Genomic DNA, 57,671 nt, shown 5'->3' on the forward strand with positions numbered 1-57,671 from the left:
GCCGCCAGCGTTCATCCTGAGCCAGGATCAAACTCTCCAATAAAGTTAGTTTGTCTAGCATCTAAAATAAAAATTGACGTTTCACGTTGTTTGTTTCGTTCAGTTTTCAAAGAACTACTTAGTCGCTCATTTGCGACTCCCTTATGTTAACATCTTCGTTAGTTAATGTCAACTAAGTTTTTCATTTCGTTTGTCGCTTTTGACGTTAATGTCATCGGCGACTTGTTCTATATTACACCTCTAAGCTCTAATCGTCAATATATTTTTATAAAAAATATAAAAAGGCTTATTTCTTTTAAAATAAGCCTTTTTATCACATATCATTCTATTCATTTATTATTTTTCTATAATTGGTAACGAGACGATAAATTGAATAGTGCCATCCCTATATTCCGCTCGAATACTACCACCTTGTAACTCAACAATACTTTTCGCAATCGCTAAACCGAGTCCCGACCCTTCCGTTACTCTACTTCGAGATTGATCCTTCTTATAGAAACGTTCAAACAAATTCGCTAACTCTTCTCTTGTAAACTCTTCACTATGATTCGCAATTACAATTTGTATATCCCTACGCTGCCTTTGAAGAGAAACTTTTATCTCTCCATCATCTTTACTATACTTAATTGCATTCATTAGTAAATTATCAAATACACGAACCATCTTTTCCGAATCAATCGATGCATAAGCACGTTCCTCAGGAAACTTCTTAACAAAAGTAAGTCCATGCTCTTCCGCTTGCGGTACTAACTCTTCTATTAATTGCTCAAGCAACTCATTTACACATACTTCTTGTTTTTCTAATACAACTTGTTCATTTGTTAACTTCGTATACTCAAATAAATCTTCTATTAAATTTTTTAACTGCTCCGACTTTGCAAAAGCAATTCTCGTATACTCATCGTGTTGTTCTTTATTTTCATATTTAGAATCTCGAAGTAATCGTAAGTAACCCATAATAGAAGTAAGTGGTGTACGCAAATCATGCGATACATTTGTGATAAGCTCATTCTTTTGCTTTTCTAATTTACGTTCCTTTTCTATATTATTCATAAGCTCTTCTGCCATATTATTAATATTCTCCGTTAAAGCTGCAATCTCATCTTCACCTTTTTTCTCAATGCGGTAGGCTAAGTTACCTCTTTCTATTTCCTTTACGCCTTGTGCCATTGCTTCAATCTGCTTCATCTTTCTCTTTGTTATATAGAAGAAAGAGAAAATGAATACAAGTACACCAATTAAAAACGGGAATGGTCCTTCTTGCGTATCATATATTACCTCTCCCTCTGGAATTCCACTAACAAACATGTACAAATTCTTTCCTTCAATAGTAATAGGTGAAAAAGATATAAACTCTTTTCTTGTACTTTCAAATACATTTCTACCATCTGTATAATTAATCGCGAATGATGCTGCATTACGAATCGTATTATGCAAATCGATTTGCTCTTCTTGCGCTTGCTTTGTTTTATATAAAACTTTACCACTTTCATCAGTAACCAATATCTTCAAAGCTCTAGACCCTTGCTCTAAATTTTGGTTCTCCATTTCGATCATATTTGATATAGCTTCTAATTTATTTTCATGAACCGAACTATTTGCCGCTCCTTGAGCTTGGTGATTAATTTGTTCCATACCAGCCCGATAATCGATAGTTGCTTGACGATTCGCATTCTCAAAAAACGGTGCTGCTGCCTTTGCTGACAAAACTCCTAATAACGCACAAGCAGCAAAAGTAGTAATCAATTGAATCCTTATACTCTTTCGTACGCTCTTTACTAATTTCTCAATTAATTGTCTTATTTTCCTTATATAAGTAAACGGATTAAATATCTTTTTCAATCTTATACCCCACTCCCCATACTGTTTTTATATATCTAGGTTTCCTTGGATTCTCCTCAATCTTTTCACGCACTTTTCGAATATGCACCATTACAGTATTATCAGACTGGAAAGATCGTTCGTTCCACACCTTTTCATAAATTTGCTCCGCACTAAACACCATACCTGGATTTCTAGCTAGCAATTCTAAAATTGAAAATTCCCTCGGAGTTAGTTTCACTTCTTCTCCCTCTACAATAACTTTATGGGTCGAGATGTTGATTTTCATCTCCCCAATTTCTAACTCGTCCTCATTTTGAATAGCGAAACCATTCATTTTCATATAACGGCGTAACTGAGATTTAATTCGTGCAATTAGCTCTAACGGATTAAACGGCTTCGTTACATAATCATCTGCCCCTGTTGTTAATCCTAAAATCTTATCCATATCTTGCGTTTTGGCAGAAAGCATAATAATAGGCATTTCTTTCGCTTCCCTTACCTTCATACACATATGAATACCATCCACTTTCGGCATCATAATATCTAATACGACTAGATGTACTTCATTTTCTTCCAATAGACGTAATCCTTCTTCTCCGTCTCCTGCTTGTAATACTTTATATCCTTCATTCTTTAAATAGATTGTAATTAAATTCCGAATTTCTTTTTCATCATCTACGACAAGTATTGTTTCGTGTGCCACAATATCTCCCCCATCACTTTTTTAATCCCTAACTTCTATTATAGGAAAACTTCTGAAGAAAAACGCTCGGAAATCCTTAAGATTTTCTGAAGACGCAAAAAAGGTCTAGACTCCCCTTAAGTCTAGACCTTTAAAAAACCCCTTTTATTTACGAACGTAGATGAAATATAGTACGAATAAAACTCCCATAACATACATAATCGGATGAACCTCTTTACGACGACCACTCACAACCATTGTAATTGGATAGAAGATAAATCCAATCGCAATCCCAGTTGCGATACTATACGTAAGTGGCATAGAGATAATTGTAAAGAATGCTGGCACTGCAATCTCGAATTTCTTCCAATCAATTTCCCCTAAGGAAGAAACCATCAAGATTCCTACAATAATTAAAGCCGGCGCCGTTACAGCTGGCGTTACAACACTTAGTAATGGCGAGAAGAATAGTGCCAGTAAAAAGAATCCTGCTGTTACAACTGCTGTAAATCCAGAACGACCTCCTGCTGCTACCCCTGCAGACGATTCAATGTAAGATGTTGTTGTTGATGTACCCAAGATCGCACCAATTACAGTTGCAATCGCATCTGCAAATAACGCTTTTCCTGCACGTGGTAATTTATTGTTCTTCATTAATCCTGCTTGATTTGCAACCGCTACAAGCGTACCTGCTGTATCAAAGAAATCGATAAAGAAGAACGTTATAATAACAATCCCCATTTGAACTGTGAAAATATCTCCGAAGTGCGTTAACGCCACGCCGAACGTTGGTTCTAGACTCGGTATTGCTCCCACCACAGCTTTCGGAGTATCAATTAATCCTGTTGCTACTCCTAAGATCGCTGTAAGAATCATACCGTAAAATACTGCACCATTAATTTTCTTAATCATGAAGATGATCGTAGTAACAACCCCGAAGATTGCTAGTAACGTTGTACCCTTTGTTAAGTCCCCCAACCCAACAAGAACTGCATCATTTTTCACGATAATTCCGGCATTTTGGAATCCAAGAAATGCAATGAACAATCCGATACCTGCTGCTACTGCAAACTTTAACTCCGATGGAATTGCATTGATGATTTTTTCACGAATACCTGAAGCAGTAAGAATAATAAAGATAATACCTGACATTAATGTTCCGGCAATTGCTGTTTGCCATGGAATCCCCATCGTTAACACTGCTGTATAAGCAAAGAACGCGTTAATTCCCATACCTGGCGCTAAAGCAATTGGATACTTCGCGAAAATACCCATAATTAACGAACCGATCGCTGCCGCTAATGCCGTAGCAACGAATACTGCACCTGGATCCATCCCTGTACCTGCTGGTAACCCTTTAACATTTCCAAGCGACAGCGTAGCAGGATTGACAAATAGTACGTAAGCCATAGATAGAAATGTCGTTAACCCTGCTATGAACTCAGTCTTATAATTCGTACCGAGCTCATCAAACTGAAAATAGCGTTTCATCCTACGTTTCCCCCGTTATATGATTACTCGCCGCATTTCTCCTAGCCCTCTTTTATCCCGAGAAACAAAAAAGGCTTCCATTGCATATATACATGGAAGCGTTCTATGAATAAAGATAAGATTCCCCTCACCTTTATAAAAACGCCTCGTAGTCAAGCCATTTACGGTAGCTAGGTAGAAACTTTCGGGCCATATCCCCGATATTATACGACGGCTATAATATTCACTTTTTGTTTGAATTACATAATCATATTAACTCGACGAAGTAGTTTTGTCAATTTAAAAACGAACGTTTTTATAAACTTTTATAGTTTCGTTCGTATTAACACCAAAATAAAAAAGATCCACCTATGCATAAGCAATAGATGGACCTTTTTATAAATACTATTCCCACTCAACTTACAAAAAGTATCGCATAATAACACGTACTGATAAATCAATACTTTTAAAACGCATAAAGCGTTTATTTTCATCTAAACCACTCAAATAAAAATAAACAAGTACCATATGAGTACCACACAACATATAAACAAAAGAGCACAGCGTGTATATATAGTGCGACAACACTATATATACCGTCCGCCTAACTAGACTAGGCAAACACCTGCTGTACTCTTACGGACTATTCTACCGTACGTAAGGGTTTCTTAGCAACAGTTTGCTTAAAATTGGCATTCTGTTGCTTTTTTGTTTCCAAAAGGGAGACAAGATTTGTAATGAAAAAGAAACGCATAGACGTAATAGCAAAAGAAGAATCCTACCACAACCTTTCTACATTTAAAGAAGTAGAAGAACTAAACAAAGTAGTTAGAACCTACAGAGACCTTATTAAAAGCTCCGTAAAGCGTTCTGATGTACAATCTAAACTGATTGCACTACTTGAAATTTTAAAACGTCACAGTTGCAAACATGTAGGCGTTAGTTTCCTGTGTAAAAATTCAATTGCTGACATCATGGAAGTTTCATATAAAACTGTGCAACGTTTAATGAAGAAACTTGTGGATTTAGGAATGGTTAAACAAGTAGCAATGAAACGTAAAAAAGACATGCGTCAAACTTCAAATGCTGTTATCATTCAACCAATTGCGGAGGAAGTGTCCGACAAGGTAGGTATAAAAAGTCCTCCAAAGTGTCCTACCATTAAAACAAAACCTGTTTCCTTAAAACAAAATATAAAAGATATAAACAAACGTAATAGTAATGAAAATAACACTACACTTGAGGAAAACATTAAAGAAGCTGATTTTATTGCTCACTGGGTACCAGAACGTTTTGTTTCTTTAGTTATCCCTTTTTACAGTGAGTCTAAAACAATTCAAGAACTGTGGAAGGTCGTAAAACAGTGCAATAAAGTCGTCAACCATACAACAGATGATAAAGCATTTACTAAAGACCAAGAACTTACTATCGGCTTAACAGCTATTAAAGAATTTGTTATGAAAATTAAGTCTGGAACGAAAATGAAAAAGGGTAAATTCGCTTATTTCAACGGGATTGTAAATAAATTAATGGACAAGTTCTATTTTGACGATACATTTATTATTTGAGTATCTGTTCTCCACAAGATTACCTACATTTAAACATCATTCGAAGACAAATTAACCGGCACATTGTATATTAAAGCACCGGTTAATACTATTGCTAATTTTCACTGAACTTATTTATAATACATATAATTTATTTACATTGGCATACCTGGTAAAAACTTAGCTATTAATACCAAAATTGCTGCTAAGAATACCGCTTTAATAATGAATAAAACAATAATTGGAATAGCTGCTTTCACTTTACTTAATCCAGCTGTAACTTGTAACCCTAACCAAATTAAAACCAAATTCCATAAATAGAACAATTCAATTGTATTACCTATTCCATATGCAAGTGAACCTTGGTCAAATAATGGTCCTAAACTTGTATACTGGGTTGCTCCACCATCTAAAATTAGGGCTATAATACCATTAATAAGTCCACCAATAATAAGAATAATATTAGTATATACAACAATCGTTAATAACTTCTTATAAGACGTATCATTTCCAAAGAACATCATAAATACTTTATAAATAGCCGCTACAAATAGCGCCCCAATCATCGCTCCAACAAAACCAGATCCAATTCCATAAATAACTTCTGATGTTATTGAACCCTTACCAGCAAGTTCACCTAATTCTTTCTGCATTTTAATCATTTCAGGTGACGTGTTGACAACATATGTTGTCAAACCACCTACAAGCCCTTGTAACAATGTAACTAAAAAGAACATACCCCAAACTTTCTCGCTCGCCTTCATTCTCTCAAATTGCTCACCTGGAGAAGTAATCATTCCTAATAATGATGGCTTCTTCGCACCTACATCTTGCGTATTAATATTGGCTTCCATTATAACGCCTCCCTCTATTTATATAACCCGTTCTAACGGGCGGTTCACTTCCTCACGCAAGAGGCTACGAACCGCCCACTAGAACGGTAATGTGTAGTTCTACTACACTATTAATTATTCATAACGCAATGCTTCAATTGGATCTAATTTCGCAGCTTTGTTCGCTGGAATTAATCCGAAAATAATACCAAGTGTCATCGAGAACAGTACGCCTCCAACGACAACTTCCCATGAAACGAGTGGTGGCCATTTTGCGAATGTAGAAACGATATATGCTCCGCCATACCCAAGGCCAATTCCGATTAAACCACCTAGAAGTGTTAACATAACTGCTTCAATTAAAAACTGTAATAAAATTTTACTACGCGTTGCTCCAAGTGCTTTACGTACACCAATTTCACGTGTACGCTCCGTTACAGATACAAGCATGATGTTCATAACACCAATTCCACCAACGACTAATGAAATACCAGCGATACCACCGATGATCATTGTCATAATACCGGTCATCTTCGAAATACCTTCTTGAATTTCTTTTAAATTCATAACTTCATATTTACCAGTTGCATCAGTCGGTTTACGACTATTTAAAACATCTGCAGCTTTTTTACCTGCTTTTTCTAGATTATCTACATTTTTTGCTTGAACAGAAATATTTTGAATTTCATCTTTCCCATACAGTGTCGGCCATAATGAAATGGGAACTAGTGCTTCTGATGGTCCCATTCCCATAAACTCATTATCTGATTTGTAGACACCGATAATTTGCATCGGTTGACCTTTCATTTCAATAATTTTACCGACTGGATTGGTATCCTTAAACACCTTTTCTTCCATTTGTTTACTAATCATAACAACGTTATTACCTTGATCCACATCTGATTCTTGTAAAGAACGTCCCTTTAACAACTTTACTTTATTTACTGCAAAGTACTCACTATCTAATCCAGTAATGCTCACCATTTCTTTTTTATCTTCAATATCAAGTGGTTCCATGGTTGAATTTGTTGTTACCACATGTGCGATTTCTGGAATTTTTTTAATTTCAAAAATGTCTTCTTCAGTTATCTTCGGTGCTTCTACCATTCCCATACCGAAAGGATCGTTTATATCTGCACTATAATGAATCGGAACTGTTTGATTACCTGCCCCAACAAACTGCGATTTCAATGCCGCTTCCCCGCCTTGCCCGATTGCAACGACCGTAATAATCGAACCTACCCCGATAATAATACCGAGCATCGTAAGAGCTGAACGTAATTTATGCGCTAAAATAGAAGATAGGGCAATTTTTATACTATCTAGTAAACTCATACCGCACACCTTCTATCTTCTGTAACTTTCCCGTCTCGCAGTACAATGCGGCGGGAAGAATACGCTGCTACTTCCTCTTCATGCGTAACCATAACAATTGTTGTACCTTCTGCATTAAGCTTCGTGAAAATATCCATAACTTGCTCACCAGACTTCGTATCAAGTGCACCAGTCGGTTCATCGGCCATAATGAACGTTGGGTTATTCGCAATCGCTCTCGCAATCGCTACACGCTGCTTCTGTCCACCGGATAACTCATTTGGTAAATGATGCACGCGGTCTGCTAATCCAACTTTACCTAACGCCTCCAAAGCACGCTTGCGACGCTCCGCTTTCTTCACGCCACCGTATACGAGCGGAAGCTCAACATTTTCCACTGCGGAAAGACGAGGCAGTAAATTAAAATGCTGGAATACAAAGCCAATATATTCATTACGAATGAAAGCAAGCTTTGACTCGTCTGCTGTTAAGATATTCACGTCATTCAGCATATATTCGCCTTCTGTTGGACGATCTAAGCAACCAATAATATTCATAAGCGTCGACTTACCAGAACCAGACGGTCCCATAATCGAAACGAACTCACCACTCTGAATCGTTAAACTAATACCATGCAAAATCGGCACCGCCAATTTTCCTTGATAATACGTTTTAGCAATATGATTTAACGTAATCATTTCTCTTTCACTTCCATTCCGTCATACACATCGTCGGAAGGATTTTTAACCACCTTTTGCCCCACTGTTACGCCTTCTACAACCTCTGTCCAGTCTCCATCAGTAGAACCTTTTTTCACATTTTGTTTACGAAGCTTCCCTTTATCCTCAACATAAACAAATGCATCATCGCCTTTTTCTACAATGCTTTTACTTGGAACAGCAATCATCGTCTTATTCTCTAAGTTTACTTGCAGGGAAACATGATAACCTGGAGATAAACCATCTTGACTATCAAGGCTAGCTTTATATGTATACTGAGACATATTTTGAGTTGCTTCACCCATGCCGCCAGCTTTCGCCATCTCTGCACTTGTTGGGAATTCGCTTACCTCTGTAATCTTACCAGTCCACTTCTTCTTATTATTTGCTTTCGCAGTTACAGTGACTGTTTGATCCTTTTGAATTTGTGACTTCTGAAGCTCAGTTAACGTACCTTGAACTTGGAATGGATCTTTAGAAGCTACTTGTAAAAACGCTTTTCCTTGACCACCTAACGCTTGAGATGAACTTTGTGCCGCATCTTTATCTAACTTTTGAACAACACCAGCGAAATTACTATAGATCGTAAGCTCTTTCTGCTTCTTACTTAACTCTTCTTTCTGCAACTTTCCTTTTTCTTTCTCAAGGTCAGTTGTCTTTTGAGCTATCTCTAATTCGTTTACTTGCTCTTCCACCGGATCTGTTACTTCTTTCCCAGCTCCGCTATCTTTTGCCTTCTTAATTTCTTTCTTGAGCGAATCAATCTTTTTCTTTCCTTGATCATAACGCATATCTGCCATCTTCTGATCAAGCTCAGCTTGCTTCATTTGAAGGTTAATCTCTTCATTGTCATAAGAGAATAACTTCGTACCTTTTTCTACCTCTTGCCCTTCTTTTACCTCAATATCTTTCACCTTTCCTTTGGCCGGATCTGCATAGAAGCTTTCGATATTACCAGGCTTCACCTGACCAGAAATTAACTTTGTATTATTCAACTTACGCTCTGTCACTTTCTCAAAACTTACAGCATCAGCATTTGTTGATGCCCCCTTCTTCTTACCTTGCATAACAAAAATATTAATTGCCGCTACAATAACAATTAGTGCAATAACCCCGACAATAATCCCTTTCTTTTTTCTTTTTGGGGTAGAAATAATATTTGATTGCATCATATGTCTCCTTTTTAATAATAAATTTTAATTTTATTAACAATTAAATATATCATAACTTTAAAATAATGACAGGATGAAATATTTTGTTTTTTCTAAAAAATGAATATAAATACATTTTTCATTTAGTTTACATTTATAATTCTCATCAATATAGTTATTTTTATATATAATATGTTTTAAAAATTCACAAAAGTTTTTTTATGCATATTTTGAATAAAAAAATAAATTGAAATATTTAAAATTATATATTAAGATTACTTTTGGAAGGAGGCGATATTATGACATACTCAGTTAAAGGAAGAGCCGTTAGCTTTGGTGCTTTACTTGCAGTAGGTGGTGCTTTATTGGCTTCATATGCATTCTTATTAGGCATTTTACCTGAAATGAATTTAGTAAAAGAGTTCAATTTATCTACTGTAGCAGCCGCACAAGTCTTTGCATGGCTTGACTATATCTCTTGGGGTGTTTCCCTTGTTGCTTTAATCGGTTCTCTTGGAACAGGTGGAGCAGCTCTTGTTGCTGCAGCTGGAGCACAAGGTATTAGAAAATACCTTACGGATTTAGCTAAAGAAAAAGGTAAGAAAGCTGCAATTGCTTACTAATTTATTTTAAATTAAGAAAGAGACTGGATAATACTATTCAGTCTCTTTCTTACATTAAATATAAAGAAACAATGGAGGTAGTTGTGAATATATTAAAACTTCTATCAATAGATTTTAAATTAAAATTTACAACTCAATATTCTGCAATATTAAATAGATTTTCTTTTACTAAACGTGTATCCAATAGAAACTTAATTCTTTGTAGTATGTTATTTAAAATATTCATAGGAATTTTTATGTTTTATATTTCAAACGTTTTATTTAATGAGAAATATATGTGGAATATTTTATATGCAAATGTTGGTTTTCTCATAATTTCTTGCTTTATAAAATCAATTACTTCATATAAAGAAACAGCAATATTAAAGTCTGACATATATATATACAGTCTGTTTCCCATGGAGAAAGTCTACAATTTAAACATGTTTTCTTCTTTACTATGGGCGTTGTTTGGAAATATTAGTGGCCTATCTTTATTGTTTATATTGAACATGTATTTAAAAGGATTAGTATATACAATTCTTTCACTTACAAACTGTATATTACTACTAATATTAATATTCACTTTATTTAACAAAATTTCCGCTTCCTATTTCATTAGTAAAATTCAAAAGCCAATAGGAGCAATTCGCTTTTTATTTTATGCTGTATTTTCATGCCTCTTTTTTTTCTTAGGTTACAAATTAGTAGATATTTTTAAACAACCATTTTATGTAGTACGCGAACGTATTATTACGTCTAAGATTTTAACGGATGAAGATTATGCAGAGACAGTTACACAAGAATTTTTTAATTCTATTATTAATCCCTTGCAAGACAGTATGAATAAAACATTATTCGTATTAAAGTCAATTTGTGATTATGTCATTTTTTCACCGTATATGAGTTTCATTTTATTGCTATGTATAGCACTTGTGCTATCTATAAAAAGTAAGCCTTTACTAAATAGGTTTATAGTTTCAGTGAAAAATAAAAAAGATTTACTGTATTATTTCTCAAAACTATATTCATCATTTAATAGAAGAATATTTAACGATGAGATTTTGGAATTTGAAATTAAATTATTGGAAAGAGAAAGGTTTTTAATTTCACCAAAATTCTTTCAAATGATTTTTTTTACATATGAATCTTTATTTTATATGGGACTTTTTGTGAACTTATTTCACTCTTCACATGATAATGCCTTAGAATATTTACTATTTATGGCGTTATTATTGTTAATCATGTTTAATCATTGTTTTGAATTAAGAACAGAGTACCCTCAATTATTTTTATTAGGTGCAATGAGAGAAAAAATTGTACTATTTCGTTTTTCTGGAACAGGCATATACCCATTATATAGAAGTAAAATTTCACTAATGTATACTTTAATGATTATTCCTACAATATGTTTGTTGCTAGTTACTATATATATGATGTTTATAAATATTACATATATCTTCGGGATAATCATAATATGTATTACATTCATATTAGTACCTATCGTTCAAATGTGGGCTACTACATTTTTAATTAAAACAGACTATATTACTTATATGGATGTAGGATCCACAGAAGAAGAGGAGCTTATTAATAAAATTCAAGCCATACCACGAAAAATATTAGTTCTACCATTATTATATTTTTTATATTTCTTATTATTTATGCAGATTCCAGTACAAGTGATATTTTACATTTTTTCTACCTATGTAATCTTTTATATTTTAATAAGTGGAGCATTTATATTTGTTTCAAAAAAATATGCTGTCAATAACATTAAAAAATTTGACTCTAAATGGTTAAGGTTGTGAAAAAATGAAAGCTAAACTTATAATTTTTCCTTGGAAGTTTTTAATCCTGTTACAATTATTATTATTTTTAAGTGGGTTTATTTACGGATGCTTCTCTGCAAATGATCAAATTATTAATTTACAACCAAAAGAGTTAGATACATCTACAGTTTTTAATAATAATATTTTAGTGCTTTTCAGTATTTTAGTTATAGGGACTTTAACAGGGGGTGTTTATTCCCTCTTTGTTGTAGTTTTTAACGGTGTAATAGTTGGTGAGACTTTATATACGATATTTAAAAGTGCAGGGATGTCCCCTATATTCACTGGATTTTTACCACACGCATTACCCGAATTGTTGTCCATATTTTTAATGTCTTCTATTACTTGCTTACCTATTTATATTCTAATAAAAATAAAAACCGTATCTTTTTCTTGGAAAAAAGTCTATTTAGAAATAGGAAGTGTAATTGTAATCGCATCGGTATGTTGTGGATTCGCATCTTTAATTGAAGGTTACTATAGTTCATTTTAAAAGGAGAATTTCTATGAAAGAAAACGAAAATAATTCTAGTTCATTTTTTAATACAAAAAAAAAGGTTGTTTTATTTAATATTGTTTCTTTATTATTTTTTAACACATTATTATCTACAATTATTTACAATTTCAAATCCTTTCACGCATTCAAAGATTGGTTAACTATAATGGTGTTAATATCAGCAATTATAACACCATTTATACTCATACTATGTTTTATTTTTACAATGTTTTGGTCATTGATAGGTCTAATGAATAAACCGGATCTATCCATAAAAAGAATGTACAGTGTAATATTATCAGGAACTTCAATCTTTTTGATTACACAAGCATTAAATTTTCTAACCATTATAAATTTTGAAGGAGATTTACCACAGTTTATTTTTGTAGTATTCTCATTACTAAGTGTTGGATTAGTTTGTATAGCGATGTATGTTGGATTTACGAAATTAGTAGGGTTTAGTACGAATTTTTCAAAAATTATTTTATCCATTTTATTTATTATAGTTATCAGTTTGAATATGGTTCAATTATTTGGGGGTATAGGTATTGGCATATAAGATTCAAGTACCGAGATTACAATTTGAAAATAAAATAATATTACAGGAATCCTCTTTAATCATTGAAGATGGAAAATCATACTGTATCACTGGAGCAAATGGTTCTGGTAAAACTACGTTGCTAAATTATATGATGACAGGAACTGAAACGAAAATTTATAAGAAACGAAAAGAGATTGATTTGTTAGAGTTCAAAAGAAATACAGCTTTTATTCCTAACAACCCACCAATTTTTGATTTACTTACGGGATGGGAAAATATTCAATACATATGCTCGTTGTGGAGAATAAAAGATAAAGATAATTACCTACAAGAAGTTAAAATGTACTGTGATTTATTTGAACTTAGTCAAGAATCTTTACATGATCAAGTACATACTTATTCTTTGGGAATGAAATATAAACTCTTTCTTATCTCTATGATTAGTCGTAATATTAATCTTCTATTATTAGATGAACCTTTTACAGCACTTGATAAAAATTCTCAACAAGAAATATATAAAATTTTAGTTAAATTTCTTGAAAGAGGCAATAGTTTAATATTTGTTACTCATATTGAAGAGTTTAAAAATCAACTAGGTGATTATATCTATGAGATTCGAGATAAAACTCTTTCAAAATTACAATAAAAGGAGCCAGTCTATGAATAAATATTATATAATCGCTATCTTAAGTATTGTACTTTCTGTTGTATTATTTATATTTAATTTCTATCAGACTAAAATAGGAGGAGTAATATTCGCTCTAAGTATAGGCGCAAGTATTAAATTTCTAGCTGACGGTGTATTGAATGAAAGTAAAAATAAAAAACACAACTAATTTTGAAATAGTGTCTAAATATCATATAACATTTGACTATCCTAAGCAGCAATAACTGAAAATAATATGCTTTGATTTTCTAAAATAATAGAAAAGAAGCCATGAGAAAATTCTAAAAAGGGCCCTTTCACTAAATGTGTCAAAGAAGCCCTTCTTCTTTTTTCCTATTTCACATATACACAGACTAAATTTGCTGTTACATAATATATCTCCCCTTTACTATTATGTACTTTATATTGCGAGGAACCATCCACACCTACTTTTGCCTCAATTGTAAATCCTAACCCTTCATCCACAGTTCCTGCAACATCTCTATCTAACCAGGAAGGCTTTGAATAGAAGCGTAAGTCATTCACTTTAGAAACTACACGTTTACCTTCTACAGATGACCATCCTTCTTTATAGCGAATGTATGAGGAATCGTTATAAATCCACTGATTTCCTCCAAGATTCAACCAATTTCCTACTTTACCCCAGACTTTATATGATTCACCTTTTTGTAACTTACGAATAACACTATTTATTGTGGATGGACCAGAACGAAGGTTTATATTGTATCCATCAATATACGCTACTCCCGCTTCATTCATAACACCAGGTACTTCACTTGGTTGCTTTGGTTTCGCTTCAACTGAAATAGAATTTCCATTATATGCTTTTAATACATCAGCACGAAACTTTGATTCTGATACACCATGACTGCGAAGATAATCAATCGGATCTTCGTGATCTGTGCCACCAAGTTTATACGTAATGTCTTTATGCGTCCACAATCCAATGGATGGATCAATGTTTCTATCACGTAAAATCTTAGCTAGTAGCTTCACATATCTCTCATAGGATTTTTCAAATTTAATAGGGTCACTTGTTTCAGAGAGCTCTACATGAACAAATCGTTTATTAGCTACCGGACCTGCTCCCCATGCTTGATACTTAGTAGAAGCAATTTGAATTGTTTCATCCCAATCTGTTGCATAATGTACAAATGCGGAACGCCATGTTCTTGCTTCATAGTTTCGGATATTAATAGCAGGTGCTTCAGGAGTCGCTGTAGAATGTGCTACTACACCTTCATACGCTCCATATCCATTGCGATATTCGACTTTAGGTAACCCTGGAATAATCATTTCTCGATCAGCAAAGACACTACCTGTTGAAGTAAATTCAATGATAGCTGCAGTAGAAATTGAGGCTAATAATTTAATAGATTTTTTCATTTGTCGTCACCATTCCCCATAATTTTTTGTTTAATGTCTGATACATCCTTTGCAAGTGAACCAAATGCTTTTGCTTGTTCTTCGATGACTGCCTGGTTTTTTTCGATTACTTTTTGATACTGTTCTTCACGCTGTTCATTCTTTTTTTGCGTAGTAAAAAGCATCCACACAAATAACGCTGCGAATGCTCCTTGTTGAATCATTGAATTGAAGATCTGTTCCTCCACCGTTCTCATCTCCTTTTTAGCAAAATAAGAAAAACCGGGAAACCCACCCGGTCCTTTTTCGCATTGTGAATACACCATATATTACCCACAAACCCTTATACAGCAAGCTTTCCAAGGAAGCACTTCGTGCTCAAAAACTTATACTTTCTTATCTTATAAAAAAGCCTGCTTATGCACGCTTAATCTGTAATATCTAAATTAAAAAGTTCATTGCAATATGAAAAGTACTTCCACTTTGAACACCATTCACGAAAATCCCACCATCTTTTTTTACTGTAACTTCACAAAAATTTGTATTCACTCCTCCAGTTATCATAATAGCTGGAACTGCAATGTCTTGAACAGGTCTACATCCAACTGGAAGTGTAGCAAATACTGTTGCGTTTTGCGCGTTTCGAATAGAACCAATTACATTAACGTGTTCTCCACTTCTTTTACACTTCAAAATTCTATCAGTAACATTCTCTACCCCAGTTGTAGGAAGGTTAATCCATCCTGTATCATTATCAGCGGTTGCTATTTTTTTACCTTTCAAGGTTGCTGATCCATCAGGACGAACTATTAAACCACTTTGAGAATCCCATGGATTCGTACCGAACCCCATGTACAGATATTCATCACCGTTGTTAGCCCCTTTGAAACGTCCAATTCCGCCACGATTAACGCTTCCGTCTGTGTCTTTATCCGCGTAGTGTAACCCACGAGCAGAAGGACCTGTCGCTGAATCAGGTTGAGTCATCAACATTTGACCCAGAGAATGGAACTTTAAAAGCCCTGTTATAATATCTCCTGTTTTCTTTAAGAGGTTCGTGTTAGATACAACTGTGAAAGTATCCGTGTCACTGAAGTAATCCCAAATAAACTTATTTGACGTGATATCTGAGAGTACTAGCTTATTCTGTCCTGCTTGACCTCTAAGAACATAATTATTATTAGTACTTCCACTTGATTTAAACTGAACTGATTTACCTGGGTCCATCCCTAGGTCACCTGTCATGGTGTCTCCGCTTTTCTTAACAACATCCATAGCATTTAATTTCTTCTGCAGCTCGTCTAACGTTTTCTTAATAATCTCAAACTCAGAAATATAGTTTTCGATTTTAATATTTCCTTCTTTCACATCACGCCTTAATGTAATACGAATGTCTGGTGTACTCATTCGTTCTGTATTTTTTTCTATCACAAAATAAGCTGTCCAATCATCCGATGTGGAAACAGCTTGAGCTGTAAACGTATATGAAAACACACCATTCTTTACATCAACTATTTGAGCATCATCCCGAATGAATACTCCTGTGTGATTTGTCGCTTCATATTTAACCACATATCCTGTTAAATCCACCTTCTCCCCCTTTTCTCTTACGTACACAGTAAGCTTCAATCCATTCTTGTCATTCTGCCGAGAACGAATTGTTTTTGTAAACACAGGATCTGCTAAATCTATCATAATTTCCTCATTTCGCATGACTACACCTCTTTCTGCTACTCCTTTTTACGTGTCTAGACGGTCTTCTCTGACGTTTTATTCTGTTCCTATTCTTTATGTTTCCTTTAGGTTTTAATGGCTCTAATTCTTCCAATCTAGCATCCGTTTTTATCACATGCTCTTGAAATGCGCTTGTCAATTGTGAAAGCATTCCATATAGGCCTACACCATTTTCCTCTGCTTCTTTTGGAATAACTAAACCATAATGCGTAGGAATTGCATCTGTAGTAATCGTTGGCTCTCCTTCTTTACGATTCATACGCATCTCATACAGTTTTGGAATATCATTTTTCAAATTGTACTGTTTAATTTCCCATTCCATTACCTTTTCAAGTGCACTAAATGCAATAGGACGGATATTGGTTTTATAGGTTTCTTTAGAAGAAACTTTAAAGTCTGAAGCAATTACCCCTTGATAATATGATCCAAGTGCTGTCTTTATTTGAATATAACCATTTTCGTAACTCGAATTTCGTATCATCGCATTTGGAAGTAAGATATCTGTATCTCCTCCAGATGAAACCCCAATACTCGCAATCCAATTGTCATTACGATAAAATCGGAACTGATCTTTGACTTTAAACCTCATATCACTTTGAGCATTTAGGACAATCGTTTTATCAGCATCAAGCATTGCATTCCCTGTTTGCGAAAAGTATAAAGAAGCTGCATTCAAGTATCCATTGCCCTCGAGTCCTTTTGTAATTCCGATTCCACCAGACTTAACGCTCGTATCCGAGAATTGGTACACCATAATAGCACCATTTGCCCCTGTGGAATCTGAATCTCCGCCTAAAATAAGAGTTGGTTGTATTTCATTTCTACTATTTTTGTAATACCCTACAAACACCCTTGTTTTAGATGACTCATACAAGCGTATGAATTGCTTTGAAATATTTACATAGTTGACACTATCTGAAGTTCGTAATGTTGCACCTGTTATTTCTCCACCTTGCACAAGATTTCCACTTAACGTACCTGCAGTAATAAAATCAGCAACAATCCTGCCGTCACTTGTAATGGCAGTTCCATATGGGCCATTCACACCTGTGGAAGAATACCCTAATCCATTCAAGTTCCATTGCCAAACCTTTTTCGCACTCTTTTCATCTTTCGTATCCATAATTAAAATACGATCTGGATAAACACGGACATGTCCTCCGAACCCAGAATTAATAAGACTTGTAGCATTTGCTTTTGCTGCATCCAAAATAGAGCCTGGCATATTGGACAACTCTTCTTGTACCAAATCAACCTTACCGGAAACGTCTGTAAAGGATTCTTTGAAGTTACCAATGGTTATATCCAGATACTCTTTTTTTATTGGATCATATTTATAAGCAATTACCTTCGCCTTTATATCAATACCATCTTCTTGATGCTCAACCGTAACCGTATCTGCCATATAAACACTCTGTAAATGTTTATAATCCTTATACTCTTCCGTTTGTGATAACTCCTGAAACTTAACGTTATAATTTGCTTTAGGCTGATCAACCTTTTGAATAGCAAACATATCCTTAGCTGCCTGACGTAATAACCTATATGCTTCTTCTAACGGAACTGCATCTTCATCGTCAGCATTTTCACCAATAGCTGCTTTAATATGTTTACATTCAACCACTTTGATTTTAGGATGCGGATACTTATTTATAAGTGGGCTATCCACATATTTTTCAGGAAGAAATAACCCATCAAACCCTTGTGGCATGATTCTAGTTATAGGACTTTTCCAATCCACATTACCTTCATAACCTAATAAATCTTTTTTATGACGAATCACTACCCCACGATCCATACCACGATTTTGTAGCATCTTCACATCAAAATTATCTCGTTTTAATTCACCACCCCAACGATTAACAAATGAATTGTCTTGACTAGAATCCAATAATGCTTCCACAGGATTTTTACGGACAATACGTGCACTTGCTATCTTTGGTACATCTGAATAAAACTGAAAAGGATGTTTGTATTGGCATCCTGCTGACATACGATTCATAGCTCCATTACCATTTGTTGTTTCAGCAAAAATGTCTTCAATTAGATTTTCCGTTAAATCATAAAAGATGTGATAACATTGCGCTGTAATCTCACCCATACTGACTTTAGGAGCTGCCACTCGAAATAGTTGTTCACCATCAGGAGTTGGAACTTTAATGATGCTCATTCCCTCTATTTCCAGACCACGTGGTGCAAACAATGGATAACTAAATGAAAATAAAAATAAACCATTGAGTTCTTCCTCAACAGTTGCGTTATAAATATTTTTATCTAAAGCCCCTATACCATTGTGTGTAAAATCAGTCTCATTTGGTTTATATAAAGTAATCATTTATATCTCCACCTAGGTCGAATTTCCATGAATTGAATTGCTCCTGACCACTCTATTGTATTTTCCCCTACGCCCAATATAGGGAACTGCCCAACCATTTTATGATTCATTGATATGGTATCTGTATATGCTTCAAGTACTTCTGAGTCTATGACAACAGAACCATTCACATCTTTTATTTGAAAAGAGACATCATTAATTGTTAGACGGACAGTACCATTTCCCACAATCCAAAACTTAGGATCAGATTCAATTGTACCTGGATTATAAATGACACCAGGTTTGGTCAGCTTTAGATTTACATCCTCTGTATATTCAAAGGGATCTAACTTAAAATCCACTTCAAATTCACCATGTTCTTCAATTTCATTTACAATATCACCTACTACAACATGTTTAATTTTTCGATACACATCATCATCAGTAAAATATAATGTCTTTCCATTCATCAACCAAGCCTTCATACGTCGCACTAACGGCTTAATATTCTCTTCTTCAAACATATTGAACTTTATTTTTAAAGGGACGTCTTTAAACGCCCCTTTTTTTGTAAGTGAACCATGTCTACCAGACACTTCAATATGTTCTATTTCTTGTTCTGCTGTAGGAATAACAGGGCGTCCTACTATACATATTCCGTAGTCACTTGCCAACTGATTATCGATACCTATGTCTAGCAATTTAAGTCCTCCCTATTCCTATTTTTGAATTACGCCCTTTTTGAGCAAGTGCATCATCTATTTTTCCGACCATACGGTCGATATCACGATCATCCCTCACTGAAGGATTATAAATATTAATTACAGTTGGTTCAGTAGACATCGTTGCTGCAATCCCTTCACCAATCTCACCTAATGTCTTTTTATTCAACGGTAAAACTGCTTCTCGCCCCGCTTCTCCTGCACCTTGCAACTGACCATTACTCATACCGAAAATGGTAGGTCTAGTAAAGATACCTCCTTTTGCACGCCATTGCACATCGATCCCAGATGGGAAAGTAATGTCTTTACCCAAAATATTTTTCGTACTAGTCTGCAGACTGAAGTGTGGCATTTTAGGCATTTCCGGTTTCGGAATCTTTAATTTCAAATCACTGAAAAACCCTTTGATTTTAGCAATGAATCCCTTTACTTTATCTACCGCATCTTTTATCGGATCAACGATAAATCTCTTTGCTGCATCAAATTTTTCTTGCGCTGCATTCTTTACAGAATCAAATTTTTCCCTTGCCGTATTGTACATATCATTGAACTTCTCTTTTACAGAATTATAAGCTGAAATCACTGGATCAATAATATATTTATAAACTAGATTCCATGCCGTAAGTGTATAAGATTGGATTTTCGCCCAATTACCTAGTATCCAATTCGCTAAATCATTCAATTTTTCTTTCGTTGCATTCCACAAGTCTTGAACAGGCTGAATGACATATTGTTTTACTAGATTCCACGCTGCGGAAGTATATGTTTTCACTGTCTCCCACTGTGAATTTAACCAAGAAACAAGCGCACCAATCTGTTCTTTAACCCAATCCCATGCTTCTTGAACAGGTTGAGTAATATATTGTTTAAATAAACCCCAAGCAACTTGTGCAGCAGCCTTTGCAAGTTCCCACTGCGTACTAAGCCATGTGACTAATTCACCAATTTGCGCACTTATCCAATCATACGCTTCCTGAATCGGCTGTATAATATATTGAGATATTGCCTCCCAAGCAATTTGTGCCCCTGCTTGAATGAGTAACCAACCTGCTTCTAAAACTGTGGAAACTGCTGAAATAATCGGATCTAAAACTGTGAGTATTGCATACCATGTTTCTTGCCAAGCTGTCTGTAATTGATCCCAAATAGAAGTTGCCGTTTCAACGATACCCGTCCACAATCCACTGAAAAATTCACCTAAAGGAGACAATATACTATCTGCTAATTCAATGAATGAAGACCACAATTCTGAAAAATAATCAGTAATACCTGTCCAGATTTCCGATGCCGTATCAGAAATTCCAGTCCATAGATCAGCAAAAAATTGACCGATAGGTTCAAAGAACTCATGTGCCATATTTAAAAAATCTGACCAGGCTCCAGAAAAGAAATCAACTGTGGATGACCAAGCATCTTCACAAGTTTGAACTATGTTATCCCACAATTCACCAAACCACTCTTTAAATTGTGACCACTTTTCAGAAAGCCAATCCGTTATGGCACCCCAGTTTTTTATTAACATGATAATGCCAGTTATCACTAAGGAAACTGCTACAATGGTAGCTATCACAGGTAAAAGCGCCAAATTCAACGCACCAAATGAAACAGCGAGAGCTGCTACAATTGGAGTTAAAATAATAAACGCTGTACTCAATGCCCCCATCACGATTAAAAGCGTTTGATCGGCTTCAGACAATTTACTAAACCAATCCATTACAGCTTTAACCCCATCAACAATTGGAGGTAAAATGTCTTTCGCTAATTCTGCAAATTTCTTTCCAAGTGGTTCTAACGCAGCCTGTGTTTCTCTTAATGCTTTTTGAAATTGCTGCCCCAAAGATTCTTCCTGAAGTTTCTTCATTTCATCCATACGTCCAGTTACATCACCAAGACCACCATGTACATTATTTAAACTAAGTACAGCTTCAGCGCCCATGTCTTCCCATTTCACGCCAAATAAAGCAACACCAATCTGGTTTGCCTTTACTTTGTCATCCATCTTTTGAAGATCACCTAACACAGCATTGAATACATCGGCTGCGGTTCCCTTACCTTCATTGAATGATTTCCATACTTTTTGTGTCTCTTCAGATAAATCACCGAATCCTTCTGATACACCTTTTGAACCATCTTGTACACGGATACCAAATTCCTTCACCAGGTCATTGATATAGTCTAAGTTATAGGAACCGCTTTTTGTTCCATTTGCTAAAATCGTAAACATTTCTTGAGCACTAAAACCACCTTGTTTGAATAAAGGCGCATATTCAGAGAGGTTATCAAATAACTCATCTGAATAATTTAGACCTTCTTGAGCACCAGCAGCAAGTAAATCAAATGTTTCTTGTGTAGATAAACCAAATTGACTCATCAACTGCCCTGCACCACGAGTCGCTTCGTTTAAATCAACATCGTAAACTTTAGCTAATGTTAAAACGTTTTCCGATGCACCTTGTAATTCTTCATGTGGAACATCGCGCATATTTTGATAGACTTTTATAAGCGCATTATCTACCTCTTCAAGATTTTCACCAAAACCTTTTTTCCAAGTATCAACAGCAATCTTTTGAAGATTTTCGGCGCCTTTTCCAGTCAACCCTAATGAAGCTTGAATTTTCCTCTGTGATCCATCAAACTCTATTGCTGTATTTACAATCGACTTTCCCATTTCAATTAACTTTTCAGATATTCCTTGTAGAACTTCAGCGGCTTCCATTAAATTGTTCATATCAAGTTTCTTATTGATTTCCGCCATACCATCCGCAGCTTGTGAACCGCTTCGCCCAACACTCTGTAAGGAGTTTTCGAATTGCTTTAATGTAGTTTTTGCTTGATTTAATTTAGCTTCAAGTTGCTGCACTTCAGTAGAGTTTTCACCATACACACGCTTTGCTGCACTTAATTGTTGTTCTAAGTTGTGGACGACCCTATCAGTCATTTCCATTTGCTGACGTAGTTGTTTCTGTGCTAATTCTAACTTATCCGCTTCACTAGCATTTTGACCTAATTCAGCATTTTGAAGTTTGAATGAACTTGTCAAACGCTTCTGTTCAGCTTCAAGCTTTTTAGAATTCTCTTGTAAATCTAATAAAGTTCCACGTGCTTCCCTAGCCTCAATTGCTTGCTCGGAAAGACCTTCATTCACTCTTTTCATTGCATTATCAAGAGAAGTTTCAGCACGTTCTGCATCAAGCAACTTCCCATACATTTTATTGAGCTGTTCAGCGGTTGTACTTGTGTCCTTGGACATAGCTTGATATTCAGAACGCAACATAGCTGTACGCTTTTTAGCTGCTTCCATTTGAATTTCAAGCTTCTTCTTTTCAGCAAGAAGTTTATCAGTCATCGTTGCATCTTGGCCCATTGCTGCAATATGATTTTTATATTCTTTCGCTGCATTATTCATAACCATATTGATTTGTTTCAATGTATTTGCATACTGAACTTGACCATCCATTTTAAAATTAAGGACGACGTTTCTTTCTTTATTATTCCCTGGCATTTTCTCACCTGTTATGAAGTGACCTTTGTCAATAGTTTTTCACCCATAATATTTTTCTTGATGGCATACAAAAGCTTCAGAAATAAGATCTATCGACAGTTAACCACTCTGTTATTCGTGGATTGGTTACCTCAGGTTAATGGTTCGTCGTTAGGCTCTTATAATCTCACTGCGTGGATCACACCTTTTCAAATTCTAATAAATAGCTTGTTTATCAGAATTTCAGCCATGCCAGAAGAGGTGAGTCATAGATAGCCAGACCTGTAATTCACTATCTCTGAAGCTCATCTATGCCATCAATTGATACCTTTGGTTTCTAACTATGAATGAATCAATCAACTTCATATCCTTCCCTCTTTATTTTCGGTGAATTTTACCTGTTTCTAATCCCCATATAAAACACCCCAGTTCTCTTGCGATAGCTGTAACGGCAACATTTCTAGGTTTCCCTTGATATATCATGCGATAATATTTTCTTTGTAACCTTTCTACAGCCTGATCCGCATAAGCAATCACTTCGCTTCGTTGCCCTTTTTGTCTTGCTTTCACTCGCTTCGATTTTAATCCGATTGTTCCTTTTACCAACGCATTTGCACATTCTACAAGAGTAGACCTAACGGTCGAATTTCCTTGTTTTGTAATCGAACGTCGACTGATTTTTTCTCCACTTGAGCTTTCGCTTGGTGTCAATCCTACATAAGCCATAAATGCTTTAGCCGTGGGAAAACGAGTGAAGTCTGCAATTTCCACATGAACAGTCATTGCCGATGTTGTATCTATACCTTTTAAGCATCTTAAATTTGCGATTGGTTCTTCGTACCTTTCACGATGAGATAATTCTTCTAATCTCAGACTGAACCGCTCAATTTTATCGACTAGAACATCATACTGTAATAGGTATTCGCCTAACGTTTCTTTGAATAATCCTTGTAGATCAAGATTCTTTAACCATTTCATATAAGCGATTGTCCAGCTTGATTTCCCTTCATACACATAGCCATGCCTTAAAAGGAATGCTTTTATCTGTTGTTTTATTTTTTTCAAAGATGTTTTAAAATCACCTAACATGCGGATATACTCTTTCACGGCAACATCCTCTTCTTCTGGAACATATACTTCTTTATAGGTGCCATTTGCTAAATTAAGAGCAATCATTTTGGCATCGAATTTATCATTTTTAACCATTTTATTTTTTGATGAACTGTACATTGTTGTGGGAGCTAAAATATCACAATCAATTCCATTTTGTTCAAGAAGATTATGAAGTGAATACCCTAAACAACCAGCCTCATATCCAGCTTTAATTTTTATATCTTCACCATATTTTGTTTTCAGTTTCTCAACGAATTTTTTTACGAGAGATACATTTGAAGCACATCGTGCTTCTCTTACAATTTCCCCAGTTGTTCCGTGTAGTGCACATAAGCTAAAACTTTCCTTGTGGACATCCATCCCAATATAGATTATATTTTCCATAGTGGCCTCCTATTATCATAGGGTATAACCCCATTCATAATGTTTTCATTCATTATTATGGGTTAAAATCCCTGACTTGATAATCTAGGAGGTCGCTTCATATTATCTCATTTCTTATAAGAATGGTGTTTGATCTAACGTGTAGATTTGTTTCGGTTTCTGCTCATGTAATGCATCCGGATTGTTATATCTAAGATGCATAATGAATTGTTTTAAAAAATGTGCCGGTGTGATTTTCCAAAAGTCATCCATACTTAAACCAAGCAACGTATTACCGACATAAAAATAAAAATCCCAGTCCAATTCGGACTGAGATTCCTCGTTTTTAGTCAGTATATTTTTTACTTTTTTTCTTGCTTCAGCTTCTCCATATCAGAATTCTGGAAAGTTTGGCCACTGAAAATTTCGTATACAACGATGAAAATATCAGGTAATTCATTCATAGGAATCGCACCTTTCAATTCATCTAATGTACATTCCGTACCACCACTACGTACCATCGCATAAATTAATGCACGCATCAATTTCGCTTCATTTTCTCCCAAGCTAAATTGTCCTTTTCTTAACATATCATTCATTTCTTTTTCAAATTCATGATAAGGTGTTCCAAATGCTTCTTCCACATAAGGAAAAGATTCAAAAGTAAAAATAACAGGGATTGAGACACCCTGTATCTTAATGCTATTTCTAGTTATATTTACATTTACTAAATCACTTAAACGTGCCATAATTACCCTCCTTATTTACCTGTTTGAGTCGTTCCACCTAGCTGCGCTAGTTGAGATTCATCACAGATGACTTGTTTTAGGAAATCTTCAGCTTTAATTCCTTTTGCCTCTGGATCACCAGTATCCAATTCAGCTTGTGTTACATCATTAAATAACAATGGATCTGCTGTAATTGTGTAAGCAATGTCATCCACAGTCATTTCATCACCTTGCGTTTTCCAAGATTCCTCTACTGGAGCAACTGTACATTTTGGGTACCAACGTAATATTTTAGTTCCATCATTTAAAGGGAATACAACACCTACTGCAAACTTTGGATACGCCTTTGCCTTCGCTGTTTCAAAAGACACGCCTTTTTTACGTGTTTTTGCAAAGATTTTATCTTTTACTTCACGATTTAGACCAGCAAGATTAAAAGCTAATCCAAACGCTGTATTTTTGACAATGTTAATAATTTTTTTGTTAGATGCCCACTTTGTAAAATTAGTAGAAGTAGTGGAAATCGTTAAATCAGAAATATTCGTTTGTCTATAAACCATATCCTCATAAGTTGGTAGTGCACTAGAAGTTTCATTTCCCTTCATCAAGCACAGATATAAATCTTCGATCCCTACGGAATATTGAATTTCTTTATTTTCAATTGTCATGTTTCTCATCCTCACATTCTATCCATTATTTTTTGTGCCATAATATCAGCAATTTTGTCACCTTCTGCATCAAAGGTATTCTGAACAAAGTGTTTTCCTTTCACACGACCCTTACCCTTTGCTTTTTTATGGCCATGTTCAACTAAATACCAATACCAAGCTTCATCTTTAAATTCCACAGATACACGATCATCTTTCACAACAACCTTTAGACTATCCCTTAAGTGTGTCCGCTTGTTTTTATTGGATGGTTTAATTTTGGGTTTTAATTTACTAGCAAAATACTTGGCTGCTTCATCTAACACATCCAAACTTACTTTTTTATTCACACGTAATAGCGTATTAATATCTTCTAAAGCTTCAGCGAAGCCGTTGTTATTTGAAGCCATTACTGTATACACCTCACATACGTAATAAACTGCGTGATAGTGTCGTCGTTCTCGTCATAACCCATTCCATCGAATTGCGAATAAGACACGCCTGCTTCGTTAAAAACAGCCTTTAATGGCTCATAATCTTTTTCAGTTCCATTTGTAATGACTGCAATTTGATAAAGTGGCATATCTTTTAGAACCTTATTAGAAGCTCTTTTATGTTGCTCATTCACAAATTCATACACAATATAAGGATAATCTACCCCTGTAGGAGCACTATCACGAGAAACTGGAATACCAGATTTCTTCATAAGGCTTCGCAACTGTTCAAAATTAATTTGCATACGATAGTGACACCTCCATCAGTCTGTCTTCTTCTTTTACATAAATGCGCTCAATGTTATAAATACGTCCATCAACTTTTACACGATAATCCTTTTGATCGTTTTCAATGTCACGATTAATACGGACTTCAATTTTCTTTACAATTTCATTTGTATCTTTCGTTGTAAATTTATCAGTGGCTGTAACCCCAATGTTGTTATAACGAATTTTCCGTTCTAACGGATATCCCATCACAACACGGTCTGTTTCAGAGTCAATTGTTTCTCCTAATTTAAGTAGCTCACCCATCCATTTGAGTTTATTCGTCTTTCTCTTCATCGGCATAAACCTCCTGGACAAAGAACGGTGTTAAAGCATCAAGCGCCTGTTCTAATTCTTTTTCAGAGACTCTGTAATCATAGATAAGACCAGCAACCATAATAATTAAATACTCAGTCTGTTTGCCTGTCGCATTCTTTACATACGTCTTTGCTTGAGTGATATAAAAAGAGAGCATGGTTTCATCCATACCCTCTTCCCAATGAATATGAGATTTTAATTTCTCAATTAATTCATCCATATTAAGCTCCAGTAGAAGCTTTTAAAACATACTTATAAACCGGAACTTCAAATGGTGAATGAATAAGTTGTGCATCTAGTAAGTTCCAGATGCGGAAACCTACACGGTTTGTACGTGAGAATAACTCAACTAATTTTTGGACTTCTAATGATCCAATGACATCTTGAATATAGAATTTAGAGAAGTCACCAAAATAGAATACTGGTGTATCTGGTGAATCAGGAATGTCAATTGCATCTTCTTCCTCAACAGGGAAGCCTAATAGCGTATAGCCAATTCCACCTTCTGCTTGATTAAATGGACGAAGTAATGGGAAACCATCATCTGTTTTCATTGTTTCAATTTTTGTTAGTGCTGCTGTATTTAACACCCATCGTGCTTTTTTACGAACTTCTTTAACAGGTGTATTTTTCATTTTTACTAATGCATCGTAAAGATTTTTCTCATCTGTTTTAAACTCAACAGCTTTCTTTGCTAATGCACCATCATTGATGTTATTCGCTTCATCACCATTCACCATATATTGCGTTTCTTTACGAACGTAAGCTTTTTTCAGCTCGTCCATTACGATTTGTTCAATTGGTAAACCAGTACGTGCCAATAGCTTTTTCGTTACTGTAGCAAGTGCATCAAATTCTGTTGGTGATAGTTCGATTTCATCAAATTCAATATCTGTTTCTGGCATTTCATTATTTGTTCGCTCATTTTTATGTCCTTGTGCTTCTGCCTTTTTAACTAAAACAGGATACTTAATATTTTCTTTTGTTTTTACTCCTGTTCCTAGGCGACGTAAGAAGTTTTCTTCTTGTGCATACGTAATAATTTCATTACTTAAGAAATCTGGAATCGTAACAGAACCGTTACCAGTAACTAACCCTAATGCACGAGCTTCCTTTTCATCAATATTACCTACAATGTAGTTAGCGAATACAGAACGAATTTCCGTTTCTTTGTTTGCACGATGACCTTTAGTAGAAAGAGCTGCTGCAATAGATGCTGAAATAGCTGAACGTTGTTCTTCTGACAGTTCAGTTTTTGCATCGGGATTTTCTTTTGCTGCTGGATCTTCTTTTTTATCTGGATCTTCATCTTTCTTTTTGTCTGGATCTTCTCCTTTTTCTTCCGCTTCTAGTTTCGCTAATTCATCAGAAATAGTTTGTACTTCTTTTGTTAATTGCTCTACTTCTGCTTTTACAGCTGCTAATTCTTCTGAACGAACTTCATTTTCTTCTACTTTACCTTGTAATTCTGCTAATCGAGATTTCGTTCTTGTTAAAGATGCGTTTAAGATTTCTTTTAAATTCATGTCAATTTTCCTCCAAAACTTTTTTTATTTGTTTGATAAGATTGCTTCTTTCTTCTGTATCATCTTCCACAACTGTTTTTACAGCTGCTTCTTCACTTCTCATTTCAATCATGGCTGTATTTTCGCCCCTGGTTTCAATGGAGGTTGCAACATAGGCTGGTGTCATATCTAAAATAGAAACTTCTAAGAGTTCTAATTCTTCAATAGATCGTTTTTGAACACCAGATTCGCCCTCTTCCCAAGAATCTTTTTCAGAAACAAAGCCAAATGACCAACCACGCAATTCTTTATTCTTTGCTTTCTCAATTATTTGTTCATCTGTAACTGTAGCGATGGCTCTTAAACCAATATTGTCTTCGTACAATTCCAGATTTCCATTTTCAATAGAACCAAGCTTTCTATTCTTGTTGTGATTAAAAAGCAAGTCCACATTCTTTGCTTTCTTTAACGCTTTTTCAAATGTCTTAGGAACAATTTTCTCTTTGAAATATCCCCTTGGTGAAGGCAACATTCGACTTTCCCTGTCCACAACATTTACGTAACCATCAAGTATGACTTGATTCCCTCGGACCTCAATTTTCATCATTTTCACATCCTTTCATTCCTAGAAATAGTTTTTCTGCTATCATTTGATGAGTAAGGAGGTAATCCCAATGATTTTATCCATCCAAACAGAAAAAGATTTTAAAGAAAATTTTGAGTTTGCTCACAAAACGTTAGCGTTTATTGACGAAATTGACATTGAAAATCGCGCCAAATTTCAATCCATTTCACAGATTTCTAAAACAAAGTATTTAATCCGTTTCAAAAGTTATTCTTTTCCTGGTTGTCAAGACTACAGCCTAACAGTTGAAGCAATATATTCGGAGAACCAATGGCTAATTTCTCTTTTGAATAAACCCGTAGATTAACAATTTTATAAAACAAATAGGGAGGCTTCTCTTGTTCTACTGAACACATCAAAATGCCATTTCCAGTCCTACAATTTCCAACTACCACATCGAACATTGTAGGACTTTTCTTATGAATTCTAATATCCATGTCTCCACAACTAACATGAATTGTATCTCCCTTCACGTTTAGTCACCTCCTTCCACTGAACCATCGGCCGCTTCTTTCTTACCGATTTCGGTTATATCATTTGAAATATAAATAGATTGTGATTCCTTTGTATTTTGTTTAGGGAACCCAAGCATATCGGCAACATGATCAGGTGAAGTAATAGCTGTACGCACAAGGTTGTAACCGATATTTGTCTTGTTGCTATAAGTAACAAAATCAAGAATATTTATCTTAAACTTAATTCGTTTCCCCGAATTTTGACCATAAAAAAGAAGACTCAAATGGTCTTCAAAATTTTTCATGATTGGTCTAACTGCCTTGTTGTGGATATACATCATTGCTTTCTCAATATCTTCTTTGATTAGCTCTGTGTATGTATCCACATTTATGCCTAAATACTTACCTAAATCTTTTTTATATACATTTAGGTATGCTAGGGTCTTTTCGTCGTCTAACGGGCTTTTAAGTGTGTCTATTGAATACCCTTTTCCAAGAGGAATCATTTTTACAGACCTTGCTTCATCGATTGATTCCAGTTGATCTAAAATTGCATTGATTAATTTTGACTGCGCTCCATTCTGCGGATTGATATGGGCATCTAAATTTAACAAGAATGCTAATAGTCCACCCTTTTTATATTTGTCAGTTAAAGTTTTCTCAGCTGACATAACGCCCTCAAGTGTATCTCTTCCCAAATCAAGAAGGCCTTTTCCTCTTAAATGATCTGCGCCAATATTTTTCACATGACGAATCATAAACGGAGGAATTTCGTGACCACCAATATTAAAATGCTCTACTAAATTATCATCTAACTCTGTAAATACATTTGAAGCTAAATGTATTTGAGTGCCGTTTAATATCGGGAATGTTTCTCCCTCGAGTAAATAGGTATTTGTCATTAATTTGATAAATTCAGATTGCGTTAAATAATCATTAGGATTCCTTAAAATACGAAGTGCAATATCATCTTTAGTTTCATTCCCGAATTCATCTTCCACAACGATATCAGCCAATACCATTTGATTACTGATATCTTGTAACAACTCGTAAACATCGCTAGATTGTAAGATGTTTGAATCTGTAACATACACACCACCATAACGAATACTCTTTCCTAAAACATCATCAAGATAACCACGCTTTTCAGCCTTTTTAAATAAGTAATTTGAAAATCTATCCCTTAAACCCAATTTTTCACCGCCTCTCTATCGATAAATATCACCAATCAATTCATCCATACCTTCCTCTGTTATGCTATCCATAACCATCATCGTTTCTTTATGAGCAACTAAAAAAGCAACAAATCCATCAATCTTCTTTTTGGACTGTCGCTTACTTGGGGCTTTCATTCCGTTAATATTTGTTACTACTACAACATTAAGGGCGCAATAAACAAATAAAGGATTGTCTGTAATTAAACGCTTTTCATAAATTAGTATTTCTGAATCATCAAGCATTGCATTCATAACATTTGGATACTGATTTACTGCAATACATTCTAAACCGAGATTTTCAAGCTTCTCTATTAACTTTTGGGACATTGCTGGATCATAGTTTATTTGTTGTACATCGTACAAATCCATACATTCAACGATATATTCCATAACTTGATCTTGATCAATCATTTTCCCATCACAAAACGTAGCAAAACCACATTCAACCATATAAGTATAGGGAACATTATCCTCTTTTTCTTTAAAATCAATATTGTCATTCGGAAGAAAATACATCTGTTTCACTTTTATAATCGACCTTCCTTCCTCATTATGTGAAGGGAAGTTTAAACTCACGCATGTTAAGTCTGTTGTTTTCGATAAGTCCAATCCTACATAACAAATTTCACCTGTAAGATCACCCAAATCTTCCACAAGTACATGTTGAACTTGATCATGTTCAAAATAATTGTCTGCACTATTTACAAAGACATTTAGATGCTTGGAAAGAAATTCTGCTTTTGAATGTGCGGATTGTTTTGCCTTTTTAAACTCTATTTCAAGTTGTTCCATTGTGACGGAAACACCAATGTTCGGATTCACCATCGCCCAAACTTTACGATCTTCCCAATCATAATTTTTATTCGGCTCCCAAATTGCAACAAACAAAGAATCGTCATTATCATTTTCAAGAACTTGTTTTGCATATTTATATACACGCATACCAACAGAAGATGAACCTTTACCAGCCGTCGAAATATTTAGCATAATCGGCTGTTCACGAGAAATCTGTGCTGATTTCAAGTTATCATACATATCCATATTCTCTTGCGCATGAAGTTCATCATTCAACACAAAATAAGGGTTCTTTCCTTCAAGACCCTTTGTGTTTTTTGTTAGTACTTTGAATTTATTTTGATATGCTATTCCATTGATGCTATATCGATACATAGCACCACTAACTGTTCCATTCACACCTTTATAAATTTGTGTATGTCGTGCCAGAGGTTCAGAGTTTTCTATCGCTTGTGCAATTGGTTCAGCTGCATTTTGTGCTTGTTCATAATCTGATGCCGCACAATAACAATCCGCTCCAAGTTCAAGTTCTCCATACATAGCATAGAGCAATGCACCTGCTGCAATAATTGTTTTTCCGTTCTTTTTTGGTACTTGAACATATGATTCACGAATAACACGGACTGTTTTTCCTTTTTCGTTTTTATGATACCAACCATACATATTCGCAAAAACAAACATTTCCCAAAGCTCTAATTCCATCAATTGACCTGCAAGTGGTCCTTTAACATGACGGATGAACGATTGAACGAAATCTAACATTTCATTCGCTCGATCTACATCAAACCAAATATCTTTACGCTTTTTCCACTTCTTATAACGTTCTACAGCAAGAATGATCGACTTCGGGTACTTCTTTTTATTACGCATGACGTTATTCGTATACTTATCAGCATAGTTAACGCCTGGTGTAATGATCATTGGGTTTTCCGCCATTTATTCCGATGAGCTGCTAATTCGTCTTTAGGCTCATTAGATTGAATATTCCCTGCATTTTTAGGCGTTTTTTGTACACTTTTCCCCTTATTCGTCATTCCTAGAGCTTCTAACATTTTATTCTTCTTATCATTCCACGTTTCAACTTGTTGAGCGAGCGGATGTTTCATTTCATTTACTGCACCAGCCTTGTTTTTATGCGTTTTTGTAGGAGCAAAACCATCGGCTTTCCATTCTTCAAACATCGTTTTATAAATGATAAAAGCATCTAAATAATTATCAATTAATGGTTCTAAGGAAGGTGTGAAATTGTCATCTTCAGTCAATAATTTTATGATTCTATTTCGTTCTTCATCCCTTGCAACATCTAGCATTTCCAACTTTTTCTTCTTTGACATTCGAGCCATTTTCACACCCCCTTCATTTTTTTAAAATGGTGCAACTATTGATATGCCCCCTACGCTACCTATCCTCCCCAGAGGACAAATTTTAATTTTTGATAGGGGGGCTTCCGAAATAACTCGGGAAAACTTTTTTTGGTTTATCTTCATTTTCTTCGATTGTATGACAAACTGGACAAAGTAATCTTAGGTTATTCTCTTCTAATTTAAGAGTTGGATCTTCTTTGATTGGTATTACGTGATGAACATGAGCACGCCTACCAAAGACGAACCTTCCACATCGTTGACAGCAGCCATTCTCTCTTTCGTATACCTTTGACCTAACATACTTCCATGCATCAGTACGATAGAATGGTTTGTTATCATGATGGTAGATGTTCTTCTTATCTTTCTTCTTTCTTGGCTTGTTACACTTATGCTCTTCACAGTAACGTCCCTTGCTTATCTTGTTACGGCAGCCATTGAAGTCACAGTACTTCATGATAGCAATTCAATGATGTCTTCTTTCTTTTTAATATCAGAAGGGATTTCAATACCTAGCTCATCAGCATACTCACGTAACTCTTTTATTGTCTTATTACTCAAGATAAGTTCTGTACCTGCTTCACCAATTGCCAACGTATCTTTAGTCAAATACCCTCCTGTTGCAAATCCTTTATCAGCAATCATACTCTCCGGATTAACAGTTACTTCAAATCCAGGTACTTCACCGGTAGGAACAAATAAGCTTTTCTTCTGTTCATTATCCCAATACTCAGTACCTGATATTGTTTTTCTAATTTCAGTAATCATTTAAGTTCACTCTCCTTATCTTTTCTTTAACGCTCCTACCAACCTGACCAAAGACCTAAAATCATTGCTACTGTCATAGTCATTGATTTTCTTTCTTCCAATTCTCGAACTCTTCTTTAGCAAGAGCTAATCCTTTATCTAACCACTGTAATTGGATTTCGTTTTGTTCCACAATTTCAGAGCTAGTTTTAATTGTTGCTACAATCTGTTCCCGTCTTGCTTCTTGTTCTTTAATCCATGCATCCATTTGTTTTACATATATCTTTTCTGGATTCATATACTTAACACCTTCCTTTTCAAATGCAACACGCTTGCGCTTATCTTTACCTAGATAACCTCAGGAACTCCCTCATGCCATCTACAACTTCTTTATCATTTTCAACAAGCTTACCTTTAACATAGATATCTCCATTATGAAACGTCAAAGTCATATCTACACCACCTACGTAATTTTCACATAATAAAAATACTCCATAAGGAATGCCTCTTCAATCCTTTGCAAACACTATAGTTTAAAAGGAGCATGTTATGAAATTCTCACAAATACTAATCATTATCTTTGCTGTTATCATTATCATATGGATATGGTTTGTCTAATTAAAAAGAGCAACCGTGCACTTCACACCAGTTGCCCTTTCGTCAAAATCTTATGTTATTACTATAATCGATATTTTCAAGATTTTCGATTCACTTTAGGAGTGAACCTAAATGATACCTTCTCGCTCTACGAATTTAATCAAACGAACTATTTCAGCATGTTTCTTTTTAATATGACTAGAGCTATAACTAATTTCTTCAGCTATTTGTTCCAACGTCATACCATCCACATATTTCATTTTAAGTATTTTATTATCCAACCCCCTAAACCTACTCATTAATTTTTTCAGTTTGTACATATCATTCAATTTATGTGCCAATTCATATTCAATTGCTTCTATACGTTCTTCTACCTTTGCACCTTCCGATTCAGCAGTTAAACGTACCTCTCGCAAATCACCACTGACCCAGCGTTTTAATTCTGCTTTTGTTTTGTCTAAGTTGTACGTTAAGTATGCAATTTTTTCTTCTAATTTCTGATACTCTTTCAGCCATTCAAACAAGCGCCAATTCACCCACTCTCATTATACGCGTCTACCATTTATTTTAAGCGATTGTAACTCCACAGATATGATATTTAAAAAAGATTTTAAGGCTCGTATCGTTAGATTTGTGAAGGTGTTTTTTGATTCTATAGTCTATTTCACAATACCTCTACTTTCTCCCGTCCTGTTCTTCCATCACAATCATCCAGCCACACTTACAAGTACGTGTAAAAACACCATCTTCCACCTCTAACATGCCTTCTCCCTCACCAATACTTTCATTTCCACACCATTGGCACTTTCTATACTTCTTCATCAGTTCTAACATTTTCCAAGCGTCCACTCTTTTTCCTCCCGTATAACATGCTCTCTTTGATGCATACTATCCATAGGCACGATATATAGCCTGCCATGTCTGAAGGTGAAACAAGACATATCCATATTCCTTTCCTCAAATGAGCCGTTAGCGTTTGCTAGCGGTTTCGTTTACTGGTATACCCTTATAACAATTGGATATACTAAACCTATGCCAATTTGTTTTGGTGTGTGCCATCGATTCATGTTTCCCCTTCAGCATCTTATACAAAAGGCTTTTTTTCATAAAACAAGGTACATACACATTCTCTCCTGCATATGGTATACCACGTACTCTTTACATGAAGAGTCTTGGTCAAGGGCACTCTGGCACAGGTGCTCTGTTACATATTTCTGCAACTTCTACATGAGAGGCATATACATCATCCGTTACAACATCAACCGCAAATACTCATGTGGCTTACGGCCCTTTTGAACAAATACACGCCTTACACTTTCTGCGTCGATTTCCTTTACTGTTCATATCTATATCTTTTTGCATGATTGTGGGCCCAATCACATACAACCCATTGACCTGCAGTGACTTTCTTTTCACCCATCTGTCCATCCATTTTCTCTCCTAGCTGAGTTCTTGAATTTCTTGTAAGGATCGATTAGAAACCGTAATGCTACGAATCTTACAATTATCTTTCCCACGGTATTTTCCCTGGATTTTTGATATCGCTTCTTCTTTCGTTGCAGCTTCACAAAATTCTAATTTGAATCCTGACTTTGTAACAATGTCCACCATGTATGTATCTATTAGTGGTTCATAAATAAAATCATGATCTATTGTGATTTGTTCAGTCATTTGACTCACCCTCTATCAGTTAAAGTGTAATAATCATTTGTTGATCTAACACATTCCCTATCACAGCATTCATCCATAGACTAGGACTCATTTTTCTCATTAAAAATTCGATGACTGTAATTAACTCTTCGATAGATAAGGAAACAAATTCGCCTAAAGGTTCTTGATTGAACTTGCCTCCACGTTTTTCAATCGTTAGAGCTACTTTGTTGTCAATCACGTATCTTTTTGCAGTTACTAAATCGAATTGACGGACTTTCTCGTGGCCGAATCCTTTTATTAATTTCTTTAGAACATCATGAATGACACGAAAATCTAACACTTTTACTTTCTGTTCAAGCTGCTCTCTACACTGCTTACATAAGGTCCTCTCCAAACCCAAAATATATATTTTACTCATATCAGATTCAGGAAAAGAATTTTCGCATTCGTAACATTCTTCTCCAATTACATCTTCAAATGGGTTTAACATGTAAATCGCTCCTATGCTCTATATTTGTTTAGCACTTCTTGCAATCTCTCACGCTCTTCATCAATAGATTGCGAGTTTTGCTTTTCAATTTCTTTTTTAGTTGGCTCAACATCTTCACGTAACCAATCTGGAACAATTTCTTTTCTATTTGAACGACCTCTCGAACTATTCAATCGCTTGTTCTTACTCATTTCAAAGCGTCTATCTAATGCAGCAACATCATCTAATGTTTTTACTTTTTGCTTTTCCCAGCTTTTCAAAATGGCCTTAATGTAATTCCATTTTGGCTTATTTTCATCAATAGCTTTGTGAGCAGCATGTTTAATTAATTCGCTACCAAACGAATCACAAAACTCTCCTAATTCCGTAATAGCAATTTCACTTAACGGAATTCCTTCACCTTTTAAAAAGTTATAACTGACTTTAAATTCTTCATCGACTAATACATGTGATTTCGATTCTTTATTATCATCATGATAATAATTAGTATTTTGTATATTAGTATTTAATTTATTAGTACTTAGTATATTAGTATTTAGTAGTGTCGGATTTTCCACATGTAGGTTTCCCACAAGTGGCTTTTCCACATCTGGGTTTTCCACATGTGGAATTTCCATAAGTGGCTCTTCCTCATGTGGCTTCTCCGTATCTGGTGTTTCATAGATTTCAGTTTCCCAATTTGTTATCTTCTTGCTCTTTTCATCACGAACAGGATAACGCTTTATATATCCTAGCGCTTTTAACTCTTTAAACCCTGAACGTAACGAGTCTTCCCCATCCTTAGCGTGTTGAGATAACTCACTTATATGAAAAGTCCAATTATCAGGTAATGTAAGTGCATAAGCTAAAATCCCTTTTGCCTTCCAAGACAATCTTTCATCTTTTAAACCGGTATTATTTATGACAGAATAATTGCTGTCTTTTTTCACTCGGATAATTCCCATAAAAGCCACCTCATAAATTCTCAAGAACTATATTTAATGCTATACTTATCAAGTAATATTTTTTTCTAATAGGACCCGTTGCAGCGGGTTCTTTTTTATGAATTACGTCGAATACTATCGACAACTTCTTTTCTTCCTCCCACTTCTTCCAAACGATCTGCTACTTCTAAAACCTTTTTTCTTTCTTTAGAAGAATCATTTTTTATTTTCTTGAAGTACATAGCTGATAACTCCTTTGAAATTTCTAAATCTCTGCTATTTTGCTTTTGATATAAATCGTGAAGTTCAACATAAGCTATTTTGTCACCGTTCCTATTAGCTTGCTCCATTTGTTTATATAAAAGTTGTCGGTTCTGTATACATTCCTTACGCTCTTTTTCTAATTCTGATGCCATCATCAAATGTTCTGGAAGTACTCTGTTTTCGGTTCCCATTGTTTAAACGCTCCCTTTCTAAACGATCACTTTCATCAAACTTTCGTTCAATGAAAGTACCGCCTTTATAAACTCCATACGCAAGTATCGCAATCCCTAATCCAAAGATACAGACATTGGTTGTACTTTCTACCGTTATAATGTCCATTAGGCTAAAATAAACACCTTTTTAGATTCCACTTCTTGAGATAATGCTTTATTTAGGTACTCTTTAATGTTATTCATTGCTTCTAATTTCCAAGCCCCACCGTCAGCTTCAAACAAACCACAACGAGCACCTTCACGCATCCTGAATACAAACTTACTTTCTGGTTGTTCTACTTCAACAAACGTTCTATATGGGCTTAATTGAACTGGATTTGGTACTTTTGCATTCCCTCTACTAGCAACCCCTGTTTTCACAGTTACAGCTTGTGATACACCATCATCTCCAATTTCCTTTACATCATTTTCTACGACAGTACCTACTACTTGTAAAACGATGTCTCGATGCTTGTTTTGTACAAAACTTGATTGCAATGCAATATTAAATTCTTCTCTGTCATAAAAGCTTCCAAAATTAAAACGTGGAATGGATGCTTGTGCTTCGATATAAGTACTTCTAGCCTTATCTCCATTAACCGCAGTAAAGCAACTTACCGTTGTTGGATTTACAATATGAATCATTACAGGTTCAATTGTGTCAAATTCTGATTTCACGTAACCTACTAAACCAGATAAACTACGGACAATAATCTCTGCTGGTGTTGGTGCTTGCACAAGATGTAATCGCTGTGTTGAATAAGTTTGTTCCCCGATTTTATGTGTTTCAATCGTTCCAATCTCTAATACTTTTTCAATTGCTTCTCTTGTCATAGTCATTTTTATTTCCCCTTTTCTTAATTAGATTTACTTTTCATATAATCGATTACTACTGTTTGCTTCTCAGCAGCCTGATTTTGTTCTTTTTCTTCTACTTCTTCTACAGGTTGTCCAACATCTGTTTTTACATCACCCTGTAGATCCATATAAAACTGTCCCTGGATTCCGGAAGCTAACTCTTGACCAACTAAATTTCCATTTTGGTCCATATCTAATAGAATCTTAGACTCTACCGCTTCTGTTGGTGCTAGTTTCGAAGTGGCTTGAACCTGACAATTCCATACATCACGTTTTTTATCACCAGCAAACGAAAGTGTTAAAACAATCTTTCTTGCTTTTTTAGGATCAGTATTTAAATCCGCCATATTTTCCATTACACGCTCAAACTCTTGATGAAATCTTTCAGCAAGTGCTCCATCAGCAAATGTATTTAAATCAATCATGACTTCCATTATTTTTCTCACCTAAGCCTTCCTTCTTACAATTCAACATCCACTTGAATATCAATATTCATAGGGATTTCTTGCGTTACACGAATTGATTTTGGACTTACACCTTTTTGAATTAACTTTTTAACTTCTTCTTTCGCAGCATCTTTTGAGTGAAATTCATTGATACCTGGAAAACCTGCGAAATTACTAGTAATTACTAAAATCTTTTGTTGCATGATTGCTCCTCCTACTGAACTTCCGCCATATTTATTTGTGCATTTGTAGCTGTAATTTCTTCTTCTAAAATGATTGGAAGTGAATATTCTTCATGAATGATTTGAATCGCTCTATCTAAATGATGACGTTTAATAGCTTTATAACTACTAATTCCAAACTCTCTATGTAATTGACTATAAATATCGCTATACACTTTTTTTCTAAGGCTAACATCCCGATAAGCATTAGATTCCTTACCACCTAATAGAAGAACACCTAACTTTCTTACAACTTTTGATACTTCATCACATTCGATAGCATATAAAGGGGCGTTTTCTCGTAAATCCTTCACATCTGATTTAATATCTTGGATTTCTTGTTTTTGACCTTCTAAAACATCAAATGTGAGTTTCAAAATACTCATCGGGTCTTTAGGAAGTTGTTGTTGATTTTGTATGTGTTGTTTCATTCGTTTAAACTCTTCTATAAACTTAATTTTCATTCGAACAGCTTCTTTTGTATTGTAACTCATTGCAACCAACGTGAAAGCTTCTTCCGTCATGTCAATTTTAGGATAATAACGTCCTCTGTTCTCATAAGTTCGCTCCGCAAAATTGCTTAGCGAAAATTCATCACCTGCATAATCCATTTGTTTTCTAATATCTCTTAGTACATCAGCGTGATTTTTACAAAACACCTCAGCAATCATTAAACTATCTGTAACAATTTTCCCGTTGCTTTCAAATACTAATTCACTATGCACAACTTTTTCGTTTACTACTGTTAATTGATCCATATTACTTTCCTCCTCTATAAACTTGAAATTACTTTAGTTTTATTTGTATAACGATGTACCAAATGTAATTCATTATTTACCTTTTTGAAGATTAACCAACTATCAGGATTTAAATTATATGATTTGATATGTATTTTCTCTCGTTTGGTTGGTTTTTTACCGTTTTTCAATTAATTCACCTCCTATGGATCTACAACATCAAGACTAATTTCACTTAACTAGCTCACCTTGATTCATCCTTATTTTTAGGTATTTTTGTTCTTTCGTGAAAATACTCTACTGGAACTCGTCCAGCTACCGTGATATACCCTTTTTCTTTTAGTTCATCGTTAAGCTTTTTAATAATTTCTCGCGCTTTTGTCTCCTTCACACTAAATAAATCCATGACATGTTCATATCTATAGACATCCATCAACCACACCTCATTAAGCAATACCGCAAGTTACGAAACGCAACGTGCGAGGAAAAAAAATTCGAATTACCTCATTTGGTTCTATTTTTAACTCATTTACAATTTTATTCACTTCTTCTGTATCAAACACTGAGTAACCATTGATCTTATCATTCAAGGTAGTTGGACTTATATCTAATGCTTCAGCTAATTTCCTATAACTAGAATTCTTTTCTCTTATTTTCCCTTTTAATGCTTTTAATTCTGGATACTTACGTCTTTTGTTCATATAATCACCCCTCCCTTTTTTATAAATCACCGCTTTTGTTACGTTTCGCAACACATCCATAGAATACTCCTAAAAAAAATAACTGTCAATACGTTTCGTAACATTTTTATCAATTCCCCCTCCGTTGTTGTTGCGTTTTGTAACAAACTTGTTTATACTATCGAAAAAGGAGGTTGTTACGTAAATGGAACAAAAACAACTTTTAAATAAAGAAATATTCCCTATCAGATTAAAAGAAATCATGTTTGAGAATGACCAAACAATTTATACTCTTTCGGAAAGGATTAATCTTTCGGCAGCCACCGTATCCCGATATTGTAGTGGTAAAATGGCACCAAAACTAACTACTATAGAAGTTATAGCAAAACAATTTGGTATAAACCCTACTTGGTTAATGGGTTATGATGTAGACAAATTTATCAGGAAAACTCAACCAGGCCAAAAATATTATCAAATAACTGAAAAAGACAAAAAAGACATTGCTAAACAATTAGAAAAAATGTTAGAGGGGTTAGGGGATGACAAAAATGGTTTTGCCGCTTTCGATGGCGAACCACTTGATGAAGCTACAAAGATGGTATTAAAAGATTCACTTGAACGTTCGATGCTTTTAGCACGAGAAATAGCTAAGAAGAAATTTACTCCTAAAAAATTCAGGAATTAGGGAGGAATTGGGATTGAAGAATAACATAAAACAACATGCACTAGATCTAGCTAAAGAACACGGCACAAACAATCCATTTAAAATAGCTAAAGAAAGAAACATCGAATTAATATTTGAAGATTTACAACATATTTATGGCTACTATCATTACTGTCGACGTGTTCAACTTATTCATATCAATTATAATCTAGAAGAATTTATCCAAATATATGTCTGCGCCCATGAATTAGGCCATGCTGTTAGACACACTAACGAAGATACCGCTTTTCTTAGTAGGAATACACTCTTTTCCACAGATAAATTAGAAATGGAAGCGAATACTTTTGCTGTTGAATTATTGTTGCCCGATAATGAAGTTTATAATTATCTCCGTTCTGGATACACCATAGAACAAATCGCAGGTGTTTATGGAATTCCTAAACAGTTCATGAAATATAAAACATTTGACTTTTAAACTTATGTGGAAGGAGTTATGAAAGGATGCCTATCTATAAAGACAAAGAAAGAGGAACATACTATGTAAAAATCGTTTATCGCGACTACGAAGGAAACAAAAAGCAGAAAAAAAAACGAGGTTTCAAAAAAAAGAACGATGCTGTCGCGTGGGAAAAAGAATTTCATAAAAAACATAACGAAAGTAGCGATATGAGTTTCTCTAGCCTAGTTGAATTATATATGGAAGATATAGTTCATCGCATTAGACCAAATACTTTCGAAAATAAAAAATATGTTATTAATTCAAGAATACTACCATTCTTTTCAAAAATTGCTATAAATGAAATCAAACCCATGCATATACGAAAGTGGCAAAACAACCTAATTTCTCAAGGATTTAGCCAAACATATCTAAAAACAATTAATAACCAATTAAATGCGATACTCAATTTCGCTGTAAAATTTTACGGACTATCTGTCAATCCCTCAAAGGTAGTTGGCGCTATAGGAAAGAAACAGGCTGATTCTATGAATTTTTGGACGTTAGAGGAATTCAATTTATTCTATGACCAATTAGACAAAGAAGAAAGTAAAGTTATATTCTCTATACTTTTTTGGACAGGAATTCGTTCAGGAGAGTTATTAGGACTGCAATGGAAAGATATAGATTTATTAAGTAACACAATTTCCATTACAAAATCACTCCAGAAGGTGAATGGTACAACTGTCATAAATCCTCCAAAAACACCAAAGAGTAAAAGAATTATTCACATTCCTTTAGCACTAAGTGAATTGATTATAAAATATAAAAATAAATTATACAAACCTAAGCATAATGATTTTCTATTTGATTGTTCTAAGTACTATGTGTTATATGAATTAAGAAGAGGAATAAAAAAAGCTAATATAAAAAAGATACGTGTGCACGATCTTAGACATTCACACGCATCTCTTCTAATTGAATTAGGTTATAGCCCATTATTAATATCAGAAAGGTTAGGTCATGAAAAAATTGAGACAACATTGCAAGTCTATTCTCATCTGTATCCAAACAAGCATGATGCTGTCGCAAAGAAGCTAAATAACTTAATGGAACAAAAAAGTTCCATATGAGTACCACGCTTCTAAAAATATCATTTAAAAGCGTGGTACTTCAATGTTCTTAGCTTTTTATAATACTATTCCCACTCAATAGTTGCTGGTGGCTTACTCGTTACATCATACACGATACGGTTAACGTGTTTTACTTCGTTTACGATACGTACAGAGATTTTCTCTAATACGTCCCAAGGGATACGTGCCCAGTCAGCTGTCATACCGTCGATAGATGTTACCGCACGGATACCTACTGTGTAATCGTAAGTACGCTCGTCACCCATAACACCTACGCTACGCATACCAGGAAGCGCAGTGAAGTATTGCCAGATTTCACGGTCTAAGCCCGCTTTAATAATTTCTTCACGTAAAATCGCATCAGATTCACGAACGATTTCTAATTTCTCTTCTGTGATTTCACCTAATACACGAATACCAAGACCCGGTCCTGGGAATGGTTGACGCCATACGATTTCATCAGGAATTCCTAATTCAGATCCTAATACACGTACTTCGTCTTTAAATAACGTGTTTAAAGGCTCAATTAATTTGAACTGCATGTCTTCTGGAAGTCCACCAACGTTATGGTGAGATTTAATTGTTTGCGCAGTTGCTGTACCACTCTCAACGATATCTGTGTAAAGTGTACCTTGCGCTAAGAAGTCCATACCTTGTAATTTTGACGCTTCATCATCAAATACGTAAATGAATTCGTTACCGATGATTTTACGTTTTTGTTCTGGATCTTCTACACCTTTTAACTTGTCCATGAAGCGGTCTCTTGCATCCACTTTAATAACGTTCATATGGAAGCCTTCGCTAAATGTTTTCATAACGCCTTCTGCTTCACCTTTACGAAGTAAACCGTGGTCAACGAAAATACATGTTAATTGATCACCAATTGCTTTATGAATTAATACTGCTACAACAGAAGAGTCTACACCGCCACTAAGTGCGCATAGTACTTTTTTGTCTCCAACAGTTTCACGAATCTTTTCTAATTCTACTTCAATAAAGTTCTCCATGTTCCATCCTTCAGAACAACCACATACACCGAATACGAAGTTTTTAATTAAATCGTTACCGTGCTCAGAGTGACGTACTTCTGGGTGGAATTGTACACCGTATAAGTTTTTCGCTTCATTGCTCATACCAGCAATTGGGCAAGACTCACTTGTTGCATCTACTACGAATCCTTCAGGTAAACCAGTTACTAAGTCGCCATGGCTCATCCATACAACTTGCTCTTCTGGAAGGTTCGCATATAATTTTGATTCGTTCTCTACTTTAAGAACAGCTTTTCCGTACTCACGGTGATTTGCACGCTCTACTTTACCACCGAAGTGTTGCGTCATAAGCTGCATACCGTAACAAATACCGAAGATTGGTAAACCTAGTTCAAAGATTTTTTCATCACAATGTAATGCACCTTCACCGTATACACTATTTGGTCCACCAGAGAAAATAATCCCTTTTGGATTCATTGCTTTAATTTCTTCTGCAGTAATTGTATGTGGATGAAGTTCACTGTATACACCGAACTCACGAATTCGACGTGCTATTAACTGATTGTATTGACTTCCAAAATCTAAAACGATAATTGTATCGTGTTGTTTCTTCAAAATAATCACCCCAACGTTAGTTCTCGTATATAAATATTTTCACCAATTTGGCGAAAAGCATTACCAATATAATAAAAAAAGCCAGTCCTCCGCCTCTAGTCTCATAACAAAGAAAAGGCAGGGGTCTGGCTTTATAAAGAAAGATAGTCTCCGCTCTTTATAAATATAAGACACACTGCCTTCATAGTCAGGTTGTTTACGGTAACCCGGTAGAGACTCTCAAACCATATCATTGAGGATATATGAAGGATCGTTTTATATTATCTTCCTAGATTCTAACAATGAAGTATCAATATGGTCAAGAGAGAAAGCGACAAAATTCTACAGAAATTCATTTCCTTTTCTAAAAAACATAAAAAAACATCCATTTCTATATAGAAATGGATGTTTTTTAGGACAAACGGAATTACATCATTCCGCCCATCAAGCTGTATATAAAATAGAAAAAAACAGGTGCAAAAAAGGCTATTACATCGATACTTTCCAGCTTTCTCATTACTTGAAAACATACAATCCCAAACCTTTCCGGACACTTTTCGGACACTAAATATGAATTCCATGTACTCTTCATAAGCTCGACAATTCATAGCCATCGTTCTGAAGAAGAATCTATTTCTCATACAGTAACCTTGACTGCTATAAATGGTGCATTTGAAACATTACATTTTAAAGAAACCAAATTATGATCAATAACTTTTTAGAACCAAAAGATTTATATCAAACAAAAAGAGCACAGCGCGTATAAAAGGTGCATCCAACACCCTTTATACCGTCCGCCTACTCTAACTAGGCAAACACTTGCTGTAACTCTTTATGTACCTCATTTTACCGTACATAAGGGTCCCTCCGCAACAGTTTGCTTACACTTGGCATTCTGTTGCTTTTTGTTTATACAAAGGAGCTCTTAGTCTATGAAAAAGAAAATCAATGTTATCGCAACGAAAGAATCCTTCCACAACTTATCATCATTCAAAGATGTGGAAGAACTAAATAAAACTGTACGTACATACAGAGATATTATCCGTATGTCTATTAAGCGTACTGACGTACAATCTAAACTTATTATGTTACTTGAAATGTTAAAACGCCACAGTTGCAAATATGTAGGCGTTAGTTTCTTATGCAAAAATTCAATTGCTAGCATGATGGAAGTTTCCTATAAAACCGTGCAACGTTTAATGAAAAAACTTGTAGATTTAGGTATAGTGAAACAAGTTTTTATGAAGCGAAAAAAAGATATGTTGCAAACTTCGAATGCGATTATCATTCAACCGATTGTGGAAGAAGTGTCCGACAAGGATTATAGAAAAAGTACTGCAAAGTGTCCTACCAATAAAACAACTTCTGTTTCCTTAAAACAAAATATAAAAGATATAAACAAACGTAATAGTAATGAGAATAGCAATACTCCAGAAGAAAATATTGAACAAGCTGATTTTGTTGCTCACTGGGTACCAGAACGTTTTGTTTCTTTGGTTAGTTCTTTTTACAGTGAATCTAAGACAATTCAAGAACTGTGGAAGGTCGTAAGGCAGTGTAATAAAGTTACAAACTTCTCTACAGGTGATAAAGCATTTGATCAGGACCATGAGCTTACTATTGGGTTAAAAGCTATTAAAGAATTTGTTATGAAAATTAAGTCTGGAACGAAAATGAAAAAGGGTAAATTCGCTTATTTCAACGGGATTGTAAACAACGTAATGGACAAGTTCTACTTTGATAAAGAGTTTATGAACATATAAAAAACACCTAGCTACATGAACTAGGCGTTTCGACTTTCAACATATCCATGAATAGAATCTTATGTATCGCATGTGGTCCATCACTTCCTACCATGCTACCGGTTTGTTGTTCTATCTTACTTGTATTACCTTGGACCCTATCTGTTTTTTCTGTTTTCTATATACTGTACAGACTCATTCCCGATCATCTTGCATGGCTAATGGAATGTGTTACACAGTTTCTTATTACCCCAATCCATTCTTGTATGGTCTAGCACTTTGTTTTGTATTGATTGCTTGTCAAATCACTCACACTGCGCATAAAGAGCAAGGGCTTGCTCCAAATTGGGATGCTTTTCATGATACTTTTCTACGCGCCCCACATACTTCCCTTTTTGTTTGGCAATCTCAATGCCCTCTCGCTGCCGCATGCGAATGAGATCTCGTTCTAACTGATTGACGCCGCCCATCACAGTCAGTAAAAATTGACTATATGGATTTTCGGATGTTACATCCAACCACGTATCTTTTATGGATTGTAAGTTGGCTCCTTTCTTTTGGATATAGGCGACCAATTCAAACAACTCCGCCGTACTTCTTGTAATGCGTGTTAAGTCTGTTACCCAGATCCTATCGCCTTCCTGTAAATCTTGTAACAACTGCTGCAGGATGGGACGATGACGGTCCGCCCCGGACGCCTTTTCTTGATACAGGATATCGACTCCGATTTGCTGTAACTGCTCGATTTGTCTCGTTAGATTTTGATCCGCACTGCTCACTCGTACATATCCCATTTTTCTCATTTGTTTCTCCCCCTTACTCCGTAGCAAATGAAATTCGTGCTACGCAAGACCCTCTGCTTATGCTTATTGTTTCTGCCTTGTTCCCTGTATACCCCACTCGCATTTTACAGGATATGTCATCTATACAATAGTCAGTTTTTGGTGTTTGCTGGCGTACGAACGGCTCTTGACATTCCCTCTATCCCTACCCTTTATAAGTAATTTGACTGTTCCTCCGAAAAGAATCTCCCTATCCCCATCAAGTTTTCATCCGAACCTATCACGTATGAATGTGCCGATACAACGTAGATTGAGATATCTGCGTATTTTTTGTCGTAATAGTCTGAATAATCATCCTCCTTGCAGGAAAATGAGATTTTTATGCATGTAACTTTGAATCTTTATACGTTTTACAATATCCTCTAAACGCTGTAAACAGTCTAGTCAGATATACTTAGCAAACAGGTTGCCCATTTGTACAAATGTGTAAAAATCACTTCTAAACGATTCCTTTTCACATATAGTAGACATAACTAAAACGATTTGAGAAAAGGGTGAATGATTTGGTTACAATTAGTTTATGCATGATTGTAAAGAATGAAGAAAAAGTATTAGAACGATGTTTACAGTCCATCAAAGGCATTCCAGATGAAATTATTATTGTAGATACTGGATCAACAGATTGTACAAAGGAAATTGCAAAAAAATGGACGCCTCATGTGTATGATTTTAAATGGATAGATGATTTTTCAGCTGCGCGTAATGAATCCTTTCGACATGCGACGAAAGACTACATTTTATGGCTAGATGCAGACGATGTTTTACTAGAACAGGATAAGACCGCATTACAAACGTTAAAACATTCTTTACAGCCCCAAATTGATGCCGTATCTATGAAATATCATGCTCACTTTGATACACAAGGGAACGTAATTAGTAGTGCCTTTCGTTTTCGTCTTCTGAAACGAGAGCGGCAGTATCGTTGGATAGGGGTTGTCCATGAACATATTCCAGTGACCGAACAAGATCAAACCTATCAAAGTAATATTGTTGTGACACATCAAAAAGAAAATCCGCAACGTTCCGTTCGAAATCTAACTATTTATGAAAAATATGTAGCGGGTGGCGGTACACTCACGTCACATGATTTATTTCATTATGGAAGAGAATTAATTTCCAATCATAGATATGAGGAAGCAGTGGATGTATTTCACAAATTTTTAGATTCTCCGGATATATCAGATGAGATGCGGCTCTTTATTTTTAATGAGCTTGCCTCCTGCTACTATTTCTTACAGAATATAGAACAAGAGCATCAAATCACACTCCAATCTTTATCCTATGATATGCCGCAACCTGTATTTTGTTGTCGACTGGGAGAGCATTTTTTACGCCAAGGGAAAGTGGAGGGAGCCATTTTTTGGTACAAACAGGCGACACAGCTACCCGTTTCGTATTCTTGGACCGTGGACAAAAAGCCGTTTTATACGTGGTTACCCCATAAGCAATTGGGGGTTTGCTATGAAATGAAGAAAGAAAATCGACAAGCACTGAAGTATTATCAAAAATCCTTAACATTCCTTCCAGACGATACCGAAGTACAACAAAAGATTCAGCATCTAAAAAAGCAAATGAAAAAAAAAAAGTAATTCGTTATCTTTCATTCACTTGGTCATACCTATTATTGCATACAGCGTATGCTAGTACATGAGATTTTTGATACGAGGAAAAATAATATCGTCTTAGAATTTTTACTTACAATTGAACAAGTATACATTCCGGCTATTGTTTTAACATTCTATTATTCACATGCAAATTGTATACTTTTCACACTCGTTTACCATGGTTTCTACTGGGGTTTTGTATGTTTGTAAAAGAAAACATGAAATGAAACGGAAAAACCCCACTACATTTGTGCCGTTGAACGGTAAATTGTAGTGGGGTTCTTTTTCAATGTATCCGTTGCAATCACATAGATAATTTCTATCTTCTTGTCTGCAAAGGATTACTAAAATCTTTCTTACTAACTTAATTATTTAGAAATGGAAATGACGTAAGGCGTTGTGCCTACAGGGATATTTCCGATAATCGTATCTGTAACTACATCGATTATCGCAACTGAAGCAGCGGTCGCTCTGGCAATATACGCTCGATTTAAGTCCACATTTACAGCTATTCCACGAGGGCTAGAGGTAACAGGAATCGTGCCAATTACGGTATGAGATTCCGTATTAATTACCGACACACTGTTACTACCAGTATTTGAGACATATAACTTGTTGTGCACAGTATCTAACCCCAGGTTCGTTGGAGTTTGACCTACAGGAATCGTAGTAATCGAAGTATTCGTTATCGTATCAATGACAGAAACATTATTGCTACTAACATTGGCAACATATAACTGATTGTGTTCAGAATCTATTAGAACACCTTCTGGGCTGGTACCCACAACAATCGTCCCGATAACAAGATGCGTATCAGTGTCAATGATAGTTACAGTATTAGAATTATGAGCTGATACGTATAAATAATTCGTAATTGGATTTAGGTCCATTCCAGCAGGGAATGGGCCCACAGGGATGGTCGCAATTACAATGTTAGTTGCCCCATCAATAACGGAAACGGTAGCATTGCCGCCATTAGAAACGTAAATGTGATTCTTAATTTGATCATCTATGACATATATTGGACCACTAATACCATCAGTGATAGTAGTAATGACGACATTGAAAGATCCACTTATAACAGAAACAGCGTTACCAGTTCCATTGGCAACATAAATACGATCCGTAGTAGCATCCGCTGCTACACCACGTGGTGAACGTCCTGTTGAAATAGTCGCGACCACCGCATTCAAGTCGCTATTAATAACGGAAACATTATTAGTTCCTTGATTAGATACATACATATTTCCAGGTTGTGAAAGGGGCGGCGTACCTGGCCCCGTCGGTCCACGGGCACCCGTGGCTCCTGTAGCACCAGTTGCACCTGCTGGTCCTGTCGCTCCTGTAGCACCATTGTCACCTTCCACACCTTGAATCCCTTGTGGCCCTTGCGGTCCTTGTAACCCTTGCACCCCTTGCGGCCCTTGATCGCCCTCAGGTCCTTCAGGTCCTGCTGGCCCTTGGGTTCCTTGTGGTCCTTGTGCCCCAGGAGCCCCCTGTGCCCCAGGTGTACCTGTCGGTCCCGTTGGTCCCGTTACACCCGTACTTGGTCCGGTTGCCCCTGTCGCTCCCTGGGGCCCTGCTGGTCCCGTCGGTCCAGTTGCTCCCGCACCACTACTAGGAACAGCGGCTGTTCTTGTCACTAAAGTAGATAAAATAGTGAGGATTTGGTTGCGTAGGGCAACGTCCATCATAAATTCTGCCATTAAAAACGATAAAGTAGTATACAGTGATTGTAGCATCGTTGCGATTTGACCAACATCTGCCGAAGTAGCTGAGGCTAAACGATTGTTGACAGCTAAGAGAAGATATAAACTATTTCGTGTAGCGTCTCTCTCCGTTGCAGTAGGAAATTCGGTGAGTAAAAAGTTATATAAATTCATTAAATTATTTTGTAAAGCCGTACGATTTACTAAATTAGGATTGTTAAAATACGTATTAATAGCAATTTGTAATTGTTGGATTAAAGTGAAAAGTTGTGCTTGTTGCGCTGGGGTAATAGGAACCGTAGGTACTAGCTGGGGGGTGATGAGATTATCAAATACATTTTCGTCCTTACTCATATAGATACTCCTCCTTGTTGTAACGTACCATACATCTGATAGGAAACTCGTAAGTTATTCATCATACACGTCCTCCTTTTTTAAGTGCGTGCACACACCGTAGCCACAGCTTATGCCCGCCCAGTGCTTCCTCGAGCCACGCTAGGCGCTGGCGGTCAGGTGTGAAATAATACATCTGCGGAACGGGCGTTCCTCGTTTTTCCGCCTGTTTAACCAGCCCCTCATAGCGGCGCATGTGGCACATTGTTGCATACAAATTGTCTCCCGTATCGATTTCCACGACATGTAGTCGCTCCCCATTATACCAATAGGCTGCCGGCACAAGCGCTTCCTGTTTACCAGCAGGTAATAATTCCTCGTGCCACTGCCACTCGGGATATCCGCACCATTCCCAAATGTCATTGCGGTAGAGGACATCGTAGATGTCGTGTACATCACTAAGCATCGTAACATGAGGTGTGCCAAGTAACGCCCCGCCTTTGCTATTGAGTCCAAAAATATGACGAGATGGTTCGACAATACTGTGAAGATACGGACGCAGGTGCTCCAGCTTACGTAGAATACTGCGCCTACTATACGATCCCAAATAGGCAACGAGTTGTCCTGTCGTCGTCCATCCAAATTTCTGAATAACCCCCAACAATTCCAAATCTGTCACCATTTGTTTCACAATCACCTTTTTCGTCATGATCCAACCTCCTCGTATATTAATATTTAAGCCCTATTACAGGCTTAGATTTTCTTCTTAATAAGAGCCCTATAAATAAAAATACTTGGACGTCTCAAGATATTTCTAGATAATGATTGTAGGATCATTTGGGACAATTCTTTCACCTCCTGTGGATTTACCACATTTGAAGAGTGTTTCTCAGTGAACGTGCGGGACTCCCTACTCGCAGGCTGAGCAGCCTGCCCCTCGAACCTAGATGATAGTAGCTCTAGGGCGGCTTTCGATTCAGGACTAGCTCTCATACACGAGGTTGTTGGTCGGCGTACACACTAGAGATATCTCGAGACGTCCAAGAAATGATTCTAATATAGAAGGGAGGTCTCTTACATGAGATTATTTGTTGGTTTAGATGTAAGTTCGTTTGATATGAAAGTTTGCTTTTTAAATGGTGATGGAGAAAAACTGGATTCTTTTTCGGTCAGTAATGACCTACCAGGAGCTACTACACTCAAAGAAAAATTATTACAGTGTGTTGCAGGGAAAGAGGTCGACATCCTTAAGATTGGCCTAGAATCCACCTCTGTTTACAGCTTTCATCCTTCTATGTTTCTTCACCATGATATAGATTTACAGCGTTTTGGAGCAAAAGTATTTCTCCTAAACCCAAAGCAAGTCGCAAATTTTAAGAAAAGCTATTCTGACATGAATAAAACCGATGAGATTGATGCCTATGTCATTGCTGATTACTTACGATTTGGCCGCAATCAAATGTCTATCGTAAAAGAAAGCCAGTACGTGGCACTGCAGCAATTAACTCGATCACGATACCAACTTGTCAAAATGTTAACGAAAGAAAAACAACACTTTCTTCAACACCTAAGTTTTAAATGTAATACATTTTCACAAGAGGTGGATACTTCCGTATTTGGTAGCGCCATGACAGAACTATTTCTTGAAAAATTCAGCTTAGAGGAACTAGCTAATATGCCTTTAGAAGAACTCGCTGAGTTCCTACAGGAAAAAAGTCGAAACCGTTTTGGTGATCCAAAATGCGTAGCAGCATCCATTCAAAAAGCTGTGAAAGCTTCTTATCGCTTGGATAAGGTTGTAGAAGATTCAATAGATGTCATCTTAGGTACATCCATCGCAGTCATTCGTACGTTTCAACAGCAAATCAAGGAATTAGAAAAGTCTATTAAAAAAATCATGGCTGGTTTGACCCAAACACTTGAATCTATTCCTGGAGTAGGTCCTGTTTTCGCTGCCGGTATCATTGCTGAAATTGGCCAAATCGAAAGATTTGACGATGAAACAAAAATAGCCAAATACGCTGGATTATACTGGCGAAAGCACCAATCTGGTCGTTTTACAGCTGAAGATACTTCATTATCCCGTACAGGTAATCATTACTTGCGTTATTACTTAGTTGAAGCCGCCAATTCAGTAAGAAAGCATGTATCAGATTATCAAGAGTATTACGTGAAAAAATATAATGAAGTACCAAAACATCAACACAAACGTGCACTCGTTCTAACCGCAAGAAAATTTGTGCGATTGGTGGATGCGCTACTACGTAGCCACCAACTTTTTACGCCTGGAAGGTGTGTGAAAGAATGACATAAATTTTTGTCATCGCTACCTTTCATTATTTTCCAGTAAATTACATTCGTTACTGGTTTAGTTTCGTGATGCCTTTTTTAAACAAATTGACCTTTGGCAACTTTAAACTTTGTTATTTCTCAGTTGACATACTACCGCAGGTCTTTTTTACAAAATAGAAACAAACGAATAAAAAAGAATCCAGTACACACAAGGATTTCTACGAAAAAGTTCCCAATAGGGTGTACTCTAATAGGAAGGATGAAAAATGGTACGTATGGGGCATGTCGTATGCCTCTTGTTACCTGAAAAAAAAGAGGGGAAAAAGGTTCTTTTTGTAATATTATATCTTTATAATTAAATGTAAAAGTTGTTTTTTTACAGGAATAGTGGATTTCATATATTGGTGAGTTTCACCATTTCTTTTGGGTGTTTTTCTTTATTTCCGGCTTGTTATCTCACTTTTTTGGTGAAATAAGCAAAAAAAGTATGCACGAAGTGCTACGTTGTTGTATAGAATACAATAAGCAACAAAAGAGAAAGAGAGATGTGTGTTGGGATAGTTGTGGAGAATATCTGGCTTTTCTTTCTTTTCTCTGTTGCGGGAGCAACCAACAAAAGAGATTCCTATTTCTGTTAGATATTTCCGATATCTGGTGATTGCAGTCATTTTTCATCCGTTTCTTTAGGGTACACCCTATTGGGAAGTTTTACCCAACAACGCATAATAGATTCCTACTTTCCTAGCTTTCAAATCCATACAAACTCGTACTCTTCTAATCCCTCATTCCCATATCCCACCCACCAAAACAGACACAACCTGCCCCTTACACCCGTACATAGCCACTTCCCCCTCTCACCCATTCTTCTACCTCGTCCAACGCTTGTCCCGCCTACATTTTCCGCCCGGCCTATTTCTTGTACTACGATAAAAATAACGACAAATTTTCTCCACTGCGCCATGATTTTTACTCCATTTCCTACAAAGAGAAATTCTTCTTTTTCAAGCTATCTATTCCTCCTAGTTTCCTATCTTGCAAGATTTCCTGACAACGATAGCGGCCACTGTGGAAATTTTTTATGTGATAGCATATGTTACTTTTATCTGACATCAAGTACTCCTGCTTTATGATAGTTCTACCACAAAACAGCGTACTCTAGTCCAGAATACGCTGTTTTTTTATTTTTATCGTTCCTATTCCTTTCTACTGTTACATATAATACTATTGGTAAACCAACAATGAGAGATCATATATCACTCGCCAGAGGAATACTCTTTTTTTGCTTACCCCACATACATCACATACATATAGGCTTTGTTACCTTTCAAATTTCACATATTCACCTGAAACCCATTGATCGGCACCAACGTTACACCATCCATCTTGATATCCCCACGACTGATACCGTTCTCCTTGGTACACATTTTTTACGACACCATAGTTCGTTCCTGGACCAGTACGAACACGCAATACATCCGCTGTAATCGTTACGACACCTACACCATTGGTAGATGATTGTGTAGATGTACCCGCACCATTATGATTAGAACCGCCCGTAACAATTTGTCCAGTCAAAGCGTATACGATTGAATTCGCAATCTTATCCACATTCCATTTCTCCATATCCGCATCGTTATCGATAAATCCTAATTCAATTAAGATAGCTGGCGCTTTTGTTCCTCGAAGTACAGCCAGGTCTTTACGCTCTTTCGCACCACGATTAGACCAACCGATATCTTTCGATAATTGAGCTGAAACCTTAGCAGCTAGCGCTTGTTGGTCGTAGTATAAGACCTCGACGCCATTCGCAACACGATTGAATGCGTTCAAGTGGAACGAAATGACCAAGCTAACATCATGCGAGTTACATTTCGCTACAATATGATTCAAATTCTGCGCTTGCGTAGAGCCCGTTTCATCCGTATCGTCATACACTGTATGACCTAGTGCCCGTAACCTGTCTGCAACCGCATCTTTCACCTGTCGATCCATGATGTGTTCTTTTCTATTCCCCCAGTTTGCACCTTGTACAATACGATTGTGACCACCATGTAAACTATATGTAGCCATTACTCCACATCCCCTTTCTCATTTCCTTCATGATCTGACCAAATTCCTAATGCAATTCCTACCGTTAACAAATACGGCGCCAATTCATCTAAAAAAGTCTTCGCCTCTGGTAAACCAAATTTCGCACATAAAAAACCAAGTAATGAAAAAACCGCAACCCATGTTTTCCAGTTGCGGAATCGTTTTTTCATATTTTCTTTTGATACATTCATGTTTAATCATTCTCCTTTTCGATGGTATCCAAGCGTTTATGCGCTTGTTTGGTACTTTCTTCTACTCTTGTCACACGTTCCCCAAGTGCTACCATTTGTTTTTCACTTGCCTTTAAATCAATCCGGATATCATCCACTCCTTTTCGAATATAACCCAGTTCTGCTTTTACTTCCGCACTTTGTTGTCCATCCGCTTTCAGGGATTTTGACCTGTTGAGTGCATAACCAAAATAGCTGATGGCGAGTGATAAGATTGCAATCAGTGCACCAATTTCCATGCTCATACGTTTCAACTCCTATCTATATAAAATAAAGAGAGACAGTGTTGTCTCCCTTGGTATCGAAGCTATATGTGGTTCAAACGGAAAAACTCACCGCAATATGCACGGTATTGCCGCTTTGCACGCCATTTACAAATATGCCACCATCACTTTTTACGGTTACTTCGCAAATGGCTGGCAGATTCCCATAAGCCAGTGCTGGAAAAGCAATAACTTGTACAGGTCTACATCCTGCTGGAAGTGTGGCAAATACCTGCACGTTAGATACCTTTGTAACGGAACCGATAATGGAAACCTGATCCCCACTCCGTTTATATTTCAAAATCCTATCCGGCACACCCTCCGCACCAGTTATTGGAAGAGGAATCCACCTTGTATCCGTTGCTTGTTTTACTGTTCCTTCTATCCATAATTCCTTTGTCTTTACTTGGACTTTCTCCATCACCGAACCATTCATACCAGTAAGTAATAGATTTTTCGCTTTGGAATCAACCGTACCACTTTGAATGTAGTTATATTCCCCTTCGTATGGCAGTATACGCATCACACCAGCAGTGTTCTTTAGATACAGAGGGGAAGTTTTACTATCTTGTGTTTCAATGACCAGTGCCCCCGTCATCGTATCCCCGGCTTTTTTCACCACACTATTTGCCGCAATACTTGCACCTAATTCTTCAATCTTTTTATTTGTCTTTAGGTATTGCTCGTCTATATATGGCGCTATTTCCTTGATTTTTTGATTCGCCTCATCTATTTCTTTTCGATAACCCTTTACACGTTCCATTGCCCCATCAAACTCAGAAATATAGTTTTCTATTTTAATATTTCCTTCTTTTACATCCCGTCTTAATGTAATCCGAATGTCTGGTGTACTCATTCGTTCTGTACTTTTTTCCATAACAAAATAAGCTGTCCAATCATCAGATGTGGAAACAGCTTGTGAGGACAACGTATATGAAAATACACCATTCTTTGCATCAACTATTTGGGCATCATCCCGAACGAATAGTCCAATTTGATTAATCGCTTCGTACTTCACTGCATACCCCGTTAAATCAACATTTTGCCCCTTTTCTCTTACATATACAGTAATCTTCAACCCGTTTTTATCATTTTGTCTGGAACGAATTGTTTTAGTAAACACAGGATCTGCTAAATCTATAATAATTTCCTCATTTCGCATGACTACACCTCTCTCTAACTATTCCTTTTCACGCGTCTAGGCGGTCTTCTTTGACGTTTTACTTTGTTCCTGTGTTTTATATTTCCTTTAGGTTTTATTGGCTCTAATTCTTCAATTCTAGCATCTGTTTTGGCTACATACTCCTGAAATGCTTTAACAGTCTGCGCAATCATCCCATATAAGCCAACACCATTTTCTTTTGATTCATCCGGAAGTACAACTCCATAGTGCGTTGTAATATCGTTTGTTGTAAGGAGTGGATCTCCTTCTTTACGGTTCATACGCATATCATATAATTGAGCCATTTCTGTTTTAAGGTTATATTGTTTAATCTCCCACCCCATTACCTTCTCTAACGCGTCAAATTTAATATCACGTATATTGGTTTTATATTTCTTTTTAGAAGACACTTTAAAATCCGCTGCTAAAACACCGTTAAAATAAGTTCCTCCATCACTTTTTACTTGCACATAGGTACTTTCATAATTTCTATTATTCCGTAATAAGATGTTCTGAAATACGATGTCACTATCTCCACCAGGTGTCAACTTCAAATCCACAATTCGATCTCCATTTT

At 35.9% G+C, this 57,671-nt stretch carries 66 protein-coding genes, 1 rRNA gene, 2 pseudogenes and 2 riboswitches (2 of these 71 only partly in view); of the genes and pseudogenes, 14 read left to right on the top strand and 55 right to left on the bottom strand.

What is annotated here, in order from left to right:
- The 4 genes from MHH55_RS20625 to MHH55_RS20640 form a co-directional block, all read right to left on the bottom strand.
- Positions 1 to 43 (bottom strand): 16S ribosomal RNA (locus tag MHH55_RS20625) (it extends 1,509 nt beyond the left edge of the window).
- Positions 44 to 336: 293 nt separating this feature from the next.
- Positions 337 to 1,842, bottom strand: coding sequence for an aminopeptidase AmpS (gene ampS, locus MHH55_RS20630; protein ID WP_000719223.1), 1,506 nt, complete (start codon positions 1,840 to 1,842; stop codon positions 337 to 339).
- Positions 1,826 to 2,527 (bottom strand): response regulator transcription factor, encoded by a 702-nt coding sequence (locus MHH55_RS20635; protein ID WP_000929885.1) that lies wholly within the window; start codon positions 2,525 to 2,527, stop codon positions 1,826 to 1,828. The genes ampS and MHH55_RS20635 overlap by 17 nt, the downstream gene beginning before the upstream one ends.
- Positions 2,528 to 2,671: 144 nt before the next feature.
- Positions 2,672 to 3,997: an NCS2 family permease gene (locus MHH55_RS20640; protein WP_000833082.1), complete on the bottom strand. Its 1,326-nt coding sequence runs from the start codon at positions 3,995 to 3,997 to the stop codon at positions 2,672 to 2,674.
- A 129-nt stretch (positions 3,998 to 4,126) separates the two neighbouring features.
- A riboswitch (purine riboswitch) is annotated at positions 4,127 to 4,229 on the bottom strand.
- A 484-nt stretch (positions 4,230 to 4,713) separates the two neighbouring features.
- On the opposite strand from MHH55_RS20640, the gene MHH55_RS20645 reads away from it, so the two are divergent.
- On the top strand, positions 4,714 to 5,544 hold the full coding sequence (locus MHH55_RS20645) for a helix-turn-helix domain-containing protein (RefSeq protein WP_340881109.1): 831 nt from the start codon (positions 4,714 to 4,716) through the stop codon (positions 5,542 to 5,544).
- A gap of 134 nt (positions 5,545 to 5,678) precedes the next feature.
- On the opposite strand, the gene MHH55_RS20650 is transcribed toward MHH55_RS20645, so the two are convergent.
- The 4 genes from MHH55_RS20650 to MHH55_RS20665 form a co-directional block, all read right to left on the bottom strand.
- Positions 5,679 to 6,377, bottom strand: a complete 699-nt coding sequence (locus MHH55_RS20650; RefSeq protein ID WP_340881111.1) for a Yip1 family protein — start codon at positions 6,375 to 6,377, stop codon at positions 5,679 to 5,681.
- 114 nt (positions 6,378 to 6,491) lie between these two features.
- The gene (locus MHH55_RS20655) at positions 6,492 to 7,691 is read right to left on the bottom strand and encodes an ABC transporter permease (RefSeq protein WP_006922891.1); all 1,200 of its coding nucleotides are present in this window, start codon (positions 7,689 to 7,691) and stop codon (positions 6,492 to 6,494) included.
- Positions 7,688 to 8,368, bottom strand: coding sequence for an ABC transporter ATP-binding protein (locus MHH55_RS20660; RefSeq protein WP_340881113.1), 681 nt, complete (start codon positions 8,366 to 8,368; stop codon positions 7,688 to 7,690). The genes MHH55_RS20655 and MHH55_RS20660 overlap by 4 nt, the downstream gene beginning before the upstream one ends.
- Positions 8,365 to 9,558 (bottom strand): efflux RND transporter periplasmic adaptor subunit, encoded by a 1,194-nt coding sequence (locus tag MHH55_RS20665; protein WP_340881115.1) that lies wholly within the window; start codon positions 9,556 to 9,558, stop codon positions 8,365 to 8,367. Before MHH55_RS20665 ends, MHH55_RS20660 begins: the two co-directional genes overlap by 4 nt.
- A gap of 281 nt (positions 9,559 to 9,839) precedes the next feature.
- Here MHH55_RS20665 and MHH55_RS20670 point away from each other — a divergent pair, with 281 nt between their 5' ends.
- The 6 genes from MHH55_RS20670 to MHH55_RS20695 all read left to right on the top strand — a co-directional run bounded on the left by MHH55_RS20670 (position 9,840) and on the right by MHH55_RS20695 (position 13,847).
- Positions 9,840 to 10,163 carry a circular bacteriocin, circularin A/uberolysin family gene (locus tag MHH55_RS20670; protein WP_006922886.1) on the top strand — a complete coding sequence of 108 codons (324 nt, stop codon included), beginning with the start codon at positions 9,840 to 9,842 and terminating at the stop codon, positions 10,161 to 10,163.
- An 83-nt stretch (positions 10,164 to 10,246) separates the two neighbouring features.
- Complete coding sequence (locus MHH55_RS20675) at positions 10,247 to 11,953, top strand: hypothetical protein (protein ID WP_098771833.1); 1,707 nt, start codon at positions 10,247 to 10,249, stop codon at positions 11,951 to 11,953.
- Positions 11,954 to 11,957: 4 nt separating this feature from the next.
- Positions 11,958 to 12,467: a stage II sporulation protein M gene (locus MHH55_RS20680; protein WP_340881121.1), complete on the top strand. Its 510-nt coding sequence runs from the start codon at positions 11,958 to 11,960 to the stop codon at positions 12,465 to 12,467.
- 13 nt (positions 12,468 to 12,480) lie between these two features.
- On the top strand, positions 12,481 to 13,029 hold the full coding sequence (locus tag MHH55_RS20685; protein ID WP_065485806.1) for a hypothetical protein: 549 nt from the start codon (positions 12,481 to 12,483) through the stop codon (positions 13,027 to 13,029).
- Entirely contained in the window at positions 13,019 to 13,657 is a 639-nt protein-coding gene (locus tag MHH55_RS20690) for an ATP-binding cassette domain-containing protein (RefSeq protein WP_065485808.1), read from the top strand. The genes MHH55_RS20685 and MHH55_RS20690 overlap by 11 nt, the downstream gene beginning before the upstream one ends.
- Positions 13,658 to 13,670: 13 nt before the next feature.
- A complete protein-coding gene (locus tag MHH55_RS20695) occupies positions 13,671 to 13,847 on the top strand; it encodes a hypothetical protein (protein WP_169509503.1) in 177 nt (58 codons plus the stop codon).
- A 164-nt stretch (positions 13,848 to 14,011) separates the two neighbouring features.
- Here the strand turns inward: MHH55_RS20695 and MHH55_RS20700 are convergent, their stop codons facing one another.
- The 16 genes from MHH55_RS20700 to MHH55_RS20775 all read right to left on the bottom strand — a co-directional run bounded on the left by MHH55_RS20700 (position 14,012) and on the right by MHH55_RS20775 (position 29,333).
- Entirely contained in the window at positions 14,012 to 15,064 is a 1,053-nt protein-coding gene (locus MHH55_RS20700; protein WP_340881122.1) for an N-acetylmuramoyl-L-alanine amidase, read from the bottom strand.
- Entirely contained in the window at positions 15,061 to 15,291 is a 231-nt protein-coding gene (locus MHH55_RS20705; RefSeq protein ID WP_000392439.1) for a BhlA/UviB family holin-like peptide, read from the bottom strand. The genes MHH55_RS20700 and MHH55_RS20705 overlap by 4 nt, the downstream gene beginning before the upstream one ends.
- Before the next feature lie 193 nt (positions 15,292 to 15,484).
- Positions 15,485 to 16,756 (bottom strand): BppU family phage baseplate upper protein, encoded by a 1,272-nt coding sequence (locus MHH55_RS20710; RefSeq protein ID WP_340881124.1) that lies wholly within the window; start codon positions 16,754 to 16,756, stop codon positions 15,485 to 15,487.
- Positions 16,746 to 19,112 carry a phage tail spike protein gene (locus tag MHH55_RS20715; RefSeq protein ID WP_340881125.1) on the bottom strand — a complete coding sequence of 789 codons (2,367 nt, stop codon included), beginning with the start codon at positions 19,110 to 19,112 and terminating at the stop codon, positions 16,746 to 16,748. The genes MHH55_RS20710 and MHH55_RS20715 overlap by 11 nt, the downstream gene beginning before the upstream one ends.
- A complete protein-coding gene (locus MHH55_RS20720; protein WP_340881127.1) occupies positions 19,109 to 19,792 on the bottom strand; it encodes a phage tail protein in 684 nt (227 codons plus the stop codon). The genes MHH55_RS20715 and MHH55_RS20720 overlap by 4 nt, the downstream gene beginning before the upstream one ends.
- Before the next feature lies 1 nt (position 19,793).
- Positions 19,794 to 23,315 (bottom strand): phage tail tape measure protein, encoded by a 3,522-nt coding sequence (locus MHH55_RS20725; RefSeq protein ID WP_340881129.1) that lies wholly within the window; start codon positions 23,313 to 23,315, stop codon positions 19,794 to 19,796.
- Between the two features lie 357 nt (positions 23,316 to 23,672).
- Positions 23,673 to 24,791: an IS110 family transposase gene (locus MHH55_RS20730; protein WP_340880263.1), complete on the bottom strand. Its 1,119-nt coding sequence runs from the start codon at positions 24,789 to 24,791 to the stop codon at positions 23,673 to 23,675.
- Between the two features lie 114 nt (positions 24,792 to 24,905).
- Entirely contained in the window at positions 24,906 to 25,094 is a 189-nt protein-coding gene (locus MHH55_RS20735; protein ID WP_006927278.1) for a hypothetical protein, read from the bottom strand.
- A 38-nt stretch (positions 25,095 to 25,132) separates the two neighbouring features.
- Positions 25,133 to 25,519, bottom strand: coding sequence for a hypothetical protein (locus tag MHH55_RS20740; RefSeq protein WP_087875877.1), 387 nt, complete (start codon positions 25,517 to 25,519; stop codon positions 25,133 to 25,135).
- An 11-nt stretch (positions 25,520 to 25,530) separates the two neighbouring features.
- Positions 25,531 to 26,166 carry a major tail protein gene (locus tag MHH55_RS20745; protein ID WP_087875878.1) on the bottom strand — a complete coding sequence of 212 codons (636 nt, stop codon included), beginning with the start codon at positions 26,164 to 26,166 and terminating at the stop codon, positions 25,531 to 25,533.
- Positions 26,167 to 26,177: 11 nt separating this feature from the next.
- Positions 26,178 to 26,555, bottom strand: coding sequence for an HK97-gp10 family putative phage morphogenesis protein (locus MHH55_RS20750; RefSeq protein WP_087875879.1), 378 nt, complete (start codon positions 26,553 to 26,555; stop codon positions 26,178 to 26,180).
- The gene (locus tag MHH55_RS20755) at positions 26,555 to 26,884 is read right to left on the bottom strand and encodes a hypothetical protein (protein WP_340881131.1); all 330 of its coding nucleotides are present in this window, start codon (positions 26,882 to 26,884) and stop codon (positions 26,555 to 26,557) included. Before MHH55_RS20755 ends, MHH55_RS20750 begins: the two co-directional genes overlap by 1 nt.
- Positions 26,874 to 27,203 (bottom strand): hypothetical protein, encoded by a 330-nt coding sequence (locus MHH55_RS20760; RefSeq protein ID WP_445661832.1) that lies wholly within the window; start codon positions 27,201 to 27,203, stop codon positions 26,874 to 26,876. Before MHH55_RS20760 ends, MHH55_RS20755 begins: the two co-directional genes overlap by 11 nt.
- Positions 27,184 to 27,444: a head-tail connector protein gene (locus MHH55_RS20765; RefSeq protein ID WP_033699170.1), complete on the bottom strand. Its 261-nt coding sequence runs from the start codon at positions 27,442 to 27,444 to the stop codon at positions 27,184 to 27,186. The genes MHH55_RS20760 and MHH55_RS20765 overlap by 20 nt, the downstream gene beginning before the upstream one ends.
- 1 nt (position 27,445) lies before the next feature.
- On the bottom strand, positions 27,446 to 28,750 hold the full coding sequence (locus tag MHH55_RS20770) for a phage major capsid protein (protein WP_340881135.1): 1,305 nt from the start codon (positions 28,748 to 28,750) through the stop codon (positions 27,446 to 27,448).
- Between the two features lies 1 nt (position 28,751).
- Entirely contained in the window at positions 28,752 to 29,333 is a 582-nt protein-coding gene (locus tag MHH55_RS20775) for an HK97 family phage prohead protease (RefSeq protein WP_340881136.1), read from the bottom strand.
- 70 nt (positions 29,334 to 29,403) lie between these two features.
- Between MHH55_RS20775 and MHH55_RS20780 the strand changes: the two genes are divergently transcribed.
- Entirely contained in the window at positions 29,404 to 29,661 is a 258-nt protein-coding gene (locus tag MHH55_RS20780) for a hypothetical protein (RefSeq protein ID WP_340881137.1), read from the top strand.
- Positions 29,662 to 29,829: 168 nt separating this feature from the next.
- Here the strand turns inward: MHH55_RS20780 and MHH55_RS20785 are convergent, their stop codons facing one another.
- The 20 genes from MHH55_RS20785 to MHH55_RS20880 all read right to left on the bottom strand — a co-directional run bounded on the left by MHH55_RS20785 (position 29,830) and on the right by MHH55_RS20880 (position 41,031).
- Positions 29,830 to 31,002 carry a phage portal protein gene (locus MHH55_RS20785; RefSeq protein WP_340881139.1) on the bottom strand — a complete coding sequence of 391 codons (1,173 nt, stop codon included), beginning with the start codon at positions 31,000 to 31,002 and terminating at the stop codon, positions 29,830 to 29,832.
- A 15-nt stretch (positions 31,003 to 31,017) separates the two neighbouring features.
- Entirely contained in the window at positions 31,018 to 32,742 is a 1,725-nt protein-coding gene (locus MHH55_RS20790) for a terminase large subunit (RefSeq protein WP_340881140.1), read from the bottom strand.
- Positions 32,739 to 33,164, bottom strand: a complete 426-nt coding sequence (locus MHH55_RS20795; RefSeq protein WP_000113448.1) for a P27 family phage terminase small subunit — start codon at positions 33,162 to 33,164, stop codon at positions 32,739 to 32,741. The genes MHH55_RS20790 and MHH55_RS20795 overlap by 4 nt, the downstream gene beginning before the upstream one ends.
- Before the next feature lie 82 nt (positions 33,165 to 33,246).
- The gene (locus MHH55_RS20800; RefSeq protein ID WP_340881142.1) at positions 33,247 to 33,639 is read right to left on the bottom strand and encodes an HNH endonuclease; all 393 of its coding nucleotides are present in this window, start codon (positions 33,637 to 33,639) and stop codon (positions 33,247 to 33,249) included.
- Positions 33,636 to 33,950, bottom strand: a complete 315-nt coding sequence (locus MHH55_RS20805; RefSeq protein ID WP_233935580.1) for a Rho termination factor N-terminal domain-containing protein — start codon at positions 33,948 to 33,950, stop codon at positions 33,636 to 33,638. Before MHH55_RS20805 ends, MHH55_RS20800 begins: the two co-directional genes overlap by 4 nt.
- Positions 33,951 to 34,029: 79 nt before the next feature.
- On the bottom strand, positions 34,030 to 34,227 hold the full coding sequence (locus MHH55_RS20810; RefSeq protein ID WP_088029300.1) for a hypothetical protein: 198 nt from the start codon (positions 34,225 to 34,227) through the stop codon (positions 34,030 to 34,032).
- 427 nt (positions 34,228 to 34,654) lie between these two features.
- Positions 34,655 to 35,050 (bottom strand): hypothetical protein, encoded by a 396-nt coding sequence (locus MHH55_RS20815; RefSeq protein WP_340881144.1) that lies wholly within the window; start codon positions 35,048 to 35,050, stop codon positions 34,655 to 34,657.
- A 151-nt stretch (positions 35,051 to 35,201) separates the two neighbouring features.
- Positions 35,202 to 35,375 (bottom strand): DUF3797 domain-containing protein, encoded by a 174-nt coding sequence (locus MHH55_RS20820; protein WP_233935582.1) that lies wholly within the window; start codon positions 35,373 to 35,375, stop codon positions 35,202 to 35,204.
- 591 nt (positions 35,376 to 35,966) lie between these two features.
- Positions 35,967 to 36,197, bottom strand: a complete 231-nt coding sequence (locus MHH55_RS20825) for a hypothetical protein (protein WP_233935584.1) — start codon at positions 36,195 to 36,197, stop codon at positions 35,967 to 35,969.
- Between the two features lie 19 nt (positions 36,198 to 36,216).
- On the bottom strand, positions 36,217 to 36,669 hold the full coding sequence (locus tag MHH55_RS20830) for a hypothetical protein (protein ID WP_340881148.1): 453 nt from the start codon (positions 36,667 to 36,669) through the stop codon (positions 36,217 to 36,219).
- A gap of 11 nt (positions 36,670 to 36,680) precedes the next feature.
- Complete coding sequence (locus MHH55_RS20835; RefSeq protein WP_340881150.1) at positions 36,681 to 37,613, bottom strand: DnaD domain protein; 933 nt, start codon at positions 37,611 to 37,613, stop codon at positions 36,681 to 36,683.
- A 95-nt stretch (positions 37,614 to 37,708) separates the two neighbouring features.
- A complete protein-coding gene (locus MHH55_RS20840) occupies positions 37,709 to 38,047 on the bottom strand; it encodes a hypothetical protein (protein ID WP_000536404.1) in 339 nt (112 codons plus the stop codon).
- Positions 37,980 to 38,195, bottom strand: a complete 216-nt coding sequence (locus MHH55_RS20845; protein ID WP_014894867.1) for a hypothetical protein — start codon at positions 38,193 to 38,195, stop codon at positions 37,980 to 37,982. Before MHH55_RS20845 ends, MHH55_RS20840 begins: the two co-directional genes overlap by 68 nt.
- A complete protein-coding gene (locus MHH55_RS20850) occupies positions 38,195 to 38,908 on the bottom strand; it encodes a hypothetical protein (RefSeq protein WP_340881152.1) in 714 nt (237 codons plus the stop codon). Before MHH55_RS20850 ends, MHH55_RS20845 begins: the two co-directional genes overlap by 1 nt.
- Positions 38,909 to 38,925: 17 nt before the next feature.
- The gene (locus MHH55_RS20855) at positions 38,926 to 39,360 is read right to left on the bottom strand and encodes a hypothetical protein (protein WP_000453492.1); all 435 of its coding nucleotides are present in this window, start codon (positions 39,358 to 39,360) and stop codon (positions 38,926 to 38,928) included.
- 26 nt (positions 39,361 to 39,386) lie between these two features.
- Entirely contained in the window at positions 39,387 to 39,575 is a 189-nt protein-coding gene (locus MHH55_RS20860) for a hypothetical protein (RefSeq protein WP_233935590.1), read from the bottom strand.
- Positions 39,576 to 39,586: 11 nt separating this feature from the next.
- Positions 39,587 to 40,351, bottom strand: a complete 765-nt coding sequence (locus MHH55_RS20865; protein ID WP_233935591.1) for a Rha family transcriptional regulator — start codon at positions 40,349 to 40,351, stop codon at positions 39,587 to 39,589.
- A gap of 14 nt (positions 40,352 to 40,365) precedes the next feature.
- A complete protein-coding gene (locus MHH55_RS20870; protein ID WP_233935592.1) occupies positions 40,366 to 40,521 on the bottom strand; it encodes a DUF6906 family protein in 156 nt (51 codons plus the stop codon).
- A 53-nt stretch (positions 40,522 to 40,574) separates the two neighbouring features.
- The gene (locus MHH55_RS20875; protein ID WP_233935593.1) at positions 40,575 to 40,763 is read right to left on the bottom strand and encodes a hypothetical protein; all 189 of its coding nucleotides are present in this window, start codon (positions 40,761 to 40,763) and stop codon (positions 40,575 to 40,577) included.
- Positions 40,764 to 40,776: 13 nt separating this feature from the next.
- Positions 40,777 to 41,031 (bottom strand): DUF739 family protein, encoded by a 255-nt coding sequence (locus tag MHH55_RS20880; RefSeq protein WP_340881157.1) that lies wholly within the window; start codon positions 41,029 to 41,031, stop codon positions 40,777 to 40,779.
- Positions 41,032 to 41,215: 184 nt separating this feature from the next.
- Between MHH55_RS20880 and MHH55_RS20885 the strand changes: the two genes are divergently transcribed.
- Genes MHH55_RS20885 through MHH55_RS20895 form a run of 3 tightly spaced genes read left to right on the top strand, consistent with a single transcriptional unit; the run spans position 41,216 to position 43,243 of the window.
- Complete coding sequence (locus tag MHH55_RS20885) at positions 41,216 to 41,695, top strand: helix-turn-helix domain-containing protein (protein ID WP_233935595.1); 480 nt, start codon at positions 41,216 to 41,218, stop codon at positions 41,693 to 41,695.
- A gap of 13 nt (positions 41,696 to 41,708) precedes the next feature.
- Positions 41,709 to 42,149 (top strand): ImmA/IrrE family metallo-endopeptidase, encoded by a 441-nt coding sequence (locus tag MHH55_RS20890; protein ID WP_340881159.1) that lies wholly within the window; start codon positions 41,709 to 41,711, stop codon positions 42,147 to 42,149.
- A gap of 26 nt (positions 42,150 to 42,175) precedes the next feature.
- Positions 42,176 to 43,243: a tyrosine-type recombinase/integrase gene (locus MHH55_RS20895; protein WP_233935597.1), complete on the top strand. Its 1,068-nt coding sequence runs from the start codon at positions 42,176 to 42,178 to the stop codon at positions 43,241 to 43,243.
- 65 nt (positions 43,244 to 43,308) lie between these two features.
- Here the strand turns inward: MHH55_RS20895 and guaA are convergent, their stop codons facing one another.
- Positions 43,309 to 44,847 (bottom strand): glutamine-hydrolyzing GMP synthase, encoded by a 1,539-nt coding sequence (guaA, locus tag MHH55_RS20900; RefSeq protein ID WP_000743909.1) that lies wholly within the window; start codon positions 44,845 to 44,847, stop codon positions 43,309 to 43,311.
- A gap of 164 nt (positions 44,848 to 45,011) precedes the next feature.
- A riboswitch (purine riboswitch) is annotated at positions 45,012 to 45,113 on the bottom strand.
- Between the two features lie 645 nt (positions 45,114 to 45,758).
- Here guaA and MHH55_RS20905 point away from each other — a divergent pair.
- Complete coding sequence (locus tag MHH55_RS20905; protein WP_078187496.1) at positions 45,759 to 46,589, top strand: cytosolic protein; 831 nt, start codon at positions 45,759 to 45,761, stop codon at positions 46,587 to 46,589.
- A gap of 284 nt (positions 46,590 to 46,873) precedes the next feature.
- Here the strand turns inward: MHH55_RS20905 and MHH55_RS20910 are convergent, their stop codons facing one another.
- Entirely contained in the window at positions 46,874 to 47,371 is a 498-nt protein-coding gene (locus MHH55_RS20910) for a recombinase family protein (RefSeq protein ID WP_078187497.1), read from the bottom strand.
- A 542-nt stretch (positions 47,372 to 47,913) separates the two neighbouring features.
- On the opposite strand from MHH55_RS20910, the gene MHH55_RS20915 reads away from it, so the two are divergent.
- The gene (locus tag MHH55_RS20915) at positions 47,914 to 48,999 is read left to right on the top strand and encodes a glycosyltransferase (RefSeq protein ID WP_078187498.1); all 1,086 of its coding nucleotides are present in this window, start codon (positions 47,914 to 47,916) and stop codon (positions 48,997 to 48,999) included.
- Positions 49,000 to 49,382: 383 nt separating this feature from the next.
- Here MHH55_RS20915 and MHH55_RS20920 read toward each other — a convergent pair whose 3' ends face one another.
- Positions 49,383 to 51,077, bottom strand: a complete 1,695-nt coding sequence (locus MHH55_RS20920) for a collagen-like repeat preface domain-containing protein (RefSeq protein WP_078187499.1) — start codon at positions 51,075 to 51,077, stop codon at positions 49,383 to 49,385.
- 61 nt (positions 51,078 to 51,138) lie between these two features.
- Complete coding sequence (locus MHH55_RS20925) at positions 51,139 to 51,765, bottom strand: hypothetical protein (protein WP_078187500.1); 627 nt, start codon at positions 51,763 to 51,765, stop codon at positions 51,139 to 51,141.
- Between the two features lie 369 nt (positions 51,766 to 52,134).
- Here MHH55_RS20925 and MHH55_RS20930 point away from each other — a divergent pair, with 369 nt between their 5' ends.
- Positions 52,135 to 53,364 carry an IS110 family transposase gene (locus MHH55_RS20930; protein ID WP_340880302.1) on the top strand — a complete coding sequence of 410 codons (1,230 nt, stop codon included), beginning with the start codon at positions 52,135 to 52,137 and terminating at the stop codon, positions 53,362 to 53,364.
- A 732-nt stretch (positions 53,365 to 54,096) separates the two neighbouring features.
- Here the strand turns inward: MHH55_RS20930 and MHH55_RS20935 are convergent.
- The 7 genes and pseudogenes from MHH55_RS20935 to MHH55_RS20965 all read right to left on the bottom strand — a co-directional run.
- Positions 54,097 to 54,309, bottom strand: a complete 213-nt coding sequence (locus MHH55_RS20935; RefSeq protein ID WP_078188184.1) for a hypothetical protein — start codon at positions 54,307 to 54,309, stop codon at positions 54,097 to 54,099.
- A gap of 356 nt (positions 54,310 to 54,665) precedes the next feature.
- A pseudogene (locus MHH55_RS20940) lies at positions 54,666 to 54,860 on the bottom strand (SH3 domain-containing protein); the annotation flags it as partial.
- A gap of 33 nt (positions 54,861 to 54,893) precedes the next feature.
- Positions 54,894 to 55,418: pseudogene (locus MHH55_RS20945) on the bottom strand (N-acetylmuramoyl-L-alanine amidase); the annotation flags it as partial.
- Positions 55,418 to 55,630: a hypothetical protein gene (locus MHH55_RS20950; RefSeq protein WP_139362588.1), complete on the bottom strand. Its 213-nt coding sequence runs from the start codon at positions 55,628 to 55,630 to the stop codon at positions 55,418 to 55,420. The gene MHH55_RS20950 and the pseudogene MHH55_RS20945, both read right to left, overlap by 1 nt.
- A gap of 2 nt (positions 55,631 to 55,632) precedes the next feature.
- Complete coding sequence (locus MHH55_RS20955) at positions 55,633 to 55,914, bottom strand: hypothetical protein (RefSeq protein ID WP_078188161.1); 282 nt, start codon at positions 55,912 to 55,914, stop codon at positions 55,633 to 55,635.
- A 73-nt stretch (positions 55,915 to 55,987) separates the two neighbouring features.
- Positions 55,988 to 57,094, bottom strand: coding sequence for a BppU family phage baseplate upper protein (locus MHH55_RS20960; RefSeq protein ID WP_340881166.1), 1,107 nt, complete (start codon positions 57,092 to 57,094; stop codon positions 55,988 to 55,990).
- A gap of 14 nt (positions 57,095 to 57,108) precedes the next feature.
- Positions 57,109 to 57,671, bottom strand: the end of a protein-coding gene (locus tag MHH55_RS20965; RefSeq protein WP_078187917.1) for a phage tail spike protein. It continues 1,843 nt past the right edge of the window; 563 of the gene's 2,406 nt are visible here — the last part of the coding sequence; the start codon falls outside the window, past its right edge; it ends in the stop codon at positions 57,109 to 57,111.

It is taken from the genome of Bacillus sp. FSL K6-2944, assembly GCF_038005385.1.
Classification (GTDB): Bacteria; Bacillota; Bacilli; order Bacillales; family Bacillaceae_G; genus Bacillus_A; species Bacillus_A cereus.

Excerpts from the sequence above, each read along its gene's own strand:
- MHH55_RS20925 (WP_078187500.1), bottom strand. The coding sequence starts at position 51,765 with ATGACGAAAAAGGTGATTGTGAAACAAATGGTGACAGATTTGGAATTG.
- MHH55_RS20930 (WP_340880302.1), top strand. The coding sequence starts at position 52,135 with ATGAGATTATTTGTTGGTTTAGATGTAAGTTCGTTTGATATGAAAGTT.
- MHH55_RS20905 (WP_078187496.1), top strand. The coding sequence starts at position 45,759 with ATGAAAAAGAAAATCAATGTTATCGCAACGAAAGAATCCTTCCACAAC.
- MHH55_RS20775 (WP_340881136.1), bottom strand. The coding sequence starts at position 29,333 with ATGAAAATTGAGGTCCGAGGGAATCAAGTCATACTTGATGGTTACGTA.
- MHH55_RS20955 (WP_078188161.1), bottom strand. The coding sequence starts at position 55,914 with ATGAGCATGGAAATTGGTGCACTGATTGCAATCTTATCACTCGCCATC.
- MHH55_RS20850 (WP_340881152.1), bottom strand. The coding sequence starts at position 38,908 with ATGACTATGACAAGAGAAGCAATTGAAAAAGTATTAGAGATTGGAACG.
- MHH55_RS20640 (WP_000833082.1), bottom strand. The coding sequence starts at position 3,997 with ATGAAACGCTATTTTCAGTTTGATGAGCTCGGTACGAATTATAAGACT.
- MHH55_RS20875 (WP_233935593.1), bottom strand. The coding sequence starts at position 40,763 with ATGGATGTCTATAGATATGAACATGTCATGGATTTATTTAGTGTGAAG.
- MHH55_RS20725 (WP_340881129.1), bottom strand. The coding sequence starts at position 23,315 with ATGCCAGGGAATAATAAAGAAAGAAACGTCGTCCTTAATTTTAAAATG.
- MHH55_RS20855 (WP_000453492.1), bottom strand. The coding sequence starts at position 39,360 with ATGGAAGTCATGATTGATTTAAATACATTTGCTGATGGAGCACTTGCT.
- MHH55_RS20670 (WP_006922886.1), top strand. The coding sequence starts at position 9,840 with ATGACATACTCAGTTAAAGGAAGAGCCGTTAGCTTTGGTGCTTTACTT.
- MHH55_RS20710 (WP_340881124.1), bottom strand. The coding sequence starts at position 16,756 with ATGCGAAATGAGGAAATTATGATAGATTTAGCAGATCCTGTGTTTACA.
- MHH55_RS20715 (WP_340881125.1), bottom strand. The coding sequence starts at position 19,112 with ATGATTACTTTATATAAACCAAATGAGACTGATTTTACACACAATGGT.
- MHH55_RS20655 (WP_006922891.1), bottom strand. The coding sequence starts at position 7,691 with ATGAGTTTACTAGATAGTATAAAAATTGCCCTATCTTCTATTTTAGCG.
- MHH55_RS20660 (WP_340881113.1), bottom strand. The coding sequence starts at position 8,368 with ATGATTACGTTAAATCATATTGCTAAAACGTATTATCAAGGAAAATTG.
- MHH55_RS20650 (WP_340881111.1), bottom strand. The coding sequence starts at position 6,377 with ATGGAAGCCAATATTAATACGCAAGATGTAGGTGCGAAGAAGCCATCA.
- MHH55_RS20795 (WP_000113448.1), bottom strand. The coding sequence starts at position 33,164 with ATGGCTCGAATGTCAAAGAAGAAAAAGTTGGAAATGCTAGATGTTGCA.
- MHH55_RS20755 (WP_340881131.1), bottom strand. The coding sequence starts at position 26,884 with ATGCAAATTAATTTTGAACAGTTGCGAAGCCTTATGAAGAAATCTGGT.
- MHH55_RS20885 (WP_233935595.1), top strand. The coding sequence starts at position 41,216 with ATGGAACAAAAACAACTTTTAAATAAAGAAATATTCCCTATCAGATTA.
- MHH55_RS20910 (WP_078187497.1), bottom strand. The coding sequence starts at position 47,371 with ATGAGAAAAATGGGATATGTACGAGTGAGCAGTGCGGATCAAAATCTA.
- MHH55_RS20780 (WP_340881137.1), top strand. The coding sequence starts at position 29,404 with ATGATTTTATCCATCCAAACAGAAAAAGATTTTAAAGAAAATTTTGAG.
- MHH55_RS20825 (WP_233935584.1), bottom strand. The coding sequence starts at position 36,197 with ATGACTGAACAAATCACAATAGATCATGATTTTATTTATGAACCACTA.
- MHH55_RS20765 (WP_033699170.1), bottom strand. The coding sequence starts at position 27,444 with ATGGATGAATTAATTGAGAAATTAAAATCTCATATTCATTGGGAAGAG.
- MHH55_RS20770 (WP_340881135.1), bottom strand. The coding sequence starts at position 28,750 with ATGAATTTAAAAGAAATCTTAAACGCATCTTTAACAAGAACGAAATCT.
- MHH55_RS20680 (WP_340881121.1), top strand. The coding sequence starts at position 11,958 with ATGAAAGCTAAACTTATAATTTTTCCTTGGAAGTTTTTAATCCTGTTA.
- MHH55_RS20685 (WP_065485806.1), top strand. The coding sequence starts at position 12,481 with ATGAAAGAAAACGAAAATAATTCTAGTTCATTTTTTAATACAAAAAAA.
- MHH55_RS20860 (WP_233935590.1), bottom strand. The coding sequence starts at position 39,575 with ATGCAACAAAAGATTTTAGTAATTACTAGTAATTTCGCAGGTTTTCCA.
- MHH55_RS20745 (WP_087875878.1), bottom strand. The coding sequence starts at position 26,166 with ATGACAATTGAAAATAAAGAAATTCAATATTCCGTAGGGATCGAAGAT.
- MHH55_RS20805 (WP_233935580.1), bottom strand. The coding sequence starts at position 33,950 with ATGATTACTGAAATTAGAAAAACAATATCAGGTACTGAGTATTGGGAT.
- MHH55_RS20790 (WP_340881140.1), bottom strand. The coding sequence starts at position 32,742 with ATGATCATTACACCAGGCGTTAACTATGCTGATAAGTATACGAATAAC.
- MHH55_RS20880 (WP_340881157.1), bottom strand. The coding sequence starts at position 41,031 with ATGAACAAAAGACGTAAGTATCCAGAATTAAAAGCATTAAAAGGGAAA.
- MHH55_RS20695 (WP_169509503.1), top strand. The coding sequence starts at position 13,671 with ATGAATAAATATTATATAATCGCTATCTTAAGTATTGTACTTTCTGTT.
- MHH55_RS20950 (WP_139362588.1), bottom strand. The coding sequence starts at position 55,630 with ATGAATGTATCAAAAGAAAATATGAAAAAACGATTCCGCAACTGGAAA.
- MHH55_RS20865 (WP_233935591.1), bottom strand. The coding sequence starts at position 40,351 with ATGGATCAATTAACAGTAGTAAACGAAAAAGTTGTGCATAGTGAATTA.
- MHH55_RS20740 (WP_087875877.1), bottom strand. The coding sequence starts at position 25,519 with ATGGCACGTTTAAGTGATTTAGTAAATGTAAATATAACTAGAAATAGC.
- MHH55_RS20840 (WP_000536404.1), bottom strand. The coding sequence starts at position 38,047 with ATGGGAACCGAAAACAGAGTACTTCCAGAACATTTGATGATGGCATCA.
- MHH55_RS20835 (WP_340881150.1), bottom strand. The coding sequence starts at position 37,613 with ATGGGAATTATCCGAGTGAAAAAAGACAGCAATTATTCTGTCATAAAT.
- MHH55_RS20895 (WP_233935597.1), top strand. The coding sequence starts at position 42,176 with ATGCCTATCTATAAAGACAAAGAAAGAGGAACATACTATGTAAAAATC.
- MHH55_RS20800 (WP_340881142.1), bottom strand. The coding sequence starts at position 33,639 with ATGAAGTACTGTGACTTCAATGGCTGCCGTAACAAGATAAGCAAGGGA.
- MHH55_RS20700 (WP_340881122.1), bottom strand. The coding sequence starts at position 15,064 with ATGAAAAAATCTATTAAATTATTAGCCTCAATTTCTACTGCAGCTATC.
- MHH55_RS20810 (WP_088029300.1), bottom strand. The coding sequence starts at position 34,227 with ATGAATCCAGAAAAGATATATGTAAAACAAATGGATGCATGGATTAAA.
- MHH55_RS20750 (WP_087875879.1), bottom strand. The coding sequence starts at position 26,555 with ATGGCTTCAAATAACAACGGCTTCGCTGAAGCTTTAGAAGATATTAAT.
- MHH55_RS20920 (WP_078187499.1), bottom strand. The coding sequence starts at position 51,077 with ATGAGTAAGGACGAAAATGTATTTGATAATCTCATCACCCCCCAGCTA.
- MHH55_RS20665 (WP_340881115.1), bottom strand. The coding sequence starts at position 9,558 with ATGCAATCAAATATTATTTCTACCCCAAAAAGAAAAAAGAAAGGGATT.
- MHH55_RS20935 (WP_078188184.1), bottom strand. The coding sequence starts at position 54,309 with ATGGCGCAGTGGAGAAAATTTGTCGTTATTTTTATCGTAGTACAAGAA.
- MHH55_RS20960 (WP_340881166.1), bottom strand. The coding sequence starts at position 57,094 with ATGCGAAATGAGGAAATTATTATAGATTTAGCAGATCCTGTGTTTACT.
- MHH55_RS20830 (WP_340881148.1), bottom strand. The coding sequence starts at position 36,669 with ATGTTAAACCCATTTGAAGATGTAATTGGAGAAGAATGTTACGAATGC.
- MHH55_RS20730 (WP_340880263.1), bottom strand. The coding sequence starts at position 24,791 with ATGGAAAATATAATCTATATTGGGATGGATGTCCACAAGGAAAGTTTT.
- MHH55_RS20760 (WP_445661832.1), bottom strand. The coding sequence starts at position 27,203 with ATGAAGAGAAAGACGAATAAACTCAAATGGATGGGTGAGCTACTTAAA.
- MHH55_RS20845 (WP_014894867.1), bottom strand. The coding sequence starts at position 38,195 with ATGGACATTATAACGGTAGAAAGTACAACCAATGTCTGTATCTTTGGA.
- MHH55_RS20645 (WP_340881109.1), top strand. The coding sequence starts at position 4,714 with ATGAAAAAGAAACGCATAGACGTAATAGCAAAAGAAGAATCCTACCAC.